The organism is Anabaena catenula FACHB-362 (assembly GCF_014698735.1).
GTDB classification, from domain to species: domain Bacteria; phylum Cyanobacteriota; class Cyanobacteriia; order Cyanobacteriales; family Nostocaceae; genus Anabaena; species Anabaena variabilis_A.
In genome coordinates, this window is the sequence record NZ_JACJTQ010000004.1 from 1 (window position 1) to 57,671 (window position 57,671).

At 39.7% G+C, this 57,671-nt stretch carries 46 protein-coding genes and 1 pseudogene (1 of these 47 running past the window's edge); 31 read left to right on the forward strand and 16 right to left on the reverse strand.

Features of this window, described 5'->3' with window-relative positions:
- Positions 1 to 64: 64 nt before the first annotated feature.
- Positions 65 to 835, reverse strand: coding sequence for a hypothetical protein (locus H6G68_RS04250; protein WP_190905513.1), 771 nt, complete (start codon positions 833 to 835; stop codon positions 65 to 67).
- A 315-nt stretch (positions 836 to 1,150) separates the two neighbouring features.
- Here H6G68_RS04250 and H6G68_RS04255 point away from each other — a divergent pair, with 315 nt between their 5' ends.
- Both H6G68_RS04255 and H6G68_RS04260 read left to right on the forward strand, forming a co-directional pair.
- The gene (locus tag H6G68_RS04255; protein ID WP_190905514.1) at positions 1,151 to 1,966 is read left to right on the forward strand and encodes a radical SAM protein; all 816 of its coding nucleotides are present in this window, start codon (positions 1,151 to 1,153) and stop codon (positions 1,964 to 1,966) included.
- A 145-nt stretch (positions 1,967 to 2,111) separates the two neighbouring features.
- A complete protein-coding gene (locus H6G68_RS04260; protein WP_190905515.1) occupies positions 2,112 to 2,735 on the forward strand; it encodes a 4Fe-4S single cluster domain-containing protein in 624 nt (207 codons plus the stop codon).
- 141 nt (positions 2,736 to 2,876) lie between these two features.
- Here the strand turns inward: H6G68_RS04260 and H6G68_RS04265 are convergent, their stop codons facing one another.
- The 5 genes from H6G68_RS04265 to H6G68_RS04285 all read right to left on the reverse strand — a co-directional run bounded on the left by H6G68_RS04265 (position 2,877) and on the right by H6G68_RS04285 (position 9,512).
- A complete protein-coding gene (locus H6G68_RS04265) occupies positions 2,877 to 4,148 on the reverse strand; it encodes a dihydroorotase (RefSeq protein WP_190905516.1) in 1,272 nt (423 codons plus the stop codon).
- Between the two features lie 166 nt (positions 4,149 to 4,314).
- Positions 4,315 to 5,658: a histidine phosphatase family protein gene (locus H6G68_RS04270; protein WP_190905517.1), complete on the reverse strand. Its 1,344-nt coding sequence runs from the start codon at positions 5,656 to 5,658 to the stop codon at positions 4,315 to 4,317.
- A gap of 176 nt (positions 5,659 to 5,834) precedes the next feature.
- The gene (locus tag H6G68_RS04275) at positions 5,835 to 6,194 is read right to left on the reverse strand and encodes a hypothetical protein (protein ID WP_190905518.1); all 360 of its coding nucleotides are present in this window, start codon (positions 6,192 to 6,194) and stop codon (positions 5,835 to 5,837) included.
- A gap of 473 nt (positions 6,195 to 6,667) precedes the next feature.
- A complete protein-coding gene (locus H6G68_RS04280) occupies positions 6,668 to 7,888 on the reverse strand; it encodes a DUF790 family protein (RefSeq protein ID WP_190905519.1) in 1,221 nt (406 codons plus the stop codon).
- Positions 7,818 to 9,512, reverse strand: a complete 1,695-nt coding sequence (locus tag H6G68_RS04285; RefSeq protein ID WP_190905520.1) for a DEAD/DEAH box helicase family protein — start codon at positions 9,510 to 9,512, stop codon at positions 7,818 to 7,820. Before H6G68_RS04285 ends, H6G68_RS04280 begins: the two co-directional genes overlap by 71 nt.
- A 53-nt stretch (positions 9,513 to 9,565) precedes the next feature.
- Between H6G68_RS04285 and H6G68_RS04290 the strand changes: the two genes are divergently transcribed.
- From H6G68_RS04290 to H6G68_RS04305, 4 genes are all read left to right on the forward strand, one after another.
- Positions 9,566 to 10,867 (forward strand): adenylate/guanylate cyclase domain-containing protein, encoded by a 1,302-nt coding sequence (locus H6G68_RS04290; RefSeq protein ID WP_190905521.1) that lies wholly within the window; start codon positions 9,566 to 9,568, stop codon positions 10,865 to 10,867.
- 335 nt (positions 10,868 to 11,202) lie between these two features.
- Positions 11,203 to 13,890, forward strand: coding sequence for a hybrid sensor histidine kinase/response regulator (locus H6G68_RS04295; protein ID WP_199332494.1), 2,688 nt, complete (start codon positions 11,203 to 11,205; stop codon positions 13,888 to 13,890).
- A gap of 187 nt (positions 13,891 to 14,077) precedes the next feature.
- On the forward strand, positions 14,078 to 15,283 hold the full coding sequence (locus H6G68_RS04300) for a serine/threonine protein kinase (RefSeq protein WP_190905522.1): 1,206 nt from the start codon (positions 14,078 to 14,080) through the stop codon (positions 15,281 to 15,283).
- 182 nt (positions 15,284 to 15,465) lie between these two features.
- On the forward strand, positions 15,466 to 16,245 hold the full coding sequence (locus tag H6G68_RS04305) for a sulfite exporter TauE/SafE family protein (protein WP_190905523.1): 780 nt from the start codon (positions 15,466 to 15,468) through the stop codon (positions 16,243 to 16,245).
- 290 nt (positions 16,246 to 16,535) lie between these two features.
- On the opposite strand, the gene H6G68_RS04310 is transcribed toward H6G68_RS04305, so the two are convergent.
- A complete protein-coding gene (locus H6G68_RS04310; protein WP_190905524.1) occupies positions 16,536 to 17,276 on the reverse strand; it encodes an amino acid ABC transporter ATP-binding protein in 741 nt (246 codons plus the stop codon).
- Positions 17,277 to 17,946: 670 nt separating this feature from the next.
- On the opposite strand from H6G68_RS04310, the gene H6G68_RS04315 reads away from it, so the two are divergent.
- From H6G68_RS04315 to H6G68_RS04385, 16 genes and pseudogenes are all read left to right on the forward strand, one after another.
- Positions 17,947 to 23,205 (forward strand): response regulator, encoded by a 5,259-nt coding sequence (locus H6G68_RS04315; protein WP_190905525.1) that lies wholly within the window; start codon positions 17,947 to 17,949, stop codon positions 23,203 to 23,205.
- Positions 23,206 to 23,213: 8 nt separating this feature from the next.
- Positions 23,214 to 24,185 carry a GGDEF domain-containing response regulator gene (locus tag H6G68_RS04320; RefSeq protein WP_190905526.1) on the forward strand — a complete coding sequence of 324 codons (972 nt, stop codon included), beginning with the start codon at positions 23,214 to 23,216 and terminating at the stop codon, positions 24,183 to 24,185.
- Positions 24,186 to 24,320: 135 nt separating this feature from the next.
- Complete coding sequence (gene smc / locus H6G68_RS04325) at positions 24,321 to 27,965, forward strand: chromosome segregation protein SMC (RefSeq protein WP_190905527.1); 3,645 nt, start codon at positions 24,321 to 24,323, stop codon at positions 27,963 to 27,965.
- A 154-nt stretch (positions 27,966 to 28,119) separates the two neighbouring features.
- Positions 28,120 to 28,701 carry a hypothetical protein gene (locus H6G68_RS04330; RefSeq protein ID WP_190905528.1) on the forward strand — a complete coding sequence of 194 codons (582 nt, stop codon included), beginning with the start codon at positions 28,120 to 28,122 and terminating at the stop codon, positions 28,699 to 28,701.
- A gap of 171 nt (positions 28,702 to 28,872) precedes the next feature.
- Positions 28,873 to 29,160, forward strand: a complete 288-nt coding sequence (locus H6G68_RS04335; protein WP_190905529.1) for a hypothetical protein — start codon at positions 28,873 to 28,875, stop codon at positions 29,158 to 29,160.
- 237 nt (positions 29,161 to 29,397) lie between these two features.
- Positions 29,398 to 29,607: a hypothetical protein gene (locus H6G68_RS04340; RefSeq protein ID WP_190905530.1), complete on the forward strand. Its 210-nt coding sequence runs from the start codon at positions 29,398 to 29,400 to the stop codon at positions 29,605 to 29,607.
- Complete coding sequence (locus H6G68_RS04345; protein ID WP_190905531.1) at positions 29,604 to 30,017, forward strand: type II toxin-antitoxin system VapC family toxin; 414 nt, start codon at positions 29,604 to 29,606, stop codon at positions 30,015 to 30,017. The genes H6G68_RS04340 and H6G68_RS04345 overlap by 4 nt, the downstream gene beginning before the upstream one ends.
- A 244-nt stretch (positions 30,018 to 30,261) precedes the next feature.
- Positions 30,262 to 30,546, forward strand: a complete 285-nt coding sequence (locus H6G68_RS27060) for a toxin-antitoxin system TumE family protein (RefSeq protein ID WP_236721290.1) — start codon at positions 30,262 to 30,264, stop codon at positions 30,544 to 30,546.
- Positions 30,543 to 30,896, forward strand: a complete 354-nt coding sequence (locus H6G68_RS04350; RefSeq protein ID WP_190905532.1) for an HVO_A0114 family putative DNA-binding protein — start codon at positions 30,543 to 30,545, stop codon at positions 30,894 to 30,896. The genes H6G68_RS27060 and H6G68_RS04350 overlap by 4 nt, the downstream gene beginning before the upstream one ends.
- Before the next feature lie 294 nt (positions 30,897 to 31,190).
- On the forward strand, positions 31,191 to 31,427 hold the full coding sequence (locus tag H6G68_RS04355; RefSeq protein WP_015080100.1) for a DUF433 domain-containing protein: 237 nt from the start codon (positions 31,191 to 31,193) through the stop codon (positions 31,425 to 31,427).
- Positions 31,424 to 31,774, forward strand: a complete 351-nt coding sequence (locus H6G68_RS04360) for a DUF5615 family PIN-like protein (protein WP_190905533.1) — start codon at positions 31,424 to 31,426, stop codon at positions 31,772 to 31,774. Before H6G68_RS04355 ends, H6G68_RS04360 begins: the two co-directional genes overlap by 4 nt.
- Before the next feature lie 198 nt (positions 31,775 to 31,972).
- The gene (locus H6G68_RS04365; protein ID WP_190905534.1) at positions 31,973 to 32,173 is read left to right on the forward strand and encodes a hypothetical protein; all 201 of its coding nucleotides are present in this window, start codon (positions 31,973 to 31,975) and stop codon (positions 32,171 to 32,173) included.
- 94 nt (positions 32,174 to 32,267) lie between these two features.
- A complete protein-coding gene (locus H6G68_RS04370; protein WP_190905535.1) occupies positions 32,268 to 32,600 on the forward strand; it encodes a type II toxin-antitoxin system PrlF family antitoxin in 333 nt (110 codons plus the stop codon).
- A gap of 2 nt (positions 32,601 to 32,602) precedes the next feature.
- Positions 32,603 to 33,100, forward strand: coding sequence for a type II toxin-antitoxin system YhaV family toxin (locus H6G68_RS04375; RefSeq protein ID WP_190905536.1), 498 nt, complete (start codon positions 32,603 to 32,605; stop codon positions 33,098 to 33,100).
- Positions 33,101 to 33,478: 378 nt separating this feature from the next.
- A pseudogene (locus H6G68_RS04380) lies at positions 33,479 to 33,679 on the forward strand (hypothetical protein); the annotation flags it as partial.
- A gap of 185 nt (positions 33,680 to 33,864) precedes the next feature.
- On the forward strand, positions 33,865 to 34,848 hold the full coding sequence (locus H6G68_RS04385) for a PRC-barrel domain-containing protein (protein WP_190905537.1): 984 nt from the start codon (positions 33,865 to 33,867) through the stop codon (positions 34,846 to 34,848).
- Positions 34,849 to 35,084: 236 nt separating this feature from the next.
- Here the strand turns inward: H6G68_RS04385 and H6G68_RS04390 are convergent, their stop codons facing one another.
- The 3 genes from H6G68_RS04390 to H6G68_RS04400 form a co-directional block, all read right to left on the reverse strand.
- The gene (locus tag H6G68_RS04390) at positions 35,085 to 35,852 is read right to left on the reverse strand and encodes a hypothetical protein (RefSeq protein WP_190905538.1); all 768 of its coding nucleotides are present in this window, start codon (positions 35,850 to 35,852) and stop codon (positions 35,085 to 35,087) included.
- Positions 35,853 to 35,919: 67 nt separating this feature from the next.
- Positions 35,920 to 36,468 (reverse strand): hypothetical protein, encoded by a 549-nt coding sequence (locus H6G68_RS04395; RefSeq protein WP_190905539.1) that lies wholly within the window; start codon positions 36,466 to 36,468, stop codon positions 35,920 to 35,922.
- A 92-nt stretch (positions 36,469 to 36,560) separates the two neighbouring features.
- Positions 36,561 to 38,156: a tetratricopeptide repeat protein gene (locus H6G68_RS04400; RefSeq protein WP_190905540.1), complete on the reverse strand. Its 1,596-nt coding sequence runs from the start codon at positions 38,154 to 38,156 to the stop codon at positions 36,561 to 36,563.
- A 230-nt stretch (positions 38,157 to 38,386) separates the two neighbouring features.
- Here H6G68_RS04400 and H6G68_RS04405 point away from each other — a divergent pair, with 230 nt between their 5' ends.
- Positions 38,387 to 39,262: a TauD/TfdA family dioxygenase gene (locus H6G68_RS04405; RefSeq protein ID WP_190905541.1), complete on the forward strand. Its 876-nt coding sequence runs from the start codon at positions 38,387 to 38,389 to the stop codon at positions 39,260 to 39,262.
- A 47-nt stretch (positions 39,263 to 39,309) separates the two neighbouring features.
- On the opposite strand, the gene H6G68_RS04410 is transcribed toward H6G68_RS04405, so the two are convergent.
- Positions 39,310 to 40,818: a UbiD family decarboxylase gene (locus H6G68_RS04410; RefSeq protein ID WP_190905542.1), complete on the reverse strand. Its 1,509-nt coding sequence runs from the start codon at positions 40,816 to 40,818 to the stop codon at positions 39,310 to 39,312.
- A gap of 758 nt (positions 40,819 to 41,576) precedes the next feature.
- Between H6G68_RS04410 and H6G68_RS04415 the strand changes: the two genes are divergently transcribed.
- From H6G68_RS04415 to H6G68_RS04435, 5 genes are all read left to right on the forward strand, one after another.
- Positions 41,577 to 44,057: a vWA domain-containing protein gene (locus H6G68_RS04415; RefSeq protein ID WP_190905543.1), complete on the forward strand. Its 2,481-nt coding sequence runs from the start codon at positions 41,577 to 41,579 to the stop codon at positions 44,055 to 44,057.
- 96 nt (positions 44,058 to 44,153) lie between these two features.
- On the forward strand, positions 44,154 to 44,972 hold the full coding sequence (locus H6G68_RS04420) for an Rpn family recombination-promoting nuclease/putative transposase (protein ID WP_190905544.1): 819 nt from the start codon (positions 44,154 to 44,156) through the stop codon (positions 44,970 to 44,972).
- Positions 44,973 to 45,236: 264 nt separating this feature from the next.
- Complete coding sequence (locus tag H6G68_RS04425) at positions 45,237 to 46,325, forward strand: tetratricopeptide repeat protein (RefSeq protein ID WP_190905545.1); 1,089 nt, start codon at positions 45,237 to 45,239, stop codon at positions 46,323 to 46,325.
- A gap of 251 nt (positions 46,326 to 46,576) precedes the next feature.
- Positions 46,577 to 46,831 (forward strand): DUF4212 domain-containing protein, encoded by a 255-nt coding sequence (locus H6G68_RS04430; protein ID WP_190905546.1) that lies wholly within the window; start codon positions 46,577 to 46,579, stop codon positions 46,829 to 46,831.
- A gap of 9 nt (positions 46,832 to 46,840) precedes the next feature.
- The gene (locus H6G68_RS04435) at positions 46,841 to 48,496 is read left to right on the forward strand and encodes a VC_2705 family sodium/solute symporter (protein ID WP_190905547.1); all 1,656 of its coding nucleotides are present in this window, start codon (positions 46,841 to 46,843) and stop codon (positions 48,494 to 48,496) included.
- 150 nt (positions 48,497 to 48,646) lie between these two features.
- Here H6G68_RS04435 and H6G68_RS04440 read toward each other — a convergent pair whose 3' ends face one another.
- The gene (locus tag H6G68_RS04440; protein ID WP_190905548.1) at positions 48,647 to 49,486 is read right to left on the reverse strand and encodes a tetratricopeptide repeat protein; all 840 of its coding nucleotides are present in this window, start codon (positions 49,484 to 49,486) and stop codon (positions 48,647 to 48,649) included.
- 352 nt (positions 49,487 to 49,838) lie between these two features.
- Positions 49,839 to 50,759 carry a ribonuclease D gene (locus tag H6G68_RS04445; protein ID WP_190905549.1) on the reverse strand — a complete coding sequence of 307 codons (921 nt, stop codon included), beginning with the start codon at positions 50,757 to 50,759 and terminating at the stop codon, positions 49,839 to 49,841.
- 232 nt (positions 50,760 to 50,991) lie between these two features.
- Here H6G68_RS04445 and H6G68_RS04450 point away from each other — a divergent pair, with 232 nt between their 5' ends.
- Positions 50,992 to 52,020, forward strand: a complete 1,029-nt coding sequence (locus H6G68_RS04450; RefSeq protein WP_190905550.1) for an NADP-dependent oxidoreductase — start codon at positions 50,992 to 50,994, stop codon at positions 52,018 to 52,020.
- A 389-nt stretch (positions 52,021 to 52,409) separates the two neighbouring features.
- On the opposite strand, the gene H6G68_RS04455 is transcribed toward H6G68_RS04450, so the two are convergent.
- The 3 genes from H6G68_RS04455 to H6G68_RS04465 form a co-directional block, all read right to left on the reverse strand.
- Positions 52,410 to 52,724, reverse strand: coding sequence for an RNA recognition motif domain-containing protein (locus H6G68_RS04455; RefSeq protein ID WP_127053740.1), 315 nt, complete (start codon positions 52,722 to 52,724; stop codon positions 52,410 to 52,412).
- A 538-nt stretch (positions 52,725 to 53,262) separates the two neighbouring features.
- On the reverse strand, positions 53,263 to 54,378 hold the full coding sequence (locus tag H6G68_RS04460; protein WP_190905551.1) for a DUF4145 domain-containing protein: 1,116 nt from the start codon (positions 54,376 to 54,378) through the stop codon (positions 53,263 to 53,265).
- Positions 54,379 to 54,539: 161 nt separating this feature from the next.
- Positions 54,540 to 54,965 carry a thioredoxin domain-containing protein gene (locus tag H6G68_RS04465; protein WP_190905552.1) on the reverse strand — a complete coding sequence of 142 codons (426 nt, stop codon included), beginning with the start codon at positions 54,963 to 54,965 and terminating at the stop codon, positions 54,540 to 54,542.
- A 361-nt stretch (positions 54,966 to 55,326) separates the two neighbouring features.
- On the opposite strand from H6G68_RS04465, the gene argZ reads away from it, so the two are divergent.
- Entirely contained in the window at positions 55,327 to 57,438 is a 2,112-nt protein-coding gene (argZ, locus tag H6G68_RS04470) for a bifunctional arginine dihydrolase/ornithine cyclodeaminase (RefSeq protein WP_190905553.1), read from the forward strand.
- A 138-nt stretch (positions 57,439 to 57,576) separates the two neighbouring features.
- On the forward strand, positions 57,577 to 57,671 hold the 5' end (the start) of the coding sequence (locus H6G68_RS26855) for a hypothetical protein (protein ID WP_199332495.1). The gene runs 133 nt beyond the window's last position; the window shows 95 of its 228 coding nt (coding positions 1-95); its start codon is at positions 57,577 to 57,579; its stop codon lies beyond the right edge, outside the window.

Consider the following 57,671-nt stretch of genomic DNA (forward strand, 5'->3'; position numbering starts at 1 on the left):
GGAATCTGTTTACTTCTGTTATCCGTGAGCATATTTTTGCCAACATTGGCAAGGATGCCATTATTTAGAATACATAGATGATCTTTTTTGTCAATGCGTAAGTCCTATGTTTAACAAATTTCCAGGTTCCGCTATTACTATCTCTATCTGAACCGGCAGCCGTTGAGACACACAGCAGATTCTCAGAACAGCCTCTTCCCCTGGTATCCAAATAACCTCCTTGCCAATTACCGTAACCATTCAAAATATGAACAGGTTGATCTTCACTTATGGAACCTGAAGACTTGAATTTAGGAATTATTTTCCATGTGCCGCTACCACTATCTCTGTTGGTGCTGTTGGCTGTGGATACGCACAGCAGATTCTCAGAACAGCCTCTTCCCCTCGTATCTAAGTAACCACCATTACCTTGAGCATATTGATTCTGAAAATAAACATCATCAAGGGATTTAACTGCTCCTTTTTTTCCAGTCTTTGAGAGGATTTTCCATGTACCGCTACCATTATCTCTGTTAGGGCTGTTAGCTGTGGAGACACACAGCATATTTTCAGAACAGTTTCTTCCTCTGGTGTCCAAATAACCTCCTTGCCAATTATCGTAACCATTAACGATCTTGTATGTTTCTCCATACCTGAGTTTTGCTGTATGTGCTTCGCTGGAATTAGTATTGGTAAAGCTGAATATGCTAGTTGCTAATAATAAGAAAGCGCCCATTGTTGCTTTTATCAACTTAGGTTTCTTCATCAGAAATTGCTCCTTCATAATTTTGCCATTTAATCTGTTATTTGCTGGCGATACACTAGCGGAATCTGTTTTGTTAGTTTGAGATGTCATTTTAGTTATTTCCTAATTTGCGGTATTTGAACTGTTCTATTTATCTACACGTTCATCCTGCGGTTTTTATGCACAGGTCAAGTTTTAGCTTTCTAGTGACAATGCTTATTAGCATTACCTATTGGGCTTCTTGCTGAGTTACACGTTTGACTTTTGAGGCTTATGCAGTTTTGACGGGACAAATCCCCAAATTTTTTTTATTCCCAAGTCCCCTACCTCACGACTTCCTCACAAACTAGCTCTAAATTCTAGATAAATTCAGCTATTGGGCTGATCTCGAAAGGTTGCAGACTAGGCTTAAGTGATGAGGTCGTTATGAGTCAATCGCCAATACCGGAAAAACTAGAATATCCCTCAGTATATGGCCCGGTAAATTCTTGGCGATTTGGGCAATCGCTGGGTATCGATCCTATTGGGATCATATCTACCTGTTCTTTTAACTGTGTCTATTGTCAGTTAGGGAATATTCAGCAAAAGACAACTCAACGGCGAATTTTTGTCCCTACTAGCCAAATTATCTCTGATTTGCAAAGGTTTGTACGGAGAGAAGTGCCAATAGATGTAGTCACTATTAGTGGTAGTGGTGAACCCACCCTAGCGCTGAATTTAGGGGAAATTCTGGCAGCGACAAAAGAAATCATCAAACAACCAAAAGTGGTATTAGCCAATAGCACTTTGCTAGGTGATAAATCAGTTCGGGACGCTTTAGCACTAGCAGATATTGTTGCCGTTAAACTGGATGCGGTTTCGTCAAATCAACTACGGCAGATTAATCAGCCATTAGATACGATTGATTTACCAGATATCCTCAAGGGAATTGAACAATTTAGACAGGAATATCAGGGATGTATGGCAATACAAACCATGATTTTGTCTTCTTGGACGGCAGAAATACAAGCACATTACATACACTTGATTAAGCGTCTCCAACCTGATGAAATTCAACTTAACATTCCTTACCGTTCCCGCATCTTAGTTGATCAGTTAGAATCCAGAGATGATGAGATTGTCGAATCTCGCTCTTATAGCTGTCAAAATCTCAAATGTATCAGCGCTGAAGAACTCAGTGCTTTGGCTCAAAAAATTTATAATGTTACTAAAATTCCTGTGCGTTACGCCCCAACTTCGTAATTCGTAATTCGTAAACAGGGAATTCTTAATTTTCCTCGCGTCCCCGCGTCCCCCCATCTCCGTGTCTCCGCGTCCTCATCTCCCCGCGTCTCCCCTGTCACCTGTACTATCTAACTTCAATATTCTGCAATTAAGGAGTTAAGACATGGAACCTAAGTCAATGGACTTATTATTAGCACTCAAGGAAATTCCCGCTGGCTATCTCAACATTATGGGTTATGTTGATAAGTCAGAAGTCAACGGACCTGGTAGTCGTGCTGTGGTTTGGGTGCAAGGTTGTCCCCGTGAGTGTGCTGGTTGCTTTAATCCCAATTCTTGGACATTTGAGATTAATCAGCTAGTTGCTATTGATACCCTGGCAGCAGATATTATCAAAAATCCCCATAACACAGGTGTAACTTTTTCAGGTGGTGAACCATTTTGGCAAGCATCCGCATTAGCTAATTTAGCGCGTCAGGTGAAAGCCGCAGGATTAAATGTGATGTCTTTTACCGGGTTCACCCTCAAGCAACTACAATCTGAATCTGCACCTCCCGGTTCCCAAGAATTGTTAGCAGAATTAGATATTTTAATTGACGGGCCTTTTATCCAATCTCAAGCAATTAATTCTCCTACGTCTCCTGTTGCTTCTAGAAATCAACAGGTTCATATCTTCAACCCTGAATTTAAAGACCAAATTAGCTGGGCCAGTGACCAAATAGAAGTTCACGTTCTCAAAGATGGCGATCGCATTGTCACTGGTTATCAAGGTTGGTTAGAACTAACTTAGGGCAAGGGTGCAGGGGAGACACGGGGACGCGGAGATGGGGAGACGCGGGGACGCGAGGAAAATTAAGAGTTCCCTGTTAAGAGTTCCCTGTTTACGAATTACGTATCCCTAGCGGGACCGTAGGCACTATTACGAATTACCTTAGCACCACGTCTGTAAAACGCGACCTTTGATTTCTTGCCCAAACCAAGGTGTATTATTAGATAGTGTATGCAAATTTTCTCTGTTGACTTTCCAGGTTTGCTGAGGATCAAATAATGTTAATTCGGCTTTTTCACCAGATTTAATAGCTTTCAGTTCTTGCTGTAAACAGGCCGCTGGCTTGTTACTTAAAACCTGCCATAATTCTAAAGCTGTAAATTCCCCAGTTTCAACGAGATTTTGCCACAGTAAGGGCAATGCTAATTCTAAACCTATTGCCCCTGGTGGTGATTCCGCAAAGGCTTGGACTTTTTCTTCGTAGGTATAAGCTGCATGATCAATAGCGATCGCATCTATGACTCCTCCACGCACTCCCCCACGCAACGCCACTACATCACTGGGATTTCCTAAAGGTGGGTCTAAATGCAAGGATGTGTGATAACTCTTAATATCTCTAGTATCAAGTAACAAATGCATCCAAGTGGTGCTGGCTGTAACTGGTAAACCTTGAAATTTTGCAGTCGCAATCAGTTCCACACTCCGCGCTGTAGAAACCCGCATAATATGTACAGGTGTACGAATCGCGGCGACTAATTCCAACAAAGCTGCGATCGCAGTTGTTTCCGCACTAGCTGGAACAGGAGGTAAACCCACACGGAAAGCTTCCGCACCTTCCCGCATCATCCCATTTGCGGATAAATAGCGATCGCATGGACAAAACGCCACAGGTTTACCAAAAGGTTGGAGATATTCCAACACCCGTCGTACCAGTCCCAAATTTTCCCAAGGTTTACCATCCGTAAAACCCACAACTCCCGCAGTAGCTAAATCGGCAAATTCCGTCAACTGCTTACCAGCTAAATCGAGAGTTATTGCACCCCAAACTTGAAGATGGGGAGAAGAAGAATCTAAACCCTCGTCTAACTTAATCTGCTTCTGTAATTGAGCCACCAAAGCCGGGTTATCAATAGCTGGCAATGTATCTGGTAAAACACTCACTCTCGTAAAACCACCAGCAGATGCAGCTTGCAAAAAAGAAACCAGAGTTTCTCTCTCTTCAAACCCAGGTTCACCAGAATGGCTATATAAATCTACTAAACCATTACCCAGAACTAACCCCCGACAATCTCTAATAACAGTATCGGGACTGATATCAGCAATTTGTGGAGCTATTGCTTGGATATAACCATCAGCAATTAACACATCAGCTATTTGATCAGTTCCCGAAACTGGGTCGATTACCCTTACTTGTTGCAACAGTTCAGTTGTCATGTGCTATTAGCTTTTACCTATGAGTGCTTCAGCTGTGTGTCTATTTTATTTGTTCAATATGCAAATTTTAGATTTCGGATTTGAGATGAATGGAAAAATCTCATCATCTAAAATTCAATAAACGACAGCCGATAGCATAGCGTGGCCTCAGCCCTACAATGAACCCCTACAATGCTCCAGCAGCCGTTTTATCCAGTACACCGCCACTTAAGTGACTGGTGATATTCATAGCTTCCAAAACTGGTAAACCATTTGCTCCTTCGGGGTAGTCAATCACACTAACTGCGCCATTTCCCTGGCGGAAATTCCAGAAATTTTCTGGTGATAAACCAAGAATATGACAAAGTAAGGTTTTATTAGTAGCGTCGTGGGCTACCACCAAACCGATTTTGAGTTGATTTACCTCAGCGGCTGCTAATATTAAACGCCAAGCAGCAACACTACGTTCCCGTACCTGTTGCAAATTTTCTCCTTCTGGCATTTGTACCTCTGCTGGTAATGTGCGCCAGCGTTCTAACTCTCCGGGAAACTCTTGCTCTATTTCTTTTTCAAATTTTCCTTCCCAGAGTCCGTGACTAATTTCCCTTAAACCTTCAAGTAGTTCTAACTTGACACCAGGATGCTGCTTAAGGATAATTTCAGCTGTTTCTTTCGGACGCGCCATTGTGCTGCTAAAAGCAAAATCAATTTTTACATCTTTGAGAAATTCTCCAGCTTTTGCAGCTTGTTGTCTCCCATTATCGTTGAGAGGAACATCAATTTGACCTTGAAACTGGCCTTGGCGATTCCATTCAGTTTCGCCGTGACGTACTAATAATAATCGGAATCCTTGATGATTCGGTCGCAAAGTGGGTAGAGTATCTCCCAAATGTTGCGTCTGATTCATTGATTCTAGTTGCACTGGTTCACCCAAACCGCCACTAAAATTCAAGATGCTAATACCGCAGTTAGATTGCTGTATTCCATGATAGCCACTGGGGGGAATTCCCAAAGCTGTACTAATCAGCGCGCGATTAATACCATTATGTCCAACGATGAGAATATTTTCGCCTTGATGACGAGATAAAATTTCTTGCCAAAACTGCTGTGCTTGCTCGTACAAAGCCAGAACGGGAAAATGTTCTCGTGTCCCCTGTGCTTCATGGATCATCATCCGCAGTTCGTGGGGGCGTTTTTTCCAAATGCTATAGTCTTCAGGAAACTTTTCTTTAACATCACTACTCAGCATTTCTGCCCACAAAGGCAAATCAACTTCTAGTAATTCTTCAGAAACTTGGATTTGGGCAGACTGTTCAACCAATTCACTGCGAATAATCTCTGCGGTAGTTTTGGCACGGTTGAGGGGACTGCAATAAATTGCCTGAAATGAAATGTTACTGAGGGCTTTACCTGCTTGACTAGCGTCGTTACGACCTTTTTGGGTTAGTCTTGACGCATCAGTCCGCCCTTGGATGCGTTTCTCAGTATTGTAGGTACTCTGACCATGACGCACAATGATGACACGAGTCATCTTTTTCCCCTCCTCTATCTAAAGGACTAATTTTACTGCATAATGTTGTCCTAAATATTGCAAAAATTAAATCATCGTTCCATACAGTAATATCGTGTTCGATTAAAGACTTATAATTGGGTCTGACACGGAGAGGTTTGTTTATAAGTAATTAAGCGAACATAATACTACTTAGATTATTGATCATCACTCACATCTAACTGCACTTGTAAACCATCATTACCATTAATAGTTTGATTTGCTGGTTGCAGAAAAATCGCATTACTAGGTATTGATATTGACTCACTCAGCGGTAATTCTTCGTAAATGAGGTTTTGCTGACTCCGATTGTTAGATGTATTTCCGGGATTTTGTTGGTTAAAAAATTTATCGAAGTCATTTTGAGCGCTGCGATAATCAATATTAACTAGAGACTCACCACTTAAAGTAAAACTTCCTGGTTGAGGCTGTGCTAAATTCGACTGTGCATACACCGTGCTATCTACGCTGAAAAGAGCGGATATAATTCCTAATGTAATAGTAATTTTTGCTGGCATGGATTTTATCCAATTCTTTATTAAGAGGATGTAAATTTCCCTGATCAGAAAGATATTCTTACTGCTGATGATTATAAATCACGCTTTAGATAGATTTGTATTGACATACACATATTTTTATTAACTATTATTAATTATATTTAAAATACTATTACTGCTTTCATTTACATACAGCAGATTTCAGGTAAGTGAAGTACAAAATTTAATAACAAAGCCATATAAAAAGGTAAGAATTCAGGAGTCAGGAGTCAGGAGTCAGGAGACGCTACGCAGACCTATGGCTTACGCCACGCTGCGCTATCGGTTCAGAATGCTTATGAAATGAAGAATAGAGAGAAGTGAGATTTTATCAAAATCATCAAAGTTGACTAAAAAAGCCTTTATTCTCCTGACTTGGAGTATTCTCTATCCTGAATACTTACATAAAAAGAAAGTTTCAACCCTATTCACTATTCCCTGTTCCCTGCTGTAATTTATTCTTCATTAATCACAGCTAACACAGATTTTGGTAATAACTTTTCTTTAAACCAAATAATTTTCGCAGGTACATCATCTAATTTAACACCGGCTTTTTCTAAATTTAATCTTTCCGAAATTGCCAAAATCAAATTATCACAATTTGCGCGCCGCACCTGAGAAAACTTCTTTTGTAAATATTCTGGTCGCCAATAACCGACAATTTCTAATAAAAAGCTACGTCCATCAGGATGTACTAGACGAAAATCGGGAATCATCACACTTCCAGGAATAGGAATTAAATCAACTTCTCGCTCTAAAATCCAACCACTTTTCAACCCATCCCATTTATCAGCGAAAGATTGTTCCAACATACTATCATAAGGCTTACCAGGTGGATAATGAGAGACTAAACCACATTCAGAATTGAGAGTAAACCTGCCGATTTTCCATTCATTTGTATAAAAATCTCGTGTTTGTAAAGTTGCAGCTAAACTCCATTTAGTCACATGAAGTAAAGCCGGAATCATTTTAGCTATTGATAAACCATAACGAGTACTAGGAGTAAATAAACTTGTTGGGCCATCAATGCTAATTGTAAACCCATGATCAGCATCACCTTCAATATAAGCCATTAATTGAAACAACTTCAAATAACGAAATAACAACTTATATTCTCCTGGGACATTGCGATGAGCATTTAACACCAACTGACTGGCTTTATAAAAAACACCTTGTACCTGAGATAAATTATAGCGATGTAATAAATCTTCTGGTTTTGGCGCATCAAAAGCAGTTAAGATTTTATTTTCAGACAAATCAGCATAAAGTCCATCACGTACCTGAATAGGTAAAACTTCCTGCTTTAATTCCTGACTTAATTCATCAGCAACTTTGTTTAAAGTAACTTCCGTTGCTTCCCGACTAGGAAAAGATTTTGCAGCCAAAGAAAAAACTCGTTCCCTTAACATGGGTGGTTCCAGAGGACTAACAACTTCAAAAGTGCAAAAACTGCTTTTGAGAATATAAGCCAAACCGCGCTTCATCCTATAATCAGTCGTATCACCTTCAAAATCCGTCAATTGACGCTCAAGCAACCCTTGAGTTTTCCCCACTGCTTCCTGAAAAAAATTAATTAAATCATTCCCCAAAGCCAAATGCTTCTGATCAAGTTTCAGTCTTTTCGGGATAATTTCCTCCCCGTTTTGACGATGAATCAATAACTCCGTTGGTAACATCTTTCTTCTCAGTTGAATAATTAATTTCTAACTGTTCAGCCGCCTTCAAATCCCTTTCCTTCCCACCCCCATAAACAACCTTTAAATTCCCTTTCCTCTCCTTCTTCTCTTTGTTATCTTTGTTATCTTTGTTATCTTTGTTATCTTTCTTCATCTCCTCCTCTCCGCGTCCCCGCGTCCCCGCATCCCCGCATCCCTTCATTTCTTCCTTCTCTTTCTTTCCTTCGCTTACTTCGCGTCTTTGCGGTTCATTACCTCTTTCCCCTCGTCTTCTAGCCGAAGTTCCCTCCTCACTAGTATCTTCAGCCACGACTTCATATAAAATCGCCTGCTTATTTTCAATATTTCCCTTACGTAAAACCCTACCCAAACGCTGAATATACTCCCTCGCAGAACCGGTTCCCGACAAAATAATTGCTATCGAAGCCGCCGGAACATCAACCCCCTCATTTAACACATGAGAAGCCACCAAAGTATTATATTCACCCTCCTTAAACTTAGTTAAAATTTCATGCCTTTCTTTCACAGGAGTTTGATGAGTAATCGCCGGAATTAACAAATCTTGAGAAATGCGATAAACCGTAGCATTATCAGCAGTAAAAATCAAAATACGGGCGGGGAAATGTTCAGCTAATAAATCAGACAGAATTCTTAATTTACCATCAGTCCCCAGAGCGATTTCTTTTGCTTGACGATGTGCTAACATTGCCCTGCGGCCGATTTGCGATCGCGCACTCATTTGGACAAAAGTCTGCCAACCTTGCAAACTTCCCAAAGAAATCCGCGATTGTTTCAAAAAATCATTGCGGGTTTGAATTAACTGATTGTATCTTTCCCGCTCAAGTTGAGATAACTTCACCTTAATTTGCACAATTTGATGTTCTGCTAAAGCCTTACCCGCCAAGTCTTCAGCACGTTTGCGATAGACTTCTCTGCCAATGAGAATGTTTAAATCAGCGTGTTTGCCATCGGTGCGTTCTGGTGTAGCAGAGAGTCCTAGCCGATAGGGTGCGATCGCATATTCAGCAATTACCCGATTAAAATCTGTTGGTAAATGGTGGCATTCATCAAAGATAATCAAAGCATATTTGTTACCCAAACTTTCCGCATGAATGGCAGCACTATCATAAGTAGCAACCAAAATCGGTGTTTTATCCCGTGAACCACCTCCCAGCAACCCCAATTCAGCATCAGGAAAGGCCGCCGTTAGATGTGCATACCACTGATGCATCAAATCCAAAGTCGGCACCACAATCAACGTCGTGCGCGGTGTCGCTTGCATCGCCATTTGTGCCAAATAAGTCTTACCCGCCGCCGTGGGCAGCACCACCACTCCCTGTCTTCCCGCTAGTTTCCAAGCTGCTAAAGCCTCACTCTGATGGGGATAGGGTGTCATTTCTAAACTGGGAACCAACTCTAGTGGATAAAATCCCTTGGCCTCATCGATAAAGTTGGTTTCATCCGCTTGCAATGCCTCGACTACACAACGATATTTGATTGCCGGAATGCGAAATTTTTCAATTCTATCATCCCATGTAGCATAATCTATCCAAGCTTTGCTGCGCGGTGGAGGGTGTAAAATTAACGTGCCACGATCAAAAGTTAAAGTGGGGTTGCGACCCATTTAGGTTTTCTCCCTACTCATTGACATTTAACTACTAATAACCCAAAAAGCGCATGATTCCCAAAAGAGATTTTGGCAAAACCCACCTAGACGCACTCTTTACCCCAGAGATATCCGACTGGCAGATAGATGTAAACTTTGTTGAATCTTACAGAGAACAGCGACAGCGCTTCATGATCAAACGTTTGCAATTGCAAACAAAAATCATGTTACTTGTTGGCTTAACCCTAATGGCATATTTTCTTTGGGTAAATAACCAACCAGGAGAGAAAATACTGGCCTTGAAAATTGGGTTGTTAACTGAATTTTTTATTTTTATTTGTTGGTGTTTATGCCGAACATCTCTGGGTCGTCGTTACCCACACTTAATCCTTTTGAGTTTATGCTGGTCTGTAACTTGCGCCGTACAAATTGATACGGCTTTATTATTGAATTATGTAGAGCCGTTCACTAATATTTGGAACCTGATGTTTCTCACCCAAGCAACTATGGTTCCCGTGATGTGGAGGATACATTTAATCTCCCAAATCGGCACAACTATCTGCTATTTGACATTATATTTTTTGTACAATCCTCAATTCAAGCAACCTTTATATTTTTATATTGAGCAGGGATTATATTTATTTTGGACAGGTTTAATTTGTGTATTTTCTGTTTATTTATATGAAAATCTCAGAAAAAAAGAATTTCGAGCCAGGCAAGAACTAGAAATAGCCCAACAACAGTCAGAAAAACTAATTTTAAATATCTTACCACGGGTGATTGCGGAACAATTAAAACAGGAACATACTACTATTGCAGATAGCTTTCTGGAAGTGACGGTTTTATTTGCTGATATTGTGGGATTTACCGAGCTTTCTAGTCACACCCCGCCGCCACAATTAGTGGAATTATTAAACACAATATTCTGTTTATTTGATGAGTTAGCAGAACTGCATGGAGTAGAAAAAATCAAGACAATTGGCGATGCTTATATGGCAGTTGCTGGTTTACCAAATCACCGTAGCGACCATGCCATAGCCATAGCAAATATGGCGCTAGATATGCAACAGGCTGTAACTCAATTTAACCAAGAACAAAATCAATCATTTCGGATTCGCATAGGTATTAGTACAGGGCCAGTAGTAGCAGGGGTAATTGGTTTAAAGAAATTTGCCTATGACCTTTGGGGAGATACTGTGAATACTGCGAGTAGAATGGAATCACATGGCATAGCGGGTAGTATCCAGGTTTGTGAAGCTAGTTATCATCTCTTAAAAGACCAGTATTTATTGGAAAAACGCGGTTTAATTAAAGTCAAAGGTAAAGGGGAAATGATTACATATTTACTACAAGGAATCAAGGTTAAAAATTAACAAATTCTGTGGGTTTAAATAAAGAGCAACTAACAAAGGGTAAGTATGTTAGGCGGAGACTAAACCTATGTTACAAAACTTAATTACGAATTATTTTAACTTTTTTTACTGGATATTTATTTACGCCGTGTTGTACTAAGATGAATCAAAAGGATGTATCCTTACATATTTCAGGACAAACTTTCGCACATAATTTTACTACTTTAGATAGATTCATCGTCAGCAACTGTTGTTCTGTTATTTGCCTGTTGCATAATAGGGCTTGAGCTATTACTGTGTCTAGCTACATTTGGAGACAAATCTCATTAGCTCTCTGCACCAAAGGAGAAGCCACATTGAAAGGAAAATCTTTCTTTCTATCAAACTATGCTGTAGCATTTGCATCTGTTGGTATTGCTTGTGTACTAACACTCATGCTACAGCCATTGTTAACGCCAACTATTTTTATGCTATTTTTTGCTGCCGTAGCATTTAGTAGCTGGTATGGTGGAATCAACTCAGGGTTATTGACTACGACTTTGTCTAGTTTAGCTGTTAGCTACTTTTTTTTGGCTCCAGTATTTTCGCTCTATATTGATGATACAGAAAGCAGAATTCGCCTAATTTTATTTATCTCAGTAGCAATATTTATCTCCTGGATGAACTCTGAGCTACGTAGTGCTAAAAAGCGTCTAGAAATAACTGTAAAACAGTTAGCAGAGAGTGAGTCTAAGTTCAGACGCTTGAAAACTTCTAACATCATCGGGGTAATTTTAGCCGATATGAACGGCAGGATTTTAGAAGCAAATGAAGCCTTTTTAAATATTGTGGATTATACACAAGAGGATTTAGTAACAGGAAAATTAAGGTGCAGAGAAATAACACCTCCAGAATATTGGGAACAAAGCGATCGCATGGCGCTACAAATCAAGACCACAGGGGTATGTCAACCTTTTGAGAAACAATATATCCGCAAAAATGGTAGTCGCGTTAGCATTTTATTAGGTTTAGCTGCATTAGAAAATAATTCAGAGCAAGTAATCGGTTTTGTTGTAGATTTGAGCGAACGCAAACAAATAGAAGAGTCCCTGCGCCAACGGGAAGAACAACTACGCCTGATTACAAATACTTTACCCGTGCAAATTGCTTATGTTGATGCTCAACAGCATTATCGCTTTAATAATAAAAGATATGAAGAATGGTTTGATATTTCTACCTCGCAAATGTATGGCAAGCACCTCAAAGAAATCCTCGGTGAGTCTGTTTATCAGTCCATCTCTCCTTATATAGAAACAGTATTGTCAGGAGAGCAAGTAACCTACGAAACTCAACTACACAAAAAAGATGGCACGAACCATCATAAAAGTGTTACTTACGTGCCTCAATTCAATCAGCAGGGTAACGTCGTAGAAGGATTTGTCGCCCTCATTAGAGACATTACAGAACAAAAGCAAGCAGAAGTGGCTCTGAAGCAAAGCGAAGAACGGTTTCGCCAACTCACAGAAAAAGCGCGTGTAATTCCTTGGGAAGCAGATCCAAATACGGGGAATTTTACCTATGTTGGCCCCCAAACTGAAGAGATTCTCGGCTATCCTTTAACTGATTGGTATAAAGAAAATTTTTGGGCAGAACATATCCACCCAGAAGATCAGGAGTGGGCAGTCCAATATTGCCTTAACTCTTCGCTGACACTGGATAATTACGAATTTGAATATAGAATGTTGGCCGCTGATGGCAGAATAGTGTGGTTGTATGACATTGTTAATGTCCTGCGGGATGAAAACAGACCTCAGCTACTGCATGGATTCATGATTGACATTACCGAGCGCAAGCTGGCAGAGCAAGAACGGGAAAAATTACTAGAACGTGAACAAGCAGCAAGGGCTGAAGCAGAAGCCGTAAACCGAATCAAAGATGAGTTTTTAGCAACACTTTCCCATGAACTCCGCACCCCTCTCAATGCCATGCTGGGTTGGACTCAGCTACTCAGGAGCCGCAAATTTGACGAAAATACTACCGCTAGGGCATTGGAAACCATCGATCGCAATAGCCGCGCCCTAGCACAGTTAATAGAAGATGTTTTGGATGTTTCGCGGATTATTCGTGGCAAACTCCGGCTCAATCTCCGTCCTGTGGAGCTTGTACCCTTGCTGGAAGCGGCTATTGACACCGTGCGTCCAGCTGCGGACGCGAAAGAAATTAGCCTCAATTTTCAATCCGACTCAGCGGTAGGGATAGTCATGGGCGATGCCAACCGCTTGCAACAAATAGTATGGAATTTGCTCTCCAACGCTGTCAAGTTCACACCCAAAAGAGGCAGAGTGGAGGTACAACTAGAGCGCATTAATTCCCGCGTGCAAATCCGAGTTAGTGATACTGGCAGCGGCATTGATCCTGACTTTCTGCCTCATGTATTTGAGCGCTTCCGTCAAGCAGATAGCTCAACTACGCGATCGCATGGTGGATTAGGATTAGGTTTAGCGATCGTCCGTCACTTGGTAGAACTCCACGGTGGCACAGTTTCAGTAATCAGCCAAGGTATTCAACAGGGGGCGACATTTATTGTCAATCTACCCATGAAAGTCGTCTCCATCAACTACGATACAGCACAGCCAAAGTTATCTATTGATCCGGATGCTTCTACTAATCAGCAGTTGTCTATCCTGGAAGGTTTACGGGTGCTGCTAGTTGATGATGAAGCAGACGCGCGTCACTTGCTCACCACCATTTTGGGAGAATATGGCGCTCAAGTTATGGCAGTTGCTTCAGCTATGGAAGCCATCAGTGCGTTACGAAAATTCCATCCAGATATATTAGTCAGTGATATTGGGATGCCCCAAGAAGACGGCTACACACTAATTCGGCAAATTAGAACCCTTTCCGTTGAAGAAGGAGGACGGATTCCCGCAGTAGCGCTGACAGCCTACGCGAGGACAGAAGATCGCACTCAAGCTTTGTTAGCTGGGTTTCAGTTACATATTCCCAAGCCTGTAAATCCAGCTGAGTTAGCAGTCGTCGTTGCTAATTTGGCGGGAAGAACCTAAATCTGAGTACCGGGTACCGAGTACCGAATACCGAGTCCTGATATCAATTCACTTAATTAAAGCTATAAATGAATCTCCGCGTCCCCGCGTCCCCGCTTCTCCGCGTCCCCCTCCCTCTTTTCATCTTTTTTGAGTATCCTGGAATAGTATGGGAATACTCTGAATGTAAATTGCCAGCAGGTGCTAGATGCTGCAAGCAGAACAAATCTTACAAGAACGTTATCAAATCGAACGCCAACTTGGTAATAATGGAATTCGCCAAACTTGGTTAGCTAAAGATTTACAAGCCGCTGACGAGGAAAATGCGTTGGTTGTAGTCAAACTCTTGGCTTTTGGTGGTGCTGTCCAGTGGGATGACCTCAAACTCTTTGAGCGGGAAGCGCAGATTCTCAAACAGCTAAATCATCCCCGCATCCCCCAGTATATTGACTATTTTTGCATGGATGACCGCAGTCTCTGGTTTGGCTTAGTCCAAGAATATATTCCTGGTGAATCACTTAAGGAAAAACTAGTTGCTGGAGGAAGATTTACTGAAAACCAAACTCGGAAAATTGCAGTTCAGGTGTTAAAAATTCTCACCTATCTACATGAATTAAATCCGGGCGTTTTGCATCGAGATATTAAACCCAGTAATTTAATTTGGGGTGAAGATCATCAAATTTATTTAGTTGATTTTGGTGCAGTTCAAGATAAAGCCGCTAAAGAAGGTGTGACTTTTACCGTTGTGGGTACTTATGGTTATGCACCCATAGAACAATTTGGTGGTCGGGCAGTTCCAGCATCAGATTTATATGCTTTAGGAGCATCTTTAATTCATTTGTTAACAGGTCTTGCTCCAGCAGATTTACCCCAGAAAGATTTACGGTTGCAATTTTCAGACAAAGTTAGCCTCAGTCAGTATTTTGTGAATTGGCTGGAAAAATTGACAGAACCTGCACCAGAACAACGTTTCTCTAGCGCCCGTCAAGCCCTGGATGTTCTCAAATCTGGTCAAATTGTTAAAAAAGCAGCAAAAGAAAATCAATCTTTAAGCACAAAAGAATTTATCAATAATTCTGGGTGTGGTATTTTTAATAGCTCCCAAAAGGTTCCAGAAGAAATTCTGGGTTGGAATTGGGGTGCATTTTTGATGCCTTGGTTATGGATTTGGCCTAATTATGTTTGGCTTTATGGATTGCTGTGTTTCATACCACAAATTGGGTGGATAATGACAATTGCTCTAGGCGCAAAAGGTAATGAATGGGCTTGGAAAAGTAGGCATTGGCGAAGTATTCAACAATTTAAAGACCATCAGAGAGGCTGGGCGATCACTGGGATGATGATTGGTGTACCGTTAAGTATTCTGTTTTGGGGACTTGCTTACACTATTATCAAATCAATGATTGGATTTTGAGTTCAACCTTACTTCACAAATCATACAGCAGAATTCAGGAGTCCAATAATTTTGGATTTTGGATTTTAGATTTTGGATTGACTCCATACCTGAAGGTAGGAACTTGAGTAAAGAATTGTAGATTTTGGATTTTCAGTTTATGCCTCCTGCAACTTTCAATCTGCTGTAATTACTTAGAAATAATGCCGCATAATTTAACAATTATCCATAGCTTGCTTCTCTTTAGTACTGCGTTTATTGCAGGTGGACTCAATGCTGTAGCAGGAGGTGGAAGTTTTATTACATTTCCTACCTTGATATTTACAGGTATGGCACCAATTACTGCCAATGCCACAAATAATACTGCTCTTTGGATAGCAGCTGTAGCCAGTGCGGGAGCCTATCGTCGGGATTTGAGCATTGAAAGGCGAGAATTGTTGGTACTAGCGGCTATAAGTTTAGTTGGTGGGGTGATTGGTTCTGTGGCTTTGTTATATACATCACCAGATGTGTTTAAAAAGTTGCTTCCATACTTATTACTGTCAGCAACACTGATATTTACATTTAGCGAACCTCTGAAGAAATGGCTTCAACTTCAGAGCAAAAATTCATCATCAGAATCTCCACCTTTGTTGATTCTCTCACTTGCTCAACTAGCGATCGCAATTTATGGTGGTTTCTTTGGTGCCGGTTTAGGAATCTTAATGTTGGCCACCCTCACCTTTTTAGGTATCAAAAATATTCACGCCATGAATGCCTTTAAAGCCTTTCTCGGCAGTTGCATCAATGGTATCGCCATTATTCCCTTTATGGTTGCGGATTTGATAGTTTGGCATCAAGCTATTTTAATGGCGGTTGGAGGTTCCCTGGGTGGTTACTTATGCGCTCATTATGCCCGGAGACTAGATCCTGGTTTGGTGCGGAAATTTGTGATGGTAGTAGCTTTTAGCATGACTACCTACTTTTTTCTTCATCAGAATTAATATACAGCAGAATTTAGGAGTCAGGAGTCAGGAGTCAGGAGTCAGGAGTCAGGAGTCAGGAGTCAGGAGTCAGGAGTCAGGAGTCAGGAGTCAGGAGTAAAACTGGCTTGCTGTCTAGGTTTCAATTTTGATTCTGTACCTCATTGATCTGCAATCTGCTACAGGAGGGAATAGGGTTAAAATAATTCGTAATTGATAATAATGCCGACCGCAGGCTACCGCCAACGTAATTCGTAGTTAAACCCAAAAATTACGAATTAGTAATTAGTTAAAACTCTCTTGAATATTTGTTAGAGAATCTGTGATAAAAACTTGCGCGTTCTTTCTTCTTGAGGATTAGTAAAAAAGGTTTCCGGAGTTGCTGATTCAACGAGAGAACCGCTATCCATGAGAATAACTCGATCTGCGACTTCACGAGCAAATCCGACTTCATGGGTAACGACTACCATTGTCATCCCATCACGGGCAAGATTTCGCATCACATCTAATACTTCTCTGACCATTTCTGGATCTAAAGCAGAAGTGGGTTCATCAAATAGCATAATTTTGGGTTGCATGGCTAAAGCACGGGCTATGGCTACTCGTTGTTGTTGTCCACCAGATAACTGTCCTGGATATTTTTGTGCTTGTTCTAAAATGCCAACTCTTTCTAACAGTTGCATTGCCAATTCTTCAGCTTTTGACTTCGACAAACGACGTACCCAAATGGGTGCTAAAGTAATATTTTGCAGAACTGTCAAATGAGGAAATAAATTGAATTGTTGAAATACCATGCCTACTTCTTGGCGAATGGTGTCAATATTTCTTAAATCCTTGCTGATGGTAATTCCATCAATAGTAATTTTCCCTTGTTGATATGCTTCTAAAGCGTTAAAAGTGCGAATAAAAGTAGATTTACCAGAACCTGATGGTCCCATTAAAACAACAACTTCGCCCCGATTAACAGTTAAACTTGCACCCTGGAGAACGTGAAATTTACCATACCATTTATGAACATCTTCAGCAATAATTATCGGTATTTCTTCTAACATATTGTTGTCATACCTAATGATTAATATCAGGGCGGGAATTATTTATTTAAATGTATCAGGTTTTAGGTAATTAAAAAAATTGGTTTGGATATCTTTTTACAACAATTATACGCTCATTATTGAGTAGAGTTTTTAATCGAGTTCCGTGGGTTTAAGTCCCCCACAACTATCAAGCGGCAAGTATGTTACTCCCTTCCCAGTATAAGATTACTTATCTTCTTTCTTTCCTTCTCCTGTCGGAGACACTGCGCGAACGGAACGTCTTTAACGAACGCGTCCTATCCCTACGGGACACTATGGCTAACGCCACGCTCCGCGAACGTGAACGCGTCTTTGCGGTTCATTTAATCTGTATTCTTCTAGTGGGAAGGGAGTAGGCAGGGTTTAAATCCCTGTTGCAAAACTTAATTATGTATCCCTAGCCAGACCGGAGGCATTATTACGAATTACGTATCCCTAGCGGGACCGTAGGCACTATTACGAATTACGAATTACGAATTATTTAATTGTTATCGTCACACCCTCAGCCCTCTGAATTTTACTTTTTACTCTAAGCCGAGTTACTCAGCAATGTTTCGGTGACAGAAGAGGGATACCAACAACAGTCCTCACCAAATTTTCACTATTCTGCTCTAAACTGAACGAAATTCAACGTTCCCTGGGAACAAAGATGAAAATATACCGTTTAGCATCCTGGCTTAAATCTACTAAATTTATTTTTCACCGTACTAATCAAAATTACTTTTACCATCTTTTTGGGCGATCGCTCCCCATTGCGATTGGTGTAATCATTTCAGTTGCTGTTCTTTTGCTGTGGCAGAATCTCCTAATATATCAGCATACTGAGATGACCCATTTAATTACTCAGGAAGCAAATACTATCAAAACTGAACTAAGCAGCCGAATTAACACACGCATTCTCGCTTTAGAACGGATGGCAAAACGGTGGGAAGCCAGTGGAGGGACTCTTCAGCAAGTATGGGAAGTTGATGCAGCCACTTATTTGAAAGACTTCAACGGATACCAGGCAATTGCGTGGGTTGATGTTACTGCCCATGTTCGTTGGATTGCTCCCGTAAAGGGTAATGAAGTGGTACTCAATCTAGACCTAATGCAGAATGCGGAACGGCGAACTGCACTCTTAACTGCCCGCAATCTTCGACAAATAACGTTAACTCCTACACTAGAACTGAAACAAGGTGGTAAGGGCTTTTTGGTATTTTTGCCTCTGTATGTTGGGGAACAATTTGATGGCTTCCTTGTAGGAGTTTTTCAAATCCAATCGCTTCTTGATCGCATTTTGCAAGAAGAAACCATTCATGATTACCAGATGGCTATTTTTGATCAGCATGAACTTATCTACAAACATGGTTCTTTGTCTGTAGTAGATTCGACCTGGCTTCAGACATTAACTATTGACCTGTATGGGATTAATTGGCAAGTTCAGATTGCTCCCAGTTTAGCTTTATTACAGCAAAAGAGATCGCCTCTTCCCACCTTTGTCCTGATTGGAGGTCTTTTCATCGCTTGGACGTTAGCGTTAACTTTGTATTTTGCTCAAGTTGCTAGAAGGCGTACTCATCGCATTGAGTCTATTAATCAGGAACTGGATCTCAAAATATCTAAACTTCATCAAACAGAGACTACTTTACAGTCAGCTATGACACTCCAGCAAGCCATCCTTGATAGTGCCAACTACACCATTATCTCTACTGATACTAATGGCACGATTTGCACCTTTAATGCAGCGGCTGAAAGATGGTTAGGATATACTGCTGCCGAAGTTATTGGCAAAACAACTCCTGCCATTATTCATGACTCAGATGAAGTAGTACAACGAGCAAAAGAACTATCGCAAGAACTTGATCGTCTAATCGCCCCAGGGTTTGAAGTTTTTGTTACCAAAGCACGACTCGGACAAATTGATGAGCGGGAATGGACATACATTGCTAAAAATGGTTCTCGCTTTCCAGTATTGTTATCAGTCACGGCACTGTATGACCAGACGGGTATGCTGACAGGATTTCTGGGTATTGGTAGCGATATCAGAAGGCGTAAACAAGCAGAAACAGAACTCAAAGAAAGCGAAGCAGCCATAAAATCTTTGTATAAAATTACATCTACTCGCCATCTTAGTTTTGAAGAGCGCATTCAGAAGCTACTGGCTTTGGGATGTGAATTATTCAATCTTGAGTTTGGCATCTTGGGGAGGGTACAAAATAGCCAGTATGAAGTGATGGTTGTCCAATCGCCCAATAATGCCCTCAAGAAAGGTGATGTCTTTGATATTAAACAGACTCTATGCTGTGAAGTTTTAGATAAAGATGAACCTCTGACGATTGAGCATACAGCAACTACTGAATGGCGCAACCATCCCGCCTACTCTGCATTTGGGATGGAGTCTTATATTGGAACACGAGTTTTAGTAGCAGATAAAGTTCATAGCACTTTCAGCTTCTCTAGCCATACACCTCGTGCAGAAAAATTCAAATCTGCTCATCAAGAATTGCTCAAGCTCATGGCGCAGTGGATTGGGAGCGAAATCGAACGCCAGCAGGCAGAGGAGTCTTTGTTGCAGAGTGAATCCACCCTCCGCAGCTTTTTTAACAGTGGCGCAATGATGATGGGTATTGTAGAACTACATGACAACGATGTTCGGCATCTCTCAGATAATGTAACTTCTGCACAGTTTTTTGGTACTACCCCAGAGGCATTAAAGAATCAGTTTGCGACTGACTTGGGAGTACCGCGATCGCATTTGAACCTCTGGCTTGATCACTACCGAGAGGCGATGCAAACTCAAGCTCCAGTAAAATTTGAGTATCCACACGCGACTCCTAACGGTGAAAAATGGCTAGAAGCGATCGTTTGCCCAATCGAAAGCCACCCCGGTGGGCAGCCCCGACTTTCATACGTAGTTGAAGATATTACCGACCGCAAACAAGCTGAAGCAGAGTTACAGGAAATGAGTGATGCCCTGGAAAACGCAGTAGCAGGAGTATCAAAAATTGATTCCCAGGGACGTTACATAGCTGTTAACCAAGTCTACGCTACCATTACAGGCTATCAACCAGAAGAAATGTTAGGCATGGAGTGGCAACAAACAGTATATCCTGACGATATTGAACACATGATAAATGCCTATGATCAAATGCTCAGGGACGGTAGAGTAGAAGTTGAAGCCAGAGGAATTAGAAAAGACGGGACTCTTTTTTACAAACAAGTTGTGATGATATCTATTTATGATGAACAGCAGCAATTTGTTGGGCAACACTGCTTCATGAAAGATATCACTGATCGCAAGCTGGCTGAAGAAGCACTGCAACAGCAGCTTCGCCAAACCCTCCTGCTCAAACAAATCACTCAGCAAATTCGTCAAAGCCTTGACACTAAAAAAATCTTTGAAACGGCTGCTATTCAAATTGGACAAGCATTTAAAGTAGAGCGCTGTGCAATTCACTCTTACGTTAACAACCCCAGTCCGCGAATTCCCATAGTCGCAGAGTATGTTGTTCCTGGTTACACTTCTATACTAGATTTTGAGATTCCAGTTGATGGCAATCCTCATGCTGAAAAAATCATGGCACAGGATGATGCGATCGCTTGTTCGGATGTGTACGCCGACCCTTTACTCCAAAATGCCCAATCAATTTCTCGGCAAATTGGGCTAAAGTCCATGTTAGCTATTCGCACCTCCTATCAAGGAAACCCCAATGGAATCATAGTAGTACAACAGTGCAGCTATTTTCGCCAGTGGACTCAAGAAGAAATTGAATTATTAGAAGCAGTTGCAGCACAATTAGGAATTGCCCTCGTACAGGCAGATTTGCTAGAGCAAGAAATTCGCCAACGAGAAGAACTCACCTTGAAAAATTTTGCCTTAGAGCAAGCAAAACGAGAAGCAGATTCTGCCAATCGTGCCAAAAGTGAGTTTGTCGCCATGATGAGCCATGAAATCCGCACACCAATGAATGCCGTCATTGGTATGACTGGATTACTCCTAGATACAGAACTCAACCCTAAACAGCAAGACTTTGTTCAGATTATTCGCAATAGCGGAGATTCTCTTCTGAGTATCATCAATGACATCCTAGATTTCTCCAAAATTGAATCCGGCAAGCTAGATTTAGAAATGCATCCCTTGAATTTGAGGAACTGCATTGAAGGTGCAATTGACCTTGTGGCAGCTAACGCAGCCGAAAAAGATATTGAATTAGGCTATCTCATTGCCCCTCAAACTCCTAGCGTGATTCTGGGTGATGTGACCCGGCTGCGCCAAATTTTGGTGAATTTACTGAGTAACGCTATTAAGTTTACTGAGGCTGGAGAAGTCATCCTTTCAGTGACAGCACATATAATCAATTCTTCTGTTCCAGAAGAAGCGACTGTTTATGAAATTCAGGTGGCTGTAAAGGATACAGGTATTGGTGTTCCTGTTGATCGCCTTCATCGCTTGTTTAAGTCCTTCAGTCAAGTTGATGCTTCAACTACCCGCCATTATGGGGGTACTGGTTTAGGGCTGGCAATCAGTAAGCGTTTGAGTAAGATGATGGGTGGCACGATGTGGGTAGAAAGCCAAGGCAACGTCGGTGGAACTCCTCCACCCCAATGGCAAGCCTGTACAAATCACCCGATAACTTCATTAGGTTCGACGTTCTATTTTACTATGCTTGCCCAATCTGCGGTTGATTCAGCGTCAGTAGAACTAATTGAGCAATTACCAAATCTATCTGGAACACGCCTGTTAATCGTCGATGACAATGCCACTAACCGCAAAATTCTGACCTTGCAAGCCGAAACTTGGGGAATGATTATTCGTGCCGCTCAATCTGGCGCTGAAGCATTGAGTTGGCTACAACAAGGAGAGACGTTTGACGTGGCCATTCTCGATATGCAAATGCCAGAAATGGACGGATTAACCCTGGCAGAAAAAATTCATCAGCATCCTAATTGCCTTAATTTACCGCTATTAATGCTGACTTCAATAGGTAAATTAGATACTTCTTCTCAAATCTTTACTACTCATTTTACAAATTGTCTCAGCAAACCAATCAAGCAATCTCAACTTCACGAAGTGCTGACTCATGCACTAGGGACGAGACTGATAAAGCTACATCAGCATTCCTCAAAAGCTCAACGCCCTGATACTAAGCTATCAAAAACATTGCCGTTGCGAATTCTTCTGGCTGAAGACCATTTAGTCAACCAAAAGGTGGCACTGCTGATGCTAGAACGAATGGGGTATCGGGCAGATGTTGCTGCCAATGGGATGGAAGTTCTGCAAGCTTTACATCGTCAACCCTATGATGTGGTCTTAATGGACGTACAGATGCCAGAAATGGATGGTTTAGAAACTAGCCGCCGTATTTGCCAGGAATGGCTGGCTGATTCACGTCCACGCATTATTGCGATGACGGCTAATGCTATGCAGGGCGATCGTGAAGAATGTCTAGCCGCAGGTATGGACGACTACATTAGTAAACCCATCAAGATGGAAGAACTGGAAACTGCCCTTCGCAAATGCAATTTTCATCACCAAGTTGAGAATTTATCTAGCAGTTCTGAGCCGCGCACTTCCACTCATAACTCGTCTGTTCTTGATTTCCAAGCCTTAAAGTCTTTACGAGAGATGGTAAATGGAAATCAGTCTGCTTTGGCAGAACTAATCAACTGTTACCTGACAGAAGCTCCCAAGTTAGTGCAAGTTATCCTTGATGCTAGTCATAAGGCAGATGCCAATGCTCTCCGACAAGCCGCACATAGCTTAAAGTCCAGCAGTGCAACACTGGGCGCAATCCATTTTGCGGAACTATGCAAAGAGTTAGAAATATGTGGACGCAGTGGTAATCTAACGGTAATAGAAGAAGTAGTAGCACGCCTTCAAATTGAATACAACTTGGTCAAAGCTGCTCTACAAGAATTCAACTAGGAAACAAGATGAACATAACAGCATCCCAAAATAAAGTTCCTCTAATTTTAGTTGTTGATGATGAACTTTTTATCCGTATGCAACTGCGGCTGTCTTTGGAACAAGAAGGCTATCAAATAGTAGAAGCGCAAGATGGGAAAGAAGCGTTGACAGCTTTTGAGCAGAAACAGCCAGATATTGTCTTGCTTGATGCGTTAATGCCCGAAATTGATGGTTTTGAATGTTGTTCCCAATTACAAACACTCCCAAATGGCAAAAATACTCCCATTTTGATGATCACTGGACTTGATGATCGGGAGTCTGTTGATCATGCTTTTGAAGTGGGCGCTGCGGACTATGTTACCAAGCCAATTCATTGGGCTGTTTTGCGGCAGCGGGTGCGGCGGTTAATTCAGCAATCGCAACTTCAGCAGCAATTAGAAGCTGCCAATCGTGATTTGCAAAGACTTGCTTCCATTGATGGCTTAACCCAAATTGCCAATCGTCGTCGTTTTGATGAATATTTAGAGCAAGAAAAACTCCGAATGATGCGATCGCACTTTTGCACTCATAAAACTAATTCAATTTCAATTTCCTTAATTTTGTGCGACATTGACTACTTCAAGCTTTACAACGACACTTATGGACACCAAGCAGGCGATCTCTGTCTTCAACAGGTAGCTCAAGCGATATCGAGTGTTGTTAATCGGCCAATGGATTTAGTAGCTCGGTATGGTGGCGAAGAGTTTGTCGTGCTATTACCTGAAACCGATGCAAGCGGAGCCGCCCACATTGCGGAGCAAATTTGTAATCAAGTACGAACACTAGCCATTCCTCATGTTCGTTCGCTACGAGGACATATCACCCTCAGTGCTGGTGTTGCGACTAAGAACCCCTGTGTTGAATCTGAAATGAAAAATCTGATTGAGACAGCAGATCAAGCTCTTTATCGAGCAAAGCAAAACGGGCGTGATTGTTTCTGTACTAAAAACAATATATAAAAAATTTGGTTTGGAGATATTTTTATATTGTCTTTCTGTTCCCTAACTCCAGGAATAAAATTCTTTGTGATTCATAGTTGCGAATATTAAAATAATTGATACACTTGTTCTTTGAGCATCGGTTAACCAGCGCCTATGGTGTACGTCAAGCGCGTTGAACTTACAAACTTCAAATCCTTCGGTGGGACTACTTCTGTCCCTTTGCTGCCGGGGTGTACTGTCATATCTGGACCTAATGGTTCGGGTAAATCTAATATTCTCGATGCTTTGCTGTTTTGTTTGGGACTCGCTAGTTCTAAGGGTATGCGGGCTGAACGTTTACCGGATTTGGTAAATAATGCTCAAAAGCATAAGGGACGTTCGGCGCTGGAAGCTAGTGTGACTGTGACTTTTGATATTTCTGATGTCTCACGCAGAGGCGCAGAGGCGCAAAGTGAAGAGGCAGAGGGGCAGGGTGCAGGGCGCAGGGGAGATGGAAAAGAGGCAGAAGAAGAACTCAGCACTCAGCACTCAGCACTCAGCACTCATGAGTGGAGTGTGACTCGTCGGTTACGGGTTACTCATCAAGGAACTTATACGTCGAATTATTATATTAATGGTGTTGCTTGTACTTTAACGGAGTTACATGAGCAACTGAGTGACCTGCGGGTTTATCCTGAGGGGTATAATGTGGTGTTGCAGGGTGATGTGACTAGCATTATTTCGATGAATGCGCGGGAACGTCGGGAAATTATTGATGAGTTGGCTGGGGTGGCGACTTTTGATAGGAAGATTCGTCAAGCTAAGGCTACTTTGGATGAGGTGAAGGAAAAGGAAGACAGTTGTCGGATTATTGAGACTGAATTAACTGTACAGCGCGATCGCCTTTCTCAAGATAAAGCTAAGGCTGAAAGGTATCAAAAGCTAAAAACGGAATTTCTACATAAGCAGTCTTGGGAAGCGGTTCTATCTTGGCGTTCTCTTCAAGCACAGCAGGAAAAGTTAACCGCGCAAATTCAAACTGGCGATCGCAATTTTACCGATTTCACTACCCAACTGACAACGGTTAACGCAGAAATTACTCAAAAAACAGCTGAACTTGAGGAACTTAATCTTCGCGTTAAAGCATTGGGTGAGGAGGAACTTTTGGCGGTACAAGCTTCTCTGGCTACTCAAGAAGCTGAACGCAAGCAACTCCAACGTCAGCAAAAGGATTTGGAAACATCCATAGCAGAATCTGCAAGACGTTTACATCAATCTCATCAAGATATTCAACAATATCAGCTTTCTTTAGAACAAGCAGCACAACAACAAAATTTAGAAACGTTTCATGGAACGTCTCTACAGGAAGAAAGAAATTTAGCACAACAAGCTTTAGAATCTTCTCGCGCTGCTGCGGCGGAAATTGCCACCGCTTCGGAAGCTTGGGTACAGCAACAAACGGCTTTAAATCGCCAAATTGAAGTTTTGCTGCAAACTCTTGAACCCCAACGCACAGAACAAGCGCAATTACAAGAACGAAATACTCAATTACAGCAATTGCTTTCTGAACAATCTCAGCTAATTGGCACTTTAGAACCTGAATTGACAGTAAAGCAAGCTGAAGGTTTACGGGTGGAAACGGAATTTAATGCTTCTAGTCAACCTATCCAAAATTTAGCTGAAAATCTGGCTGCGACTGAACAAGAATTGCAAATTCAACAAGAAACCCAAAAGCGTCTTTTGCAAGAACAGCGAGAAAAGCAACGTCAGTTAGATAAATTAGAGGCACAAACTCAAGCACAGCAAGAGGTACAAGGAACACAAGCCAGTAAAGTAATTTTACAGTCGGGAATGCCTGGATTATGTGGTTTGGTGGTGCAGTTGGGAACGGTAGATCCTCGTTATCAGTTGGCGTTGGAAATCTCTGCTGGTGGACGTTTAGGACATATTGTGGTGGAAGATGATAGTATTGCCTCGGCGGGAATTGAACTGCTGAAACAAAAACGTGCCGGCAGAGCAACTTTTTTACCTCTGAATAAGATTCAAGCACCTAAATCTGTTCAAGATGCAACTTTGCGTTTTGCGGATGGTTTTGTGAATTATGCTGCTAATTTGGTGGAGTGCGATCGCCGTTATCGAGATGTGTTTAACTATGTTTTTGGGAATACGGTGGTTTTTGCTAGTCTTGCACAAGCGCGAAAGCAGTTAGGTTTATATCGCATTGTCACTTTACAAGGGGAATTATTAGAAACTAGCGGTGCAATGACTGGTGGGAGTAATACTCAGCGTTCAGCGTTGCGCTTTGGAACTGGGGAAGCAGCCGAATCTGACGAAGTTACAAATTTAAGAACTCGCTTGGTAGATATTGAACGTGTTTTAGAACGTTGTGCAGAAGCGATTTCTACTTTAGCAATTCGCACCAAAACTCTAACTCAAGAACTGACGGAAGCACGTCAAGCAAGACGGGAACAGCAGTTACAGTTGGAACAGTTGCAAAAAGATATTAAGAGTTTAACAGCACAATTGGCGACTACACGCGCTCAACTTTCCCAAAATACCGAAAAATTCACCACGGCACAATCTCGTCTGGAAGTTTTAGATCGGGAATTACCAGGGCAAGAATCGCAACTGCAACAATTAAGACATACATTATCAGAGTTGGAAGCTTCCCAAACGCCTAGTGAATGGCAACAAATCCAAGCAATCATTAAAACTCAAGAGCAACAATTACGACAAAAAGAAAATGATTTAAGAGAAGCCGAACAAAGATTGAAAAATCTGGAAAATCAACAACAGCGTTTACAAGAAAAAATCCAAGAAGCGCAAACGCGGGTTTTACAATCTCAACAAGAACAGGCAACTCTTAACAGGGAACAGGGAACAGTCAACCATCAACTAGTAGAACTGAATATCCAAATTACTGAAACTCAAGCCAGTTTGCGGAAAATGGAGGAGAATTTAGGGGAAGAGAAGCGAAAACGGGATGGGACAGAAACAGAAGTGCGATCGCTCTTACTGCGTCAACAACAATTACAATGGGAAATTGAAAAACTGCAAGAAATCCAGCAAAAGCGACGGGAAGAATTAGCAGCTTTGCAAACCCAATTGCGAGAATTAGGTGCAGAATTACCAAATCCCCTCCCAGAAGTTCCTAATCAAGTCGATTTGGATGAATTGCAAAAAGAATTGCGGAGTCTAGCCAAACGCCTACAGGCAATGGAACCTGTGAATATGTTAGCGTTGGAAGACCATGATAAAGTCCAAAGTCGTCTCCAAGAACTTACCGATAAATTAACCACATTAGAAGCAGAACGGACAGAATTGCTTTTACGGATTGAAAACTTTACTACCTTGCGACAAATGGCTTTTAAAGAAGCTTTCGACGCAGTCAACGAAAACTTTCAATCTATTTTCGCCACACTTTCCGACGGTGATGGTTATTTACAACTTGATAATCCTGAAGATCCCTTTAACAGTGGTTTGAACTTAGTCGCACACCCCAAAGGTAAACCGGTACAACGTCTTGCTTCCATGTCAGGGGGTGAAAAATCCTTAACAGCCTTAAGTTTTATCTTTTCCCTGCAACGTTATCGTCCATCTCCATTTTACGCCTTTGATGAAGTTGATATGTTTTTAGATGGAGCAAACGTTGAACGATTAGCAAGAATGATTAAACAACAAGCAGAACAGGCACAGTTTATAGTGGTGAGTTTGCGTCGGCCGATGATAGAATCAGCCCAGCGTACAATTGGCGTAACTCAAGCCAGAGGCGCTTATACTCAAGTTTTGGGTATTAAGTTGCAGTCATCTGACCATTGAAGCAGTCCGCAAGATTGCGTAAGATATGTAATTGTGAAGCGATCACTGCATAACAAATCATTAAAGCGGACAATATTTTGGTTTTTAGTTGAGGGCGATCAATTGCCGCTCAACTGTACCGTTATACGTCTTAAATAGCAATAAGGGGTTAATCTTGTCAGTACCAGCAATTCAAACCAGTTATAAAGGATTTCGTTTTCGCTCAAGATTGGAAGCGCGTTGGGCAGTTTATCTCGATACTCTCGGCGTTGATTGGCTTTATGAAAAAGAAGGCTTTGAGCTTCAATCTGGAAGATATCTTCCAGATTTCTGGATTCCATGCCCTGCTTATCGTGATGAACATTCTGGGTATTGGCTAGAAATAAAAGGTGCAGACCCAACAGAAACAGAGTTGGCAAAGTGTATGGAACTAGCTCAAACAACTGGTCATATTACTTTGCTTGTATATGGCTCCCCCACATTGGAAATATTTCACACTTACTCATTCTACCCAATAAGGAAGGATGGACAAATAGTTGGCGTAAAGAAATCTCACAGTAAGGAAACTGATCCAAATCTTCAAACATTGTTTGACCTAATAAAATACGATCCTAAGAAAGAGGCATTTCATTCGCATTTTAGTTTGGCTACAAGGTTTATTCATGGGCAAGGTAAAGAATATGACCCAAAGAGCCTTAAAGAAGCAATTATCAATGCTAGGTCTGCAAGGTTTGAATTCGGTGAAAACGGCGCATAACAATCGCGTAACCGGATGCCAACAGCAAAAGCTCGTTAAGATTGTTTTTTGTCCGAGATTTTACTATGAAAAATGGTTGGCTAGAAAAATTCTCCATAACTTGACATAATTTGCCTGTAGTGTTTACTATTTAGTTGTATAAAAAAAGTTATACCAAAATTTGGTATTTTTATGGAATATTCACACCTACTCAATGATGGTGAGCTTCTCATTCGTGTTTCTCAGTTTGAGGTTCATCGTCAAGATTACCGCATTAAAATCGATTGTGTTGAAGTGCTTGAAGGTGAAGGAAAGGCAAGGTTTATGGCGGCTCCCTACCTCGTTTTCCCTGGAAATGCCAAAGAAGAATTCTATGGCTTAGGTGAAACAGAGAAGGCGGCACTTTGCGACTGTTTAGGAAAGATTAAAGACCAGCCTTATAACTTAATTTGTGGTATTGATGAGAAGCCAACAGAGTAACCTGCCAAAGTGCGATCGCCGATCTTGTAGGGTGCGTTAATGAAATGTAACACACCTTATTTTTAATTGAACAAAAGCGATTTTTTCGGAGTAACTTCTCAAGAGAAAGTCAAAATCATATCAGTGCGATAGCGAAGCACTCCGTAGGAATCGCCATTTGCACCCTGACCAAGTGCGAAAAACCCAATAACAGGCTAAAATTATAATATATCTACAAAATCAACTAGGTAATTAAACATGAGGCTAAAAGCAACTGATCAAGGCTTATTTATCCCTAAAGAGCTATTAGGGGAAGCTCAAGAATTTGAAATTATTACAGACCATGAAAAGCTGATAATTACTCGGATCAAAAAATCATCGTCAATCTGGAATTTAGGCAAAAATCCTGTGGAATGTGATGTACAAGATGGAGCAGTTAATCATGATCATTATTTATATAACCAATGAAAAACATACATTTTTTAGATACAAGCTATATTCTAGCTTTAGAGATAAAAAATGAATATGCTCATCACCAAGTAATACAAAACTGGTCTACTTTAGCGATTTCAAAACCCCTTTTAGTCACAACAACGTATGTTTTCGATGAAATAGTCACTTTTTTAAATAGCCGAAATCTTCATCATAAAGCTGTTGAAATTGGCAATCAGTTACTAGAGAGTCCAGACCTAGAATTAGTCGAGATAGATCAGGTTTTATTCAACCAAGGATGGGAATATTTTCAAAAATATCACGATAAGTCTTACTCTCTCACAGATTGTTTATCCTTTGTTGTAATGCAAGACCGAAAAATTTCTACAGCCTTAACCTTAGATAATCATTTTCGTCAAGCAGGATTTAAGATTTTACCATCATAATTTTATGTTTTCAATTCTTCAGTGATTTGTGCGATTAGTGCAGAAAGTGCGATCGCGAAGCACGACCTAGAAATCGCCTTTTGGGGTTAAGTGTAATCGGCGAACCGAGAAGTTAGCGCTTACGCGATTCCTACGGAGCGCTATCTCTTCGAGACGCTACCGCGAACGCTATCGCTCAACTGTGCCGTTCGGATCATAATATTGCTACTCGACAGAAGTTAAATATATTGCTACAATGCAATATATGAAGGCCACTCTAATCGCCAAAGCAAAAGAAGTTCATGACGACGGATCAATCGTCGAGGTTGTTATATGGGAATTACCAGAACCAACACCACCAAGCACACATAAATACAAATACAGATTATTTTACGGTCAGAATGGAAAATGTAGAATTCGATATGACAACGAACGCGGAAAAGGAGATCATAAACATATAAACTCACACGAAATAGATTACAAATTCACAAGCATTGATAAATTGCTTGACGATTTTGAAAAAGACATTGAAACCTGGAGTGAATCATGAAAGCAATTATTGAAGTAGCCAAAGGTGGTTCTGCAATCCGAGCCGCTCGTCAACAAATTAAAGACTCCGAAATTGGAAAGCCAGTAAATTTTAGACTTTCATTTGAATCTGCAAAATCACTTTTTAGCGAGCTAACGCCTGCTCGACTTGATTTGCTTGATACTTTAAGCAAAATAGAGCCATGCAGTATTTACGCGCTCGCAAAAACAGCCGAAAGAAACTATTCAAACGTACACACAGACGTAATTCGCCTGGAAGAACTGGGATTAATTGAACGGACAGAAGAAGACAAAATATCTGTACCGTTTGAAGCCGTTGAAATATTCATGCCACTAGCGAAAGCAGTGTGAGAATTTGATAAAGTGCGATAGCGTTCGCGGTAGCGTCTCGAAGAGATAGCGCTCCCTAGGAATCGCCTATTGGGTTTAAGTGCGATAGCGTTCACGTAGTGTTCCGCAGGAAAGCGCGACCTAGGAATCGCTCACAGGTTAGATTGATAAAGTGCGATAGCGTTCACGTAGTGTTCCGCAGGAAAGCGCGACCTAGGAATCGCGCAACGCTGATTTTCAGTTCGATTTTTCTATTGTCATAGAACTCGAAAAATCAAGTAAAATTAATTCAGTGCCAACATAATATCTAATATCATGAATAACCTTCTATTAAATAGAATAACAATTAACCATGATATTTGTCATGGTAAACCGTGTATTCGTGGATTGCGCTATCCGGTGGAAATGATCTTAGAACTTTTGAGTTCAGGCATGAATATTGATGATATTTTAGAAGATTATGATGATTTAGAATATGAAGACATTTTAGCAGTTCTCAGCTTTGCTACTCGACTCACTCAAGTTAAAAGCATCCTCCAATTAGTTTCATGAAATTCTTGATTGATGCTCAATTACCAATGCGAATTGCCAATTTATTAGAGAACTTAGGTTGTGATGTTATACATACCAAGAATCTTCCTTTAAAAAATGCAACTTCAGATTCGGAAATCAACAAAATATCAATCCTGGAACAGAGAATTGTTATTACCAAAGATAAAGATTTTTTAGATTCTTTTTTAATCAAACAAGAGCCTTATAAACTACTAATGATAACGACAGGTAATATTAGTAACAAACAAATTGAACAACTTTTTCTACAAAATATTACTCAAATAATCGAATTGTTTTTGACGTATGATTTTTTAGAAATGACCAGAGATAGTTTGATTATTCATTAGTGCGAGTTTGCCTGTTGGGGTTAAGTGCGATAGGCGATCGATAAAATTTAGACGATGGTGTGGGAAGAGTCCGATATTGTAAGATTTTGGTTTTAAGTTGGGGCGATAGCGAAGCGCGACCTAGGAATCGCGCAAGTGCTGACCTCTAAGTTATAATTAGTGGGCGTACAAGTCTGCTGTTAGTATGTGGAGTACCCAGTGAACACCCGCCTAGAAATTGAATCAGCAATCAAGCAATTACCAGAGGATGAAGTTCGCAATTTGGCAGGATGGCTTCAAGAATATCTCGATGAGATGTGGGATCGGCAAATCGAAGCGGACTTGGCATCAGGAAAATTAGATCGTCTCATTGCTCAAGCAGAAGAAGTTATTGGCGATAGCTCTATAATAAAGCACTAAATTGTCCAAACCAGAAATATCATTCTTGACAAGACAATGCAATTGCATTACCTTGGAGATAGAATTTAACCTATAGGTTTAGACTGAGGTCACTATGGCTGTAATACCAGCCCCATCTTCAGAATCTACTCTTACTGATCGCTATCAGACTACAATCCCTGATCCCATTCGCAAGTTCCTTGGCTTGGATAAGCGTGATAAAATCTGCTACACTATCCAGCCTGACGGTAAGGTGGTGATTTCTCGCGTTGACAAGACAGAAAGCGATCCTATACTTGGGCAGTTTTTAAATTTTATTGCACGAGATATCGAAAAGAATCCTCAGCACTTACAAGCGATTAGCTCTGATTTAGTAAGCCGTGTTCAGTCCTTGGTTGCTGAAGTTGATCTTGATCTTGATGCACCACTACCTGACGAGGATGAATAAGTTTGTCTGTAAATCAGCCGCTAGTGATTAATGGGTGGGACATATTTGCTCATCCTCTCTTCCTTAACCAGTTTGAAGAACTTCTAACGCAGGTTGAACATTTGCGTCAGAAGTATCCTCAAGAATACCAGAAGAAAAACGCCACAAAGCGTCTAGCTGCCATAGCAAAGCTGGCATTTGATGTTATTCCTCAAGACCCAACACGTAGTGATTATCGCCAAGGCACTACCCTTGGTGACGATTACAAGCACTGGTTTAGAGCTAAATTTTTTCAGCAGTACCGACTGTTTTTTCGATATCATCAAGAGAGCAAAATAATTGTTTTCGCCTGGGTTAACGATGAGAACTCTAAGCGCTCCTATGACAGTAACACAGACGCTTATCGAGTTTTTAAGAAAATGCTGGAAAGTGGTCATCCTCCAGATAGTTGGGATGACTTACTCAAAGATGCAAAAGGTGAAACTAATCGTTTAGAGAAAGCAGTCAAAGCAGAAATTTAACTGGCTAGAAATAAGATACATACACAGCCTAACGAATCATTGGAGCGGATAATATTGTGATATTTTGGTATTGAGTTGGGGGCGATAGCGTAAGCGCTGACCGGAGGTATCGCTTGCTGGCTGACATAATTTGTGCGATTAGTGCAGAAAGTGCGATCGCTACGCTCGCCGCAGGCATCGCGCAAGCACTGTTTCTTGGATGCCCGTTCGCGTAGCGTCTCCTCAAGGAGAAGGGCTTTTGTCAGTTCGCCATCTACACCTTGACCAAATGCGATAGCTGCGCTCGCCGAAGGCATCGCGTACAGCGCGACCTAGGAATCGCTAAGTGCGACCTAGGAATCGCTAGGGCTGAATAAAATTTTACTAGATTGTACGCCTTTTGATGAAGTAGATATGTTTTTAGATGGAGCCAACGTCGAACGATTAGCTAGAATGATTAAACAACAGGCACAACAAGCTCAATTTATTGTTGTGAGTTTACGTCGGCCAATGATAGAATCAGCCGAACGTACAATTGGGGTTACTCAAGCCAAGAGAGCGTATACTCAAGTTTTGGGTATTAAATTAGGTGGCAGGTGACAGGCAACAGGTAACAGATAAAGATATTACCAATTACCAATTACCAATTACCAATTACCAGCCTAAAATAGATAATTAACAACTTGAGTTAATATATAAGCTTAAGTTTCTGTTAAAAATAGTGTATACATAAACCGGATTCGAGATTGCCTACGGCACGCTACGCGAACAGGACGACCTATAGAATGACCTCTGAACAAGTTATTAGACGTTCCGATATATTAAACACCCAGGTAATCACCCGCGACAACGGCAAACGGCTGGGTATCGTGAGTCAAGTCTGGGTTGACATTGATCAAAGAGAGGTTGTGGCGCTTGGTTTACGAGACAGCCTGATCTCTATCTCTGGACTGCCTCGCCAAATGTATCTCAACAGCATCAACCAAATCGGTGATGTCATCCTCGTTGATAACGAAGATGTCATCGAAGATATTGAAGTTGAAGCCCTCAGCAACTTGATGAACTGGGAAGTCATTACCGAAACAGGCGAAGTACTGGGTAAGGTGCGAGGCTTTAAGTTTAATGGAGAAACTGGTAAAATCTATTCCATAGTCATCGCTGCTTTGGGAGTTCCCCAAATACCTGACCAATTTTTGAGTACCTACGAAATATCCATAGACGAAATTGTTAGTACTGGCCCCAGTCGCTTAATTGTCTTTGAAGGTGCTGAAGAACGAGTTAACCAGTTGACAGTCGGTATTCTAGAACGGCTGGGTATTGGTAAAGCACCTTGGGAGAGAGATGCCGACGAAGAATATGGCTATTCTGCGCCACGTACAGTTTCACCAGCCAATCAACTACCCAGTGGAGTACCATTACAGCCCCCTAGACCCAAAGTCCGCACTCCTGAACCCATAGCGCGGGAAGAAGAAGAATGGAATGAAGACTATATAGAAGAAGAAAGACCACAGCGGCGGGTAATGCAGGCACGGCAGTACGAATCCATTCAATACGAAGAAGACGAAGAAGATAATTGGAGTGAAGCTAGTGGTCAAGATAAATATCAAGAACCGCTAAAAGCTCAACCCTACAAAAAGCCATACACCGACGATTATGACGATTATGATGATGTCGAAGGTGATGCTTGGGATGATGCACCCAAACCAGTGAATATTCCCAAGAAGGTGAAGGAAAGACAACCGGAGTACGAAGAAGAAGGCGGATATTAACAACCCCAATACGCCTGTTACGACAACGAGGCAAAGCCCCACAATTCACTGACTTACCAACCCCTTCTCCCAAACAGCGAGGAGGGGTTATATCATGTGCGGTTGAATACTTATCATTTAGACTGACGCGGAGACAGAGAGACGCAGAGACGCGGAGACGCGGAGAATTTTTTTTGATAAGTGATTAGGCGGACATGATATTAACCTGAGTTCGGTGTTTAGCTTTGCTATCGTGCTTAACTACATCCAGTTGCTGAAGCTGAATTAACTGTTTTTAAGTCACTAGAGAATACTGCTTTATATGAAAAAGGTGACGAACCAGAACAAGTCATGGAATTTTTATCAGGACGACGGGGACTCCACCAAGAATCTGACTGTACAGTCAAAGTGGTGCCATTCCATGACAGTCCCTTAACAATTAAAGTGTTACTTTTCCCATCACTAGGCTTTCTGGCAGTGAGAAATGTGGCATAGTTTACGTTTCCATTAGCGGGGTCAATCCGGGCTATAACTGCTACTTTTGCACTGCCACCACTACCATAGCTGGGTAGCCAACGGCTACTAGCAAAGCGCCGGAAATCATTACCAGTTTGGCTACCAGTGGAAGAGAAAACGCCGTATAAAACACTTTCTCCATTCCAAATCAGTCCATAGCCACTACCATCATCACCAGTTGTTTCGTAGTCGCTGCGACACCATTTTTTCACACCTTTATCAAAACGGATGATGCGGGGGTCTTTGTTATTAGATGATACTTGCTGATAACCAATGTAGATTGTTGATGTGCCAGAAGTTACGTTTGCTCCATTTTTAGCTTTGATTGTCGCTTCTGTGTCGTTGCAGGTAAAGGTTACACTGTTCTTGACAGATGAAACTGTAGTAGTTTCAGCTAAAGCTGGTGCATCTATGGCGGTGATTCCTAAATTAGCAGCTAATATTACTGATAACGCTGGAAATTGCAAATACTTTGTTACTTGGCGGCTAGAAATCATTGAGTTATTCATCGGATTACAATCACCGTCATTATGTATGTGGCTACTCCTATTTTGTATACAATTTGCTTTTTTTTAACTAGAGTGTAATTACTGACTTTACCATTTCTAGTAATTCAGTCTGATTACCTGCTTTTAAGCCAATCTCATACTGCACACCGTTTTTTCGCCAAGTTAAGGTAGCATCAGAACAACCTGCACCACATTGAAAATCTACAAAATAGCCAGTAATACCTTTACCTAAAGATATAGCTTTACCAGTAAGTTTAGGGGTTTTGCTATTGATAGCTTCAGCAGTAATTACACCGAAACGACAGGCAGTACCACCATTACAATCTGGGCTAAAACCCAGTAATATTTCGTACTTGTTTTTTGTCGCAGTTTCGATAATGGCGTAAATTGGGTTTTCTCCACCCAATCCTGGTACATACTTAGGTAATAAAATCTTGATTTGAGTTTTTTTCTTTAATTTGGGCAGAATTGACTTAAAAACTGGGTGTGGTTGCGAAATTTGGCTATTAACTTGCTGCTGTGGTACAGAGGCTATGGCTACATCATGAAAGTAAGTGGTACTGACTAGGAAAAATAACGCAAATAAAGGGCTAAAGTTTTTTGATTTGAGAATCATATTCAAATACTTGTTTGATCAATCAAATATAATAACTTTTACTATAACATTCTCAGATCCTCTACTTTTTAGAGAAATAGAGGATTTGGGTATTAGAAATTTAAAATATCTAATGATTTTTCTATTTCCAAATCTAAAATTCTGGCACGGGTATCTTTATGTTCTTCTAACTTTCCTTCTTTCCAATATAAGTCTGCTGCTTTCTGAAAATCCTCAATTGCTCCTTGCTTTTCTCCTATTGCCAATCTCGCATTACCTCGGTTATAATAAGCATCTGTATAATTAGAATTAATTTGAATTGCCTGGGTATAATCTGAAATTGCACCTTCAAAGTCTCCTAAATCTGAATGAAAATTACCTCGGTTATAATAAGCATCTGTATAATTAGAATTAATTTGAATTGCCTGGGTATAATCTGAAATTGCACCTTCAAAGTCTCCTAAATCAGAACGAGTATCGCCTCTATTTTTATAAGCAATGGCATCATCGGGAGCAATTTTAGTATGAATTAATTTTTGCTGATTATCTAGAAGATAGGGAGCAATTCCTCGATTTTTATGAGTAGTTGCATAATGAGGATTAATTGTAATTGCCTGAGTGTAATCTTCAATTGCTCCTTGATTATCACCGATGCGAGAACGAGCTTCAGCACGGTTTTTGTAATTAATGGCGATGTCAGGGTTAATTCTAATTGCTTGGGTGTAATCTTCAATTGCTGCTTGATAATTATCTAATTGATAGTATGTTAAACCTCTTTTATTGTAAGCTTTACCATCATAAATATTAATATTAATCGCCTGAGTATAATCTGCAATTGCTGTCTGGAAATCACCTAATTGATAATGAACTAAACCTAGCTTGTAATAAATATCAGCATCGTCAGATTTGATTTTCAATGCTTGATTATAGTAATTATTTGCTGCTACATACTCGCCTTTTTTAAAATATTCATCACCTATTTTTGTATAATCAATAGTTAAATCATGTGCAGAAGATTTATCTATTTTTGTATCAGCAGGGGGTTTTAATAATTGCTGATGGGATAGGGGTAGTTTTGGTTTAATAACTTGATTTTTATGGTTTGTAGAAGCTTGTAATTGTTCTAGATAGCACCATAAACCTCCACCATATAACAATTGATTTATGCCAAAGGAAATTTTTCCCGTTTTCAATTTAATCATTTGGGTAGGGAGAAAACCAGCTAAAAAAAGGTGATATTTAGATTGGGCTTCATTCACTTCTTCTTGAATCAAAATGCAGACGATAACCGCATTTTTTTGTACTTCTTCTGAACCTACTGACCATCTAACTTTATCAATAGTACCATGACGAGATTTGACTTCAACACCTATAGAAGAGTCTGAAGTGAGTGTAAAATCACTTTTACCATCACCACCGAAGCGTTTTTCATAATCAACTTCAGTAATAAAATTTGCTAAACGCTCTTTAACTACTTCTTCACCTAATTTACCTTTAAGGTTGTTAATAAAAACGTCACGAACTGGAGAAGTCCGCTTATATTTTTCTGCCATCAACCAACAAAAATCTCTTAATGCTTTTAATCTTTCTCCAGATATAATAGTTAATTCACTATGTTCACCTGGGGTTTGACAGTGAAGTAGACAACCAGATGTTAACCTTTTCAGAAAGTCCGACTGTAGCGATCGCAGCAGGGTAATCCAATCCATTTATTATAGTTCTGCGTTATTTTGTTTGACTTATTGTATGAAAATATGTGATTTGCGTAAATAGATAGCACTCTATCTCTCTTATTTGGTAGGTTGATCTGTTTCATGTAAGACTTATTGTAGATACTTGTAAATGAAACTATATGATAAGATTGAGTATAAGCTTTTGCTATAGCTTATAGTTGCAGATAGCAGTAAGTGTTAACTTTGACAAACATTTGTTAATTAGTATGAATATCACTACACAACCAGTCTCCGAAAGAATAGGTCAACAAATTGTTAACGTAGATAATAAAAGCATCTGGGAAATAGACAGAGAAGCAATTATTAGCCTATATCAGGAATATGGGGTTCTTCTATTGAGAGGATTTGCAACTGATGCTGACATTTTTAGAGAATTTAGCAATTTATTCAGTACTGATTTTTTAAATTATGCTGGTGGTGCTTTCAATAGAAGGGTAATTAATGGAGATAATACCCTTTTAAGTGTCAATGATTTCCAGACAGAGATTAAGTTGCATGGAGAAATGTACTATCAGAAAAATATTCCTTTGATGTTATGGTTTTTCTGTGCTAATCCTGCTTCACAAGATGGGGAAACAACTGTATGTGATGGTAGGCAATTTTTTGCAGAACTGAGTAATTCAACTAAGGAATTATTCCGTCAGAAGAAGCTAAAGTTTACTGCCAAAATGCAGAAAGAGGAATGGCAGAAAAAATATAAAACTGATGATGTGAATGAGTTAGAAGAGATGTGTAAAAGCAATGATACACATTTGACAATAAATGAAGATCAATCAATTGTCTTGGAATATCTTTGTCCAGTAGTTATCCCTAGCAGATGTGGAAAATATCAGGTTTTTATTAATAGCCTTTTACCAGCGATGCAGTTAAATCCTGATGTTTTGAAGTTTGATGATGATTCAAAAATTCCTAATGAACTTATGGATGAATTGAATGAAATAGCAGAAAGACTTACTACCAATATTTCCTGGCAAAAAGGCGATATTCTCATGATTGATAATACGAGAATCATGCACGGAAGAAGGGCTTTTACCGATAAAAATCGAGAAATTTATATCCGGTTATGTTCTCCAGGTTTTTAATATTAATATCAAATCTCCCTCCCGTAAAGGAGGGGTAAGTTTCGATATTACTTCATATCATAACCAAACAAATTTGGATCAACTTCTCCTAGTTTTAAATCTCCTAAACCATATTCCGCCCAACGTCTTTCTACCATTGCGGAAACATCAGCGTCTGATTCTAATGGTTCACCCCATTCATGTTCTGTTTCTGGGGGAATTTTGGTGGTTGCATCAATTCCCATTCTCCCACCTAAACCGAGTTTTTCACTAGCAAAATCTAAGGTGTCAAAGGGGGTATTTGGTAATATGAATACATCCCGTGAAGGGTCAACTTTAGAACTAATTGCCCAGACGACTTGACGGGGATCACGAATGTTGATATCTTTATCAACAACGATGACAAATTTGGTGTAAGTAAATTGGGGTAATGCACTCCAAAAAGCTAAAGCTGCTCGTCGGGCTTGTCCAGGGTATGCTTTATCTATGGAAATAATCGCTGCTTTGTAACTCAATGCTTCCATTGGTAGGAAGAAATCGACTATTTCTGATACTTGTTGGCGTAAGATGGGGGTATAGATGCGGTTGAGTGCGATCGCCATCATGGCTTCTTCTTTGGGTGGACGACCGCTAAATGTGGTTAAATAAATTGGATCTTTGCGGTGTGTCATACACTGAAACCGCACCAATGGCGAATCTTCCACACCACCGTAATAACCCATATGATCACCAAAGGGGCCATCTGGTAAAACTTCCCCTGGTGTAATTGTCCCTTCTAAGACAAATTCTGAATCTGCGGGAACTTCCAAATCTACGGTTTTACACTTGGCTAATTGGACTCCAGAACCGCCATAAAGCCCTGCAAATAACCATTCTGATAAATCTACAGGAATGGGTGTGGCTGCTGCCATAATGATTAAAGGATCGACACCGAGAGCGATCGCAACTTCTAATTTTTTACCACGTTCTGCCGCTTTGCGTAAATGTCTCGCACCCCCGCGCACCGATAACCAGTGTACGGTCATAGTGTTGTGAGATTGCAGTTGTAAACGATACACTCCGACGTTTGGAGTTCCCGTCTCGCAATCTTTTGTAATTACCAATCCTAGCGTAATTATCTTTCCGGCATCTCCCGGATAAGGACGTATTAAAGGTAACCTATTTAAATCTAAATCATTCCCTTCTAGTACCACCTGTTGACAAGCCGGAAAAAAGTCTCTTCCCGGTTTGGCTTTCACCACGTCAAACAGCACTTTACCGAAGTCTATGGCTTGGGAAATCTTTTTTGGTGGTTTGGGTTGCTGAAGCATACTCAGCTTCTTTCCCAGGGTTTCCAACTCCTCTGGTTTTTCCATATTCATAGCCCAGCATATCCTTTCCACAGTCCCCATTAAATTTACCGCGACGGGAAAGGATGCACCTTTGACATTTTCAAACAATAAACCCGGTCCACCTTTTTGTAGCATTCGGTTGGAAATCTCCGCAATTTCCATGTCGGGGTCAACTAAAGCCGAAATTCGCTTTAATTGTCCTCTTTCTTCTAGAATTTTAATGAATCCTCGTAAGTCTCGCGCCATGTTCCCTAAGAATTAAGAAGTGTAAAGTCTTTTTGATCTTAACTTGATATTTACATAGTAAATTTGTACTGATTTTCCGAAAGTTTCACATCACATATTTCCTAAAAAATTCGAGAATTAAGGATGATAGCATTTTAATCATTGCAGTTATGCACCTTCAATGTCCTCCTGATTATTGGATTGATAGAGTGTGAACAGGGTACAGGTGAGAGAGGTTTTTGAACGCAGAGGTTCGCGGAGGTAAGCGCAGAGGAACACTGAGGTTTTTTGGTGATGGTTTGGGGTGATAAATGCAGGTTTAGCAATGTGCAAATACTGGGAAGAATTAATAAACTAACCAGCCTAAAAATAAGCAAAGTAAAATACATAATAAAAAAGCAAACAGCTTTCTACCAGTTTTAATCAATTTTCTCCAGCAACAAAATCCATAATTAAACAATAAACATTTCCTTTGTGAGACAAATCACTAATATAGGCGGAATGTAGGTAGAGATATTTTGTGAAATTTTGTGAAAGGTCTTTGACGCTGTTTTTAACCAAAAACTGAAGAAATATAAAGCTTTTTTGAGCTTAACTTGACATTTGTATAGTATTCTTGTACTATATAAATACGCAGAGTCGCGGAGAGGAAAGAAGAAGTTTTCCCAGTGTTGATTTCAACATAATAGTCTTTACAACATATTACAACATCGCTCCATACCAGTATAAATTGATTTATCCTGGACAATATTCCGTATAAATTTACCATTCGCAAAATTATGGCAAGTCAAAAAACCAAGTTTGCTGTTTATAATCTGGCTGGTAAGGAAAAAGCTTTCTATTTAGCTGAAAAAGTTAATCTGGAAATTAAGCCTGATGCTATTCCTAAAAAGATGATAGCTCATAGTATCATTATTATTGATCGTTCCGGTTCAATGTATGGCGCTATTGAGGCTTTAAAGGAAACTTTAATTAAACTTTTGACTCTGGATGAATACAGTAATTCCGAATTAGTGATTAGTCTGATTTCTTATTCTTCTAAGGGTGATGTTACTTGTCATTTCCAGCGTATACCTATTCAAGAGGTAATGCAGCCAGATTCATTGTATGTTGCCAAAATTAAAGCCATTCAGGCTGGTTGTGCAACTTGTATTTCTCAATCTTTGAAATTAGCTCAAGAATTGATTCGTCCTAGTGAATTAACAGCAATTACTTTACACAGTGACGGCTATGCTAATGATAGCAGTTTTAATTCAGAAGCGAAAGCAATAGAAGCCATTTGTAATGATTTGCAAAAATTGGATGTGTTTGTTAACACTATCGCTTATTCTCCCTATTCTGATTTTAAATTTCTAGCCAAAATTGCTAATTCGGTTTCTGGTTCTTGTCTGCAAGCTGGCAATATTAAGGAAGTCTATGATGCTCTTTATAATACCGGAAATGTGTTAAAAGAAGCGACAGGAATAGTCATAGAAGAACCTTTAGCTACTGACTATAGTTATCAGGTGTTTTTATCCCATAGTGCTAAGAAAATTAATGGCACAAATCAAACTTTAAAAATATTTGGTTTGAAACCCGAAGATGAGGCATATATCTATAAATATAAGCAAATTACCAAAGATGCTTATACTCAATTAACAGATATTCCTGTTGTCCAAAATGATGAATCAGTTTATGCTTTTGCGAAAGCTAATTTAGCAGACGGAAATCTCAATACTGCTAAATATGCTCTTGCTAGTACATTTAACGCAACTTTAACAGCAAGACACGCAAAAGCTTTAACAAATCAAGACATTGCTAACTTTACTCAAGATTTAGATATTGCTATCTTTTATCCTCATGTTTTAGCAGAACATGAAATTTTAGATCATGTGAAAGTGAATGATAAAATCTCAATTTTGGCATTGATTGATATTTTATCACAACATCGTTCACACATTATTATTAACCTCAAACATCTGCAAGCAACTTACCAAAGAAAAGGTGTCAAGCGTGTTAATGGGGTGCGGGGAGAAAATGGAGAGCTAATTCAACCTTGGTTAGAAATAGAATATATTGAACCAGGTGATTATGTGCAGATGGGTAGTTTTGATATTAACCGCAACACAGCGACTATTAATATGCTGATTCAGCAAAAAGTAAAGCTGGTGAAAGTTGAAGATAAAACCGCAATTACAGAAGTTGCAGGTGTGTTATTAAATGATTTAACGACTTTCAATAATTATACTATTGTCAGTGATGGAGAAATTAATGTCAAGGCTTTGAAAGTAAAAATTAGTAGTAAAAAAGCCTTTGATGATTTAAAAGCAGTGGGAGTTATTGATGGGGAAGAATTTGATTTTCAAAAAGAATATACTATTGAGTTAGAGAATTTACCCTTGGTTAGCTTTGAGGGTACTTACAGCATTATTGATGGGTTGTTTTCCCAACTAGCAGAAATCAAAGTTGTATCTAGTATTCTTGCTGCTCATTTACGGGAAGCATCAGATGTATTTATTCCCGCGCAAATAGAAGAATTGAAAAAACATTATCTTTCCAAAAGTTTGTATCTAAATTTTCCCACCACTAACGAATATACAGACTTGAAAGCTGCGTTATCTGACGGTACAGTTGATTCACGTATTAGTTATAAAATTGATATTGGTGGTACAGAAATTATCAATTTGAGTAAGTTGTATTCTGCTAATCAGTTTCTGGATAGAAGATACGAAGTGTATGACAAAGAAACGGGAGAAATTTTTCCTAAACCCACCTTTGAACTAGCTTTTAATGAAAATATCGCTGTTCGTGCTAAAGCCGTTTCTGGGAGAATGAAACTTACCAAAGTCGATGATTTGATGAAACCGATTTTTGATGATTTTCTGGGAATTGAACAAAATGGCAGAGTTGCAGAAATTCTTAACAAAATTGGTGCGGGAAGTTTAGGGTTGTTATTACAAGCAAAACACGCTGGTACGCCTGTAAATAAAGAAGAACTTATCAACGCCATGACATCAGCGCAAGGTAAGTTAGAAGAGTACACAGAAAAAATTTACCAAGAAAATATTTCTCCTTTAGTCTTTTATATAGGTGCGACTGGTTTGTTACCAGATGAAATGTCTGCAAAAGCCATGACTGCTGATGAACTTGCTAGTCAATATCCCAATTTACAGTTTTCTAAATCAGAGCAGGAAGGGACATTTTTCTTAGTTGGTGATACTGTAATTAGTGTTTATGCTCAAACAGAATATTACAGTAAAAAGTCAGTTATTGTTAGTTAATTGATTTATTTTGTAGGGGTTTAGTAATGCTAAACCCTGAATCTTTTTAGGTTTTAATATGTTAAAATATCAATATTTGCCATTAAAAAAAATACCATGTATGACAATATCTGTAAATTCATAGCTGAAAATTATAAAGATGATATAGCTACATGGTTGCTAGGTTCACCAATCAAATTGACAGAACTTAGCCCTACAGAACTTTCTAGTGAACCAATTAGAGCCGATTCATTAATATTATTACAATCGGATGAATTAGTTCTACATACAGAATTTCAAACCGATACAGATGAAGATATGCCCTTTCGGATGTTAGATTATCGAGTTAGGGTATATCGTCGGTTCCCTCAAAAAGAAATGCGTCAAGTAGTCATCTATTTGCGAAAAACAGGTTCTGACTTAGTAAGTAAAAATAGTTTTAAATTAAACAACACTTACCATCAGTTTGAGATAATTAGACTGTGGGAACAACCAACAGCCCAATTTATGACAGTTCCAGGTTTATTACCTTTTGCAGTGCTAAGTCAAACAAAAGATCCTAAAATGGTATTAAGCCAAGTAGGAGAAGCAGTAGAAGCCATTACAGATCAAAAGATACAAGGTAATATTGCTGCTGCTAGTGCAGTTTTAGCAGGTCTTGTGTTAAAAAAAGATGTAATTAGGAAGATTTTCAGGAGTGAAATTATGCGAGAATCTGTGATATATCAAGAAATTCTCGAAGAAGGTGAAGCTAAAGGTATCGCTAAAGGTAAAGCTGAAGGTAAAGCTGAAGGAATAGCTGAAGCAACCAAAAAGTTAGCTGTAAAGTTGTTGGGAATTGGTATGAGTTTAGAACAAATTTCTGAAGTTACGGAATTATCTCTAGAACAAATTCAAGCTTTAGAAAAAGAGATAAATAATCCTAATTCTAACTAAAAGTAACTTCGATGTTTTTGGTTTCAATCTTGACAAAAATAATATCCCTGATTTTTAGCACAAGTCGGGGATATTTAATATAAATTTTTCGCGCAAAGGCGCAAAGGAGCAAAGACGCAAAGAAGATATAAACATATCAAGCCTGATGCTAAATTAGAGTTAAGTTTTGATTCTGTAGTATTAGTAGATATTTGAGATTTTTGCCTCTTGATAGGGAATACTAAAATTATATACCTTGTCACATCAGAGCAAATTTAAACCAATATGGACTGGACAACACCACTCAAGGCACAACAGACTGATTTTATTCAAAGACTTAAATCTGCTGACTTACTCAGTTGTGACACAAAAGGCCAGCATAGTGAATTAACTGTTATATCTGGTAAAAGGTTAGACCAATTACGTGATTTTTGCTGGGAGATGGTGAAAAAGTATAAACCAACCGACCCCAAAAATTACTTTATCAACAACATGAAGGGGAAGTTGGGTGAGGAAGTTGTCAAATCCCGTTTAGCTGATTTTGTCACGGAAGTTGATTATGAAAAGCGCGTTGGTGGTGATGGAAAAGTTGATTTTACCTTAACTTCTGACTCATCAATTGGTATTCAGGTTAAAGCCCGTAATGGCAAATTTGATAAAATTCAATGGTCAATTAGCCAAGAAGAAATTGAAAAAAATGCTGTTCTAGTTTGTATTTTAATTCAAGAAGAAGTCAGCGAGGCTCAGGCTGAATACAATCTGATTTTGGCGGGATTTTTACCAACTAATATGATTAAATTGGCTGCTAGTAAAGCCTTGGTGGCAATAGATGAATTGCTTTATTCTGGGGGTTTACGCAGCTATTTAGAGAGTTTGACATCTTCTGAAGCTGACGAATATATGCGCTTGGGTGATGAGTGTCTTGAGAAAGAAGATTATCAAGGTGCTTTCGGTTATTATACTCAAGTATTGCAACTGAAACCAAATAATGAAGATGCTTACTACAACCGAGGAGAAGCCCGTTATTATTTAGAAGATAAGCAGGGTGCAATTGATGATTACACTCAGGCTATCAAGATTTATCCTAACTGTGTAGATTCTTACTTAAACCGAGGATATGTCCGTTCTGCTTTAGGAGATAAGCAGGGTGCAATTGATGATTACACTCAGGCTATCAATATTGATCCTAACTGTGCCAGTGCTTATCACAACCGGGGTATTGCCAGTTCTGAATTAGAAGATAAGCAGGGTGCAATTAAAGATTTTCAAACAGCCGCAAATATATATAAAAAAGAGGGTAAGGAAACAGACTATAAAGATGCTATGAAGGAAATTAAAAACATAATCATATATCGAATAAAGAACAAGAGTTAAGCGAAGCTTAACCCAACAATCAAATTAATCAATGTTGGGTTTCATTTTCTCAACTCCAATCTTCTCTCTTCCTCTTTGCGCCTCTGCGTCTCTGCGTGAGACAAAAAAATATATTTAACTTACCAACAAATCACCATAAAAAATACAACTAGCTACTTAATATAGAAAACTTAACAAAAAAAACGCCAAAATAAAACAGCATTATCTCCACTTGCTGATATTATCTGTGATGCAATGATGATAAAAGAAAAATGGACGAAGATCAGCGTCGCGCTTATTGGCGTGCTAATACTGCTTTAATAAGGATTTTATTAATTATTTGGGCTTTAGTGTCCCTGGTTTTTAGTATTTTGTTGGTTCAACCATTAAATGCAATTCGCTTTTTTGGTGTTCCCTTTGGCTTTTGGATGGCACAACAAGGATCAATTTTGGTTTTTGTGGTATTGATTTTTACTTACGCCTTCCAAATGGATAAATTAGACCGCAAATATAATACCAAAAAGTGAGGATAATTAGTGTCAGTTGAACTTTGGACGATTGTATTAGTTGGACTTTCTTTTGTCCTCTATATTTACATTGGTTGGCAATCTAGAGTAGAAAATACTAAAGACTTTTTTATTGCCGGTCAGGGAATACCTTCAATTGCAAATGGTGCGGCTACGGCGGCTGATTGGATGTCTGCGGCTTCGTTTATTTCCATGGCCGGGTTGATTTCGTTTTTGGGATATGACGGTTCTATTTATTTGATGGGTTGGACTGGGGGCTATGTTTTACTAGCATTATTATTAGCGCCTTATCTGCGGAAATTTGGTAAATACACAGTTCCCGATTTTGTAGGCGATCGCTATGACTCTAATATAGCCCGTTTGGTGGCGGTAGTTGCAGCCATTTTCGTTTCTCTTACCTACGTGGCTGGACAAATGCGGGGTGTGGGAATTGTCTTCAGCCGCTTTTTACAAGTCGATGTCAATACTGGTGTCATCATTGGGATGATCATTGTCGGCTTTTTTGCGGTTTTGGGAGGAATGAAAGGTATTACCTGGACACAAGTAGCGCAGTATATTGTGTTGATTTTCGCATATTTGATTCCGGCAATTGCGATCGCATACAAACTGACTGGTAATCCTATTCCCCAACTGGCTTTTACCACCAGCGATATCGCCGATAAACTCAACCTCATTCAACTGGACTTAGGCTTTAAAGAATATACCCAGCCTTTTGCCAACAAGTCAATGTTAGATGTCCTATTCATCACCATTGCTTTGATGGTAGGAACTGCTGGTTTACCCCATATTATCGTCCGGTTTTACACAGTTAAAAGTGTGCGTGCAGCCCGGTTTTCTGCTGGTTGGGCGTTATTATTTATCGCCATTCTCTACACCACCGCCCCCGCAGTCGGGATGTTTTCTCGTTATAATTTAATTACTTCTTTGCATAATCAAACAATTGCCGAAGTACAGAAATTTGATTGGGTAAATAAATGGGAAAAAACCAAACTCCTAGCTTTTGAAGATAAAAATAAAGATGGACGTTTGCAATTAACTCCGAGTAAAGAAACCAACGAAATTACAATTGATAAAGATATCATTGTTCTGTCAACCCCAGAAGTTGCTAACCTTCCCCCTTGGGTAATTGCTTTAGTCGCGGCTGGTGGTTTAGCGGCTGCTTTATCCACAGCATCAGGGTTATTATTAGTAATTTCTAGTTCCGTTGCCCATGATGTTTATTACCGCATTTTTGATTCCACAGCTTCAGAAGAAAAACGGGTATTTGTGGGGCGAGTTGTCGTTGGTTTTGCCATCGTTATGGCTGGATATTTTGGGGTAAATCCACCAGGATTTGTGAGTGAAGTGGTAGCTTTTGCTTTTGGTTTAGCTGCTGCTAGTTTTTTCCCGGTGATATTTTTGGGTATTTTCGATAAACGCACCAATTCCCAAGGCGCTATTGCCGGAATGTTAACAGGTTTGATATTTACAATTATCTACATCGTCGGCGTGAAATTTACTGGGATGACACCTTGGTTTTTTGGAGTTTCGGCTGAAGGAATTGGTACATTAGGGATGATTATCAACTTTATTGTCACCCTCTTAGTTTCTCGTTTTACCCCACCTCCATCAGCCGAAATTCAGGCTTTGGTGGAAGATTTACGCACCCCAATAATTGAAGAATAAAAGAAGACACGGGGATGGGGAGATGGGGGGACACGGAGACACGGAGACGCGGAGACACGGGGAAAATTAAGAATTCCCTGTTCCCTGTTCCCTGTTTACGAATTACGTATCCCTAGCGGGACCGTAGGCACTATTACGAATTACGAATTATTACCTCAGTTCTTGGATATTCTTCATTACTTGTTGATACAAGTCTTTGTTTCCTTCTTTGTCAAAAATAGCGGCTGCACGTTGTAAGTCTTTTAACGCCCCTCGCTTGTCTCCAGTAGCGGCAAAGGCATTGCCTCGGTTATTAAAAGCAGGGCCAAAGTTAGGATTGAGGCGGATGGCTTCATTGTAATCTGCGATCGCTTTCTGTTGTTCTCCCCTAGCTGCGTAAGTATTGCCCCGATTATTGTAGGCAATAGAATAATTGGAATCAATACGAATGGCTTGTGTGTAGTCCTCCAGCGCCCCGTTTGCGTCTCCTTGGGTAGCGCGGGCATTTCCGCGATTATTGTAGGCTTCCGCGTAGTTAGGGGCTAGACGAATAGCTTCATTGTAATCCGCGATCGCTTTTTGTTGATCTCCCAAAGATGCCATAGCATTGGCACGATTGTTGTAAGTCTCGGCATCATTGGGATTGAGACGCAAGGCTTTGTTATAATCAGCGATCGCACCCTCTTTATTACCAATATCAAAATACGCCAATCCCCGACTTTTGAACGCCGGCGCATATTGAGAATTGAGGCTAATCGACCTACTATAGGCAGCAATAGCCGCTTGGGAGTTACCTTTAGCGTGCTGATTCTGTCCTTGAATATAAAAGTCTCCGGCTTTCGTTGTTTTAGCTGTACGAAGATTGGGAGGACTGACTCCTACTTCTGTCACCAATACATCCGGACTTCTACTGCAAGAACTGGATAAAATTCCACTTAAACCAGCAACCACTGCGATAGTGCATATTCTGCCTAACACTTGCTTTTTCTGTGTCAATAACTGCCATTTCATAAATTTTTATAAACCGCATTCACACCTGGAGAAAATTATGACCACAATCTATTGATTTCACTCCATCACAATTTTAACTTTTGCTAAAAGCTTTAACGTAATTAACAAGTCTTTATCATCTAATTCTTGTTGTTTTTAATTAAAAGCTTTTTCAAAATTTAACCATTAAATTGTAGATTTAATGTATAAACACTTTCAGTTTTAAATTAATAAATTGTGCATTTAACTACATTTGTTATATGATAATAGCCATCTTCAATCATTCCTAGTACAAATTATTACTTGCCTCCAAAAATAGGAGTTTAACAATGCTAAACCCCTAATAACAAAATCAAATAGTAATATTTACATATTACTCATTATTAACTTCATCTTCCTGATTCTTAGCAATTATTCGCCAAACAGTAGTTTTTTCAATATCTACATCTAATTGTTCCAAATTTCTCCCTAAATCTTTTTGCAATTTCTCAGTCAGAGTAATCGGAAAATCCAAATCAATATCTTGATTCTCCACCAATTTAACCAATTCGCTAAACTTAACTTTTACAGATTTGCGGTCATAATGGCTGAGTTGACAATATTCATTCTCGGAAATATTTTGAAATTGCATTGCTTTCTTTAAACGTTCTTGTAAATAATCAAATTCCGAATTTATTAGCTTTCGCTGCTGTTCAATTTTCGTATATCTTTCAGAAATTGTTGCTAAATCTTCCGTTGCCGGATCTGAGATAATTTGGGAACTTAAAGCCAATAACTGCAAGTGTACTTGAGCCAAATAAATGCAATCGAAGTAAGCATACTCTATCTGGTCTTCAGTTAAAGGTCTTATTCCCCAATCACCGCTTTGTTCTTGTTTATCAATATTGTGAAAATTACAAAGTGCAGTAGCCAGAGTTTTAAGTTGATAATTAGGTAATGGCAGAAAATGATAAGGGATTTTTTTAGCCATTTCTAAAGTGCAAGTAATATTTTTAGCTTTCTTACTTCCTAAAAGTCTCAGATCATAACTAGCATTATGAAAAACTTTTTCGATAGCCGAATTAAACATAATTTGCAGCGTAAAATCGGCAATCACATCAGGCTGATCTAAGACATCCAAAATATAAACACTATTGCCGGTCATATCATGAGGATTATCTAATATCTGAATCAGCGATAATCTCGGATTACGACTTTTATAGTCAGCAACTTCTGTATCTATCCACAGAGTCTTAGCTTTGGTATATTTAGCGATTAGAGAACGAATTTCTCCAGCAGCGGTAAGATAAGGCATTGGTAGATTTAGGGAAATACAAATCACTCATATTTTCCCAAATTAGCATTTTGTGACTAATCTTGCGCTGACACCACAGAAATGCCTGATACAAATAATCAGTATTCAACAGGATACGACATTATCCACTGCCCCATTATTATGATGAGTTTTTCCAAACATACCTGCCAATCTGCCAAAGTATTCACAGTGATAGATGCTTTTGTTCTTTAAAACACCCAAACTCAAACTTATGCAAAAATCGATAAATCGTCAGTGGCGCTTGGCTGCACGTCCTGTAGGTGACATCAAAGAAAGTGATTTTGAGTATCGGGAAGAACCAATTCCCAGCCTTGAAGATGGTGAAGTACTGGTACGCAATATCTATCTTTCCCTAGATCCTACTAATCGCATTTGGATGAGTGATAGACCACAGTATATGCCTCCCGTGGAACTTGGAGAAGTAATGCGTGGTTTAGTTTTGGGTGTAGTTGAAGAATCCAAAAATCCCAACTTTCAACCAGGGAATATGGTTTCGGGGCTGCTAGGATGGCAAGATTACGCCCTAATTTCCCCTCCAAACCTCCTTTCCCTCGTCAAACTACCGACACCTTTACCTGTTCCCCTCATAGCCTTTATGGGGCCTCTCAGCTTTATTGGCTGTACAGCTTATTTTGGTCTGCTGGATATTGGAAAACCCCAAGCTGGAGAAACTGTAGTTGTATCAGCAGCCTCTGGTGCAGTTGGTTCTATAGTTGGACAAATTGCCAAAATTAAAGGTTGTCGTGTGGTGGGAATCACCGGTTCCGACGAGAAATGTCAATGGTTGTTAGAAGAACTCGGTTTTGATGCTGCAATTAACTATCAAACCGCCGATTTAATCCCCGCTTTAGCAAAATCATGCCCCAATGGAATTGATATCTATTTCGAGAATGTTGGTGGTGCAATTCTTGACGCTGTTTTGACACAAGTAAATTTAAATGCACGCATTCCCTTATGTGGTTTGATTTCCACTTATAATTCTCAAGAACCTGTACCTGGCCCCTATAATTTCAGCCAGATTTTAATGAAGCGTGTGCTGGTACAAGGTTTTATTGTCTCTGATTATGTTCAGCAATGGGATGTTGCTTTTCGGGACATCGGACAATGGATACAAGAGGGGAAAATCAAATACAATCAGGAGATTGTCGAGGGATTAGAAAATGCACCCAAGGCGATTCTCAAACTTTTTGATGGGAATAAAATGGGAAAATTAATTGTCCAAGTTTCCCCTGAACCATAATTATAAACTTATCAAAATAAGTAAGTGGGCGTTAAAAAATATAATATAAACCTAACCCCCCAACCCCCTTCCCTACCAGGGAAGGGGGAGTCAAAGTCTCTCCCCTGGTAGGGGAGAGGTTTGGAGAGAGGTTTTATATTTATAGCCGTGGACAGGGTGGTTAGGACATCAATTGATAATGAAACTCCCACTACAAGAGGGTTTTACTCCTGACTCCGGTCACTGAGCGTAGTCGAAGTGCTGACTCCTGACTCCTGACTCCTGCTATAATTGTGCCAAGCTACTTAAACTCATGAAAAAGGCTCAAGTATTAATACCTGAGCCGATTCTCAATTTTACTAAATTGCTAAAACCGATGCTTTAGCTAAAAGACTTAAGTCCTTATATTTTTAGTAGCGGTTACGAGAACCGCCGCCACCACCGTAACCACCACGGCTTCCACCACCAGAAGGACCTCTGTCTTCTCTGGGTTTAGCCTTGTTTACTTTCAAGTCACGTCCCATCCATTCAGCACCATCAAGTGCATCAATCGCAGCTGTTTCTTCAGCTTCTGTACCCATTTCCACAAAACCAAAGCCTCTGAGTTGTCCTGTTTCACGGTCAGTAGGTAGCTGAACACGTTTTACAGAACCATATTCTGCAAATACAGCAGATAAGGTATCTTGGGTAACTTCATAAGAGAGGTTGCCTACATAAATTGACATAGATTGTCTCCGAAATCATAAGAGTGTAGAGATTTAGGTTTCGGAGAAAAGTCTGTAAGTACCAAAAGGAGAAAGCCTATCAATATTAAAAACAAACGCGGTCGCCGAATTACTTCTCAGATTTCATGATGTCATAGAAATGAATTAATGGGAAGAAAATTGCCAAAACTGTTACATAACTTTATATTAACAATTGTTCAGGGTGAGTATTCTATTCATATCTCAGTAGCTTTAGCTGTAAAATATGACAATATTAACATTTAGTCCTGTAATATCATGGTGAATACCCAAATTTTTATGACTAAACAAAGTAACCGTGTATAATTTAGGGATTACCTGTCAATACCTTGTCGAAATTGGAAAAAGCCTTGATTTGTAGGTTGGGTTGAAGCATGAAACCCAACAAATTCGTTGGGTTGCGCTGTCGCTTAACCCAACCTACAGAAAATGGACAAGGTATTGACCTGTGTAACAATTTACCATGATGGAGCGATCGCCAGATTCTAAATTTATTGTTTGTTAAATAATACAAATAAGATTATGAGCCTGGTGGTAAAGGATATATTTTAACAAAAGTATCAATAGCAATATTACCAAGTTTTTCCAGTGCTATTCCTGCTTTATGCTGAACATCTGGTTGTTCATCTTTCAATGCCTTAACAAGAGATTCTATTGCATCAGGGTTATTTGTGCCGATATCGCCTAATATGGTGGCAGCCGCAGAGCGAACATTATGGCTAGTATGATTTTCTAAAGCATTGATGAGTCCTGGAATAGCTTCTGAACCAATAGATTTTAAATAATTGGTCGCATCTTTACTAAATTTAGAACTAATGATTAGACTCACAAATACTGGGATTACTTTGTCAATTTCCATATTTCTTTTAGCGAGTGTACTAGCCGCATAGTACCGTACTGCTGATGTTTCATTGTCATCCAGTTTTTGGACGAGATTGTTAATAGTTTCATCTGTCAAAGTCATTGTTTCTAAATCTGGAGATGGTTGTACTTTTCCTCGTCTTTCAAGTAAATTTTCAAATTTGTCATTAAAATCAATACAATATTCAACTAAGGCGTATGTAAAATCAACAATATCTTCAGCATCTTTTCCAGAAAATTGCTCAGATGTATGTACAGCTTCATCACCAAAAGACTTTAAAGCATTAGCCCATTCATAAAATTTATTATCAATAATGTCTTTCTCTCTCATTATTGCAAGCTTGCCATGTAATGTATATGGGTCTTCAATTTTAAAATATAAACATAGCATTTCAATTGTTTTTCGACACATTACTACACTTGCTGTGCATAGATTAGCATCTAGGCAAGTTCTAGCTTCTCTATATGTATTTATAATATTTCTAGTTTCACGCGATTTATTAGCAAACTCTTTTAAATAAGGATATAAAAACCGTGTATTTCTACTTTCATAATTTGAATCAAAGGTATTGAATTCCTCTAAAATAACATTGAATCGTCCACAATTCGGACAAACCAAAGTTTGAACATCACGAAAATGATAATATTTTTCTTCTCTATCATCTAAAAATGTTGTTGTATACTCACCTTCACTAATAACCTTCATCAGAGTTTTACTGCAACAATGCCCACAACGAACAGTTTCTGTAGTATGTTTATGCTTTTGCTCAGTCATTAAACGACACCATGAAAAAATTCAACAAATACTTAGATAATATTTAATTGTCTACAGCCACATTAATTTCTAACTCCAAACAGTATTTATGCAGGATATCTCGCGTAAAATGAGGTGTATTTAGTGAAATTGGAAAATTGCAATTGACAATTTTTAATACTTTAAATTTTACTTTTAACATCCCCAAGCGTGGGATTTAGGAACACATTCCCTTTGACATACACTACTGGTAAGCTGACATAGTTAGATTTTAATTCATAGCGTCTCAGTAAATTCCACATTTGATTATTTACAACTGGATCATCCACATTTCTATATTTAAAAGCAATTTTATTGGTTCCTAATTGTTGTCTCATATATGTAGTTCTACTACAAGTGTCTCTACCAAAAACTAAGATTAAAGGAGATTTCTTGACTGCTTTCTTAACTGCATTTTTTTTAATTATTTTGACTTTTGTAACTGTTTTTCTGTTACGTGTTGCTAAATTAGCCTGTTGATGGTTTTTGGCTGCTACAGCTATAGAAGATGTAGTGACTGTAGAAAATAACACTGCAAATACAAAAGCTATATTTTTTAGACTTTTCATGCTACCTGCTTTGTATCTTGATTAATCGTATTAGTCTTTACCTTACTATAAATCTAAGCGTTTGTAATAAGTCGTTTTGCTTAAAGATACTTAATTATTTAATACACGCCATACACACCTTAATTAAAATTAAAGGAAATATACCCAAAGCCTGAAGCTAAAAGCCAGCAATTGACATCTCTTCATAAACCTTTTTTACTCCTACCCTTCAATTTTCTTATAGCAGTAATAGAATAAGAGCGATATCCTTGTAAAGCCTACCAAGAACAAAAGGTAGAGGTTAAGTAGCAGATTTGACAGACTGAGAACACCAAAACTCTGTATCTAGAAGAGATTACTGAAAAGCGAAGTAAAAATTTTTATGGTTTCCCAAATTCGATTTTTAATGTGCGCTCCCGACCATTACGATGTGGATTATGTGATTAATCCGTGGATGGAAGGGAATATTCACAAGTCGTCACGCGATCGCGCTGTGGAGCAATGGAATAAATTATACAATGTTATCAAAAATCACGCCATTGTCGATTTAGTTGCACCAGAGAAAGGCTGGCCTGACATGGTATTTAGTGCCAATGCGGGTTTAGTCCTCGGTGAAAACGTCGTTCTCAGCCGCTTTTTACATAAAGAACGCCAAGGTGAAGAACCGTATTTTCAACAATGGTTTGAACAAAACGGTTATAATGTTTACACACTTCCCAAAGACCTACCCTTTGAAGGTGCTGGTGACGCACTCTTAGACAGAGAAGGGCGTTGGTTATGGGCTGGATACGGTTTTCGGTCAGAATTAGATTCTCACCCCTACCTGGCTAAATGGCTAGACATTGAGGTGATTTCTCTACGCTTAATGGATGAGCGGTTTTATCACCTTGACACCTGCTTTTGTCCTTTAGCAAATGGTTATTTGCTGTATTATCCCGGTGCGTTTGATTCCTATTCCAACCGCGTGATTGAAATGCGTGTCGCACCAGAAAAGCGCATAGCCATTACTGAAGCTGATGCTGTTAACTTCGCTTGTAATGCGGTGAATGTGGAAAGCATCGTGATTATGAACAAAGCCAGTGATAGTTTAAAATCACGTTTGGCTGAAGTTGGTTTCCAAGTCATTGAAACACCGTTAACGGAATTCCTCAAAGCTGGTGGTGCGGCTAAATGCTTGACTTTACGGGTGACAGAACCAATTGGTGAGGAAATTCACGCTAATGCATCTGTAGAAAGTCGTGTCATCCGCATGGAAGGACATTTGCTAGATGCAGGTTTGATTAACCGTGCTTTAGATTTGATTGTGGAAATGGGGGGAAGTTTCCAAGTCCTCAAATTCAACTTGGGAGAACAACGTCAAAGTACATCTGCGGCTGAGGTGAGGGTATCTGCACCATCTCACGAAGTGATGGAAGAGATTATATCTCAGTTGATTGATTTGGGTGCAGTTGATTTACCCCAAGATGAACGGGATGCTAAATTAGAACCTGTGGTACAAGCGGGTGTCGCTCCTGATGATTTCTATGTCAGCACGATTTATCCCACTGAAATCCGGGTAAATGGGGAATGGCTGAAAGTGCAGAATCAACGCATGGATGGCGCGATCGCAATTTCTCAAACTCCTAATGGTATAGTAGCTAAGTGTAAACTACTCCGTGATTTGGAAATAGGCGATCGCGTCGTAGTTGATGTTTTAGGTATTCGCACCGTCCGCAAAGCCGAATCGCGGGAACAACGCAACTCCCAAGAATTCAGCTTTATGTCTTCTGGTGTTTCCAGTGAAAGACGGGTGGAATTAGTCGTTGAACAAGTTGCTTGGGAATTACGTAAAATCAAGGACAGTGGCGGTAAAGTAGTTGTCACTGCTGGGCCTGTGGTCATTCATACTGGTGGTGGTGAACATCTATGTCGCTTGGTTCGAGAAGGTTATGTTCAAGGTCTTTTGGGCGGAAATGCGATCGCTGTCCATGACATGGAACAAAATCTGCTGGGTACATCCCTGGGTGTAGATATGAAGCGGGGTGTAGCTGTACGTGGTGGACACCGACATCATTTGAAGGTGATTAACACTGTCCGTCGTTTTGGTAGCATCGCTAAAGCTGTAGAAGCAGGAGTAGTGAAAAGTGGGGTGATGTATGAATGTGTGAAAAATAACATTCCCTTTTCCCTTGCTGGTTCGATTCGGGATGATGGCCCTTTACCTGATACCCAAATGAACTTGATTTTAGCACAACAGGAATATTCTCAAATCATCCAAGGTGCGGATATGATTTTGATGTTATCTTCTATGCTGCATTCTATCGGTGTAGGGAATATGACTCCAGCAGGTGTGAAGATGGTTTGTGTGGATATTAACCCAGCGGTAGTGACTAAATTGAGCGATCGCGGTTCAATAGAATCTGTAGGTGTGGTGACTGATGTGGGTTTGTTCCTCAGTCTGTTAACTCAGCAATTGGATAAGTTGACTAGTCCTTATGTTGCTAATGTAGGTTAAGAAATATCTCACGCAGAGACGCAAAGACGCAAAGGGTTTTTCTGTGCGTTTTTGTGTCTTTGTTTTTTTTCACGCTCCAGGCGCAGAGTCGCAGAGAGTTATAATATAAAAAACACTAAGAAAAGGAGATAATTAGTAATGTTACAAACTGTGAAAGGAATCTATAAAAATGGAAAAATTGAGTTAGCTGAAATTCCTAATAATATCTTAGAAAACCAAGTTTTAATCACTTT

Bases quoted from the DNA above. Each gene is read 5' to 3' on its own strand.
- H6G68_RS04250 (WP_190905513.1), bottom strand. From the start codon at position 835: ATGACATCTCAAACTAACAAAACAGATTCCGCTAGTGTATCGCCAGCA.
- H6G68_RS04255 (WP_190905514.1), top strand. From the start codon at position 1,151: ATGAGTCAATCGCCAATACCGGAAAAACTAGAATATCCCTCAGTATAT.
- H6G68_RS04260 (WP_190905515.1), top strand. From the start codon at position 2,112: ATGGAACCTAAGTCAATGGACTTATTATTAGCACTCAAGGAAATTCCC.
- H6G68_RS04265 (WP_190905516.1), bottom strand. From the start codon at position 4,148: ATGACAACTGAACTGTTGCAACAAGTAAGGGTAATCGACCCAGTTTCG.
- H6G68_RS04270 (WP_190905517.1), bottom strand. From the start codon at position 5,658: ATGACTCGTGTCATCATTGTGCGTCATGGTCAGAGTACCTACAATACT.
- H6G68_RS04275 (WP_190905518.1), bottom strand. From the start codon at position 6,194: ATGCCAGCAAAAATTACTATTACATTAGGAATTATATCCGCTCTTTTC.
- H6G68_RS04280 (WP_190905519.1), bottom strand. From the start codon at position 7,888: ATGTTACCAACGGAGTTATTGATTCATCGTCAAAACGGGGAGGAAATT.
- H6G68_RS04285 (WP_190905520.1), bottom strand. From the start codon at position 9,512: ATGGGTCGCAACCCCACTTTAACTTTTGATCGTGGCACGTTAATTTTA.
- H6G68_RS04290 (WP_190905521.1), top strand. From the start codon at position 9,566: ATGATTCCCAAAAGAGATTTTGGCAAAACCCACCTAGACGCACTCTTT.
- H6G68_RS04300 (WP_190905522.1), top strand. From the start codon at position 14,078: ATGCTGCAAGCAGAACAAATCTTACAAGAACGTTATCAAATCGAACGC.
- H6G68_RS04305 (WP_190905523.1), top strand. From the start codon at position 15,466: ATGCCGCATAATTTAACAATTATCCATAGCTTGCTTCTCTTTAGTACT.
- H6G68_RS04310 (WP_190905524.1), bottom strand. From the start codon at position 17,276: ATGTTAGAAGAAATACCGATAATTATTGCTGAAGATGTTCATAAATGG.
- H6G68_RS04315 (WP_190905525.1), top strand. From the start codon at position 17,947: ATGAAAATATACCGTTTAGCATCCTGGCTTAAATCTACTAAATTTATT.
- H6G68_RS04320 (WP_190905526.1), top strand. From the start codon at position 23,214: ATGAACATAACAGCATCCCAAAATAAAGTTCCTCTAATTTTAGTTGTT.
- smc (WP_190905527.1), top strand. From the start codon at position 24,321: ATGGTGTACGTCAAGCGCGTTGAACTTACAAACTTCAAATCCTTCGGT.
- H6G68_RS04335 (WP_190905529.1), top strand. From the start codon at position 28,873: ATGGAATATTCACACCTACTCAATGATGGTGAGCTTCTCATTCGTGTT.
- H6G68_RS04340 (WP_190905530.1), top strand. From the start codon at position 29,398: ATGAGGCTAAAAGCAACTGATCAAGGCTTATTTATCCCTAAAGAGCTA.
- H6G68_RS04345 (WP_190905531.1), top strand. From the start codon at position 29,604: ATGAAAAACATACATTTTTTAGATACAAGCTATATTCTAGCTTTAGAG.
- H6G68_RS27060 (WP_236721290.1), top strand. From the start codon at position 30,262: ATGAAGGCCACTCTAATCGCCAAAGCAAAAGAAGTTCATGACGACGGA.
- H6G68_RS04350 (WP_190905532.1), top strand. From the start codon at position 30,543: ATGAAAGCAATTATTGAAGTAGCCAAAGGTGGTTCTGCAATCCGAGCC.
- H6G68_RS04355 (WP_015080100.1), top strand. From the start codon at position 31,191: ATGAATAACCTTCTATTAAATAGAATAACAATTAACCATGATATTTGT.
- H6G68_RS04360 (WP_190905533.1), top strand. From the start codon at position 31,424: ATGAAATTCTTGATTGATGCTCAATTACCAATGCGAATTGCCAATTTA.
- H6G68_RS04370 (WP_190905535.1), top strand. From the start codon at position 32,268: ATGGCTGTAATACCAGCCCCATCTTCAGAATCTACTCTTACTGATCGC.
- H6G68_RS04385 (WP_190905537.1), top strand. From the start codon at position 33,865: ATGACCTCTGAACAAGTTATTAGACGTTCCGATATATTAAACACCCAG.
- H6G68_RS04390 (WP_190905538.1), bottom strand. From the start codon at position 35,852: ATGAATAACTCAATGATTTCTAGCCGCCAAGTAACAAAGTATTTGCAA.
- H6G68_RS04395 (WP_190905539.1), bottom strand. From the start codon at position 36,468: ATGATTCTCAAATCAAAAAACTTTAGCCCTTTATTTGCGTTATTTTTC.
- H6G68_RS04400 (WP_190905540.1), bottom strand. From the start codon at position 38,156: ATGGATTGGATTACCCTGCTGCGATCGCTACAGTCGGACTTTCTGAAA.
- H6G68_RS04405 (WP_190905541.1), top strand. From the start codon at position 38,387: ATGAATATCACTACACAACCAGTCTCCGAAAGAATAGGTCAACAAATT.
- H6G68_RS04410 (WP_190905542.1), bottom strand. From the start codon at position 40,818: ATGGCGCGAGACTTACGAGGATTCATTAAAATTCTAGAAGAAAGAGGA.
- H6G68_RS04415 (WP_190905543.1), top strand. From the start codon at position 41,577: ATGGCAAGTCAAAAAACCAAGTTTGCTGTTTATAATCTGGCTGGTAAG.
- H6G68_RS04420 (WP_190905544.1), top strand. From the start codon at position 44,154: ATGTATGACAATATCTGTAAATTCATAGCTGAAAATTATAAAGATGAT.
- H6G68_RS04425 (WP_190905545.1), top strand. From the start codon at position 45,237: ATGGACTGGACAACACCACTCAAGGCACAACAGACTGATTTTATTCAA.
- H6G68_RS04430 (WP_190905546.1), top strand. From the start codon at position 46,577: ATGGACGAAGATCAGCGTCGCGCTTATTGGCGTGCTAATACTGCTTTA.
- H6G68_RS04440 (WP_190905548.1), bottom strand. From the start codon at position 49,486: ATGAAATGGCAGTTATTGACACAGAAAAAGCAAGTGTTAGGCAGAATA.
- H6G68_RS04445 (WP_190905549.1), bottom strand. From the start codon at position 50,759: ATGCCTTATCTTACCGCTGCTGGAGAAATTCGTTCTCTAATCGCTAAA.
- H6G68_RS04450 (WP_190905550.1), top strand. From the start codon at position 50,992: ATGCAAAAATCGATAAATCGTCAGTGGCGCTTGGCTGCACGTCCTGTA.
- H6G68_RS04455 (WP_127053740.1), bottom strand. From the start codon at position 52,724: ATGTCAATTTATGTAGGCAACCTCTCTTATGAAGTTACCCAAGATACC.
- H6G68_RS04460 (WP_190905551.1), bottom strand. From the start codon at position 54,378: ATGACTGAGCAAAAGCATAAACATACTACAGAAACTGTTCGTTGTGGG.
- H6G68_RS04465 (WP_190905552.1), bottom strand. From the start codon at position 54,965: ATGAAAAGTCTAAAAAATATAGCTTTTGTATTTGCAGTGTTATTTTCT.
- argZ (WP_190905553.1), top strand. From the start codon at position 55,327: ATGGTTTCCCAAATTCGATTTTTAATGTGCGCTCCCGACCATTACGAT.